At 75.0% G+C, this 54,970-nt stretch carries 55 protein-coding genes and 1 pseudogene (2 of these 56 running past the window's edge); 21 read left to right on the top strand and 35 right to left on the bottom strand.

Features of this window, described 5'->3' with window-relative positions; all coding sequences use genetic code 11:
- The 9 genes from ACH443_RS04875 to ndk form a co-directional block, all read right to left on the bottom strand.
- Positions 1–166, bottom strand: partial view of an amidohydrolase family protein gene (locus tag ACH443_RS04875; RefSeq protein ID WP_430589622.1) — the beginning only. 938 nt of this gene lie to the left of the window's left edge; the window shows 166 of its 1,104 coding nt (coding positions 1–166); its start codon is at positions 164–166; the stop codon falls past the left edge of the window.
- A 53-nt stretch (positions 167–219) separates the two neighbouring features.
- The gene (gene ffh / locus ACH443_RS04870) at positions 220–1,836 is read right to left on the bottom strand and encodes a signal recognition particle protein (protein WP_430589621.1); all 1,617 of its coding nucleotides are present in this window, start codon (positions 1,834–1,836) and stop codon (positions 220–222) included.
- Positions 1,837–1,882: 46 nt separating this feature from the next.
- Entirely contained in the window at positions 1,883–3,727 is a 1,845-nt protein-coding gene (locus ACH443_RS04865) for an HD domain-containing protein (RefSeq protein ID WP_430589620.1), read from the bottom strand.
- A 12-nt stretch (positions 3,728–3,739) separates the two neighbouring features.
- Positions 3,740–4,078, bottom strand: coding sequence for a P-II family nitrogen regulator (locus tag ACH443_RS04860; protein WP_429728391.1), 339 nt, complete (start codon positions 4,076–4,078; stop codon positions 3,740–3,742).
- Complete coding sequence (locus ACH443_RS04855) at positions 4,075–5,361, bottom strand: ammonium transporter (protein WP_429762300.1); 1,287 nt, start codon at positions 5,359–5,361, stop codon at positions 4,075–4,077. The genes ACH443_RS04860 and ACH443_RS04855 overlap by 4 nt, the downstream gene beginning before the upstream one ends.
- A gap of 186 nt (positions 5,362–5,547) precedes the next feature.
- Entirely contained in the window at positions 5,548–6,714 is a 1,167-nt protein-coding gene (gene ftsY / locus ACH443_RS04850; protein ID WP_430589619.1) for a signal recognition particle-docking protein FtsY, read from the bottom strand.
- Between the two features lie 72 nt (positions 6,715–6,786).
- Positions 6,787–7,113, bottom strand: a complete 327-nt coding sequence (locus tag ACH443_RS04845) for a hypothetical protein (protein WP_429762302.1) — start codon at positions 7,111–7,113, stop codon at positions 6,787–6,789.
- A gap of 4 nt (positions 7,114–7,117) precedes the next feature.
- Positions 7,118–10,699 (bottom strand): chromosome segregation protein SMC, encoded by a 3,582-nt coding sequence (gene smc / locus ACH443_RS04840; RefSeq protein WP_430589618.1) that lies wholly within the window; start codon positions 10,697–10,699, stop codon positions 7,118–7,120.
- Between the two features lie 142 nt (positions 10,700–10,841).
- Positions 10,842–11,300, bottom strand: a complete 459-nt coding sequence (gene ndk / locus ACH443_RS04835; protein ID WP_429762304.1) for a nucleoside-diphosphate kinase — start codon at positions 11,298–11,300, stop codon at positions 10,842–10,844.
- A gap of 176 nt (positions 11,301–11,476) precedes the next feature.
- On the opposite strand from ndk, the gene ACH443_RS04830 reads away from it, so the two are divergent.
- Positions 11,477–12,508 carry a type IV toxin-antitoxin system AbiEi family antitoxin domain-containing protein gene (locus ACH443_RS04830; RefSeq protein ID WP_430589617.1) on the top strand — a complete coding sequence of 344 codons (1,032 nt, stop codon included), beginning with the start codon at positions 11,477–11,479 and terminating at the stop codon, positions 12,506–12,508.
- A gap of 33 nt (positions 12,509–12,541) precedes the next feature.
- Here ACH443_RS04830 and ACH443_RS04825 read toward each other — a convergent pair whose 3' ends face one another.
- The 8 genes from ACH443_RS04825 to ACH443_RS04790 form a co-directional block, all read right to left on the bottom strand.
- The gene (locus ACH443_RS04825) at positions 12,542–12,985 is read right to left on the bottom strand and encodes a DUF4233 domain-containing protein (RefSeq protein ID WP_429762306.1); all 444 of its coding nucleotides are present in this window, start codon (positions 12,983–12,985) and stop codon (positions 12,542–12,544) included.
- Positions 12,982–14,661, bottom strand: a complete 1,680-nt coding sequence (locus ACH443_RS04820) for an MDR family MFS transporter (protein WP_429762308.1) — start codon at positions 14,659–14,661, stop codon at positions 12,982–12,984. The genes ACH443_RS04825 and ACH443_RS04820 overlap by 4 nt, the downstream gene beginning before the upstream one ends.
- 93 nt (positions 14,662–14,754) lie before the next feature.
- Positions 14,755–15,363: a TetR/AcrR family transcriptional regulator gene (locus tag ACH443_RS04815; protein ID WP_430555830.1), complete on the bottom strand. Its 609-nt coding sequence runs from the start codon at positions 15,361–15,363 to the stop codon at positions 14,755–14,757.
- A 57-nt stretch (positions 15,364–15,420) separates the two neighbouring features.
- Positions 15,421–16,125, bottom strand: a complete 705-nt coding sequence (dhaM, locus tag ACH443_RS04810; RefSeq protein WP_430589616.1) for a dihydroxyacetone kinase phosphoryl donor subunit DhaM — start codon at positions 16,123–16,125, stop codon at positions 15,421–15,423.
- Positions 16,122–16,829 (bottom strand): dihydroxyacetone kinase subunit DhaL, encoded by a 708-nt coding sequence (dhaL, locus tag ACH443_RS04805; protein ID WP_430589615.1) that lies wholly within the window; start codon positions 16,827–16,829, stop codon positions 16,122–16,124. The genes dhaM and dhaL overlap by 4 nt, the downstream gene beginning before the upstream one ends.
- Positions 16,830–16,870: 41 nt before the next feature.
- Positions 16,871–17,866: a dihydroxyacetone kinase subunit DhaK gene (gene dhaK / locus ACH443_RS04800; RefSeq protein WP_430589614.1), complete on the bottom strand. Its 996-nt coding sequence runs from the start codon at positions 17,864–17,866 to the stop codon at positions 16,871–16,873.
- A gap of 142 nt (positions 17,867–18,008) precedes the next feature.
- Positions 18,009–19,445, bottom strand: a complete 1,437-nt coding sequence (locus ACH443_RS04795; protein WP_430589613.1) for a bifunctional folylpolyglutamate synthase/dihydrofolate synthase — start codon at positions 19,443–19,445, stop codon at positions 18,009–18,011.
- A 51-nt stretch (positions 19,446–19,496) separates the two neighbouring features.
- On the bottom strand, positions 19,497–19,973 hold the full coding sequence (locus ACH443_RS04790; protein WP_430589612.1) for a nitroreductase/quinone reductase family protein: 477 nt from the start codon (positions 19,971–19,973) through the stop codon (positions 19,497–19,499).
- Between the two features lie 105 nt (positions 19,974–20,078).
- On the opposite strand from ACH443_RS04790, the gene ACH443_RS04785 reads away from it, so the two are divergent.
- Positions 20,079–20,798 carry an alpha/beta fold hydrolase gene (locus ACH443_RS04785; protein ID WP_430589611.1) on the top strand — a complete coding sequence of 240 codons (720 nt, stop codon included), beginning with the start codon at positions 20,079–20,081 and terminating at the stop codon, positions 20,796–20,798.
- Positions 20,799–20,823: 25 nt separating this feature from the next.
- On the opposite strand, the gene ileS is transcribed toward ACH443_RS04785, so the two are convergent.
- On the bottom strand, positions 20,824–24,156 hold the full coding sequence (gene ileS, locus ACH443_RS04780; protein WP_430589610.1) for an isoleucine--tRNA ligase: 3,333 nt from the start codon (positions 24,154–24,156) through the stop codon (positions 20,824–20,826).
- Between the two features lie 350 nt (positions 24,157–24,506).
- Between ileS and ACH443_RS04775 the strand changes: the two genes are divergently transcribed.
- Complete coding sequence (locus ACH443_RS04775; RefSeq protein ID WP_430589609.1) at positions 24,507–25,259, top strand: phosphotransferase family protein; 753 nt, start codon at positions 24,507–24,509, stop codon at positions 25,257–25,259.
- Between the two features lie 45 nt (positions 25,260–25,304).
- Here ACH443_RS04775 and ACH443_RS04770 read toward each other — a convergent pair whose 3' ends face one another.
- Positions 25,305–25,928 carry an alpha/beta fold hydrolase gene (locus ACH443_RS04770; RefSeq protein ID WP_430589608.1) on the bottom strand — a complete coding sequence of 208 codons (624 nt, stop codon included), beginning with the start codon at positions 25,926–25,928 and terminating at the stop codon, positions 25,305–25,307.
- Between the two features lie 291 nt (positions 25,929–26,219).
- Here ACH443_RS04770 and ACH443_RS04765 point away from each other — a divergent pair, with 291 nt between their 5' ends.
- Together ACH443_RS04765 and ACH443_RS04760 are read left to right on the top strand one after the other, a co-directional pair.
- Complete coding sequence (locus tag ACH443_RS04765; RefSeq protein ID WP_430589607.1) at positions 26,220–26,819, top strand: YdcF family protein; 600 nt, start codon at positions 26,220–26,222, stop codon at positions 26,817–26,819.
- A gap of 31 nt (positions 26,820–26,850) precedes the next feature.
- A complete protein-coding gene (locus tag ACH443_RS04760; protein ID WP_429762321.1) occupies positions 26,851–27,489 on the top strand; it encodes a LysE family translocator in 639 nt (212 codons plus the stop codon).
- Positions 27,490–27,530: 41 nt separating this feature from the next.
- Here the strand turns inward: ACH443_RS04760 and ACH443_RS04755 are convergent, their stop codons facing one another.
- Positions 27,531–28,091 (bottom strand): TetR/AcrR family transcriptional regulator, encoded by a 561-nt coding sequence (locus tag ACH443_RS04755; protein ID WP_430589606.1) that lies wholly within the window; start codon positions 28,089–28,091, stop codon positions 27,531–27,533.
- 87 nt (positions 28,092–28,178) lie between these two features.
- On the opposite strand from ACH443_RS04755, the gene ACH443_RS04750 reads away from it, so the two are divergent.
- Positions 28,179–28,616 carry a hypothetical protein gene (locus tag ACH443_RS04750; RefSeq protein WP_430589605.1) on the top strand — a complete coding sequence of 146 codons (438 nt, stop codon included), beginning with the start codon at positions 28,179–28,181 and terminating at the stop codon, positions 28,614–28,616.
- A gap of 10 nt (positions 28,617–28,626) precedes the next feature.
- Here ACH443_RS04750 and ACH443_RS04745 read toward each other — a convergent pair whose 3' ends face one another.
- The 3 genes from ACH443_RS04745 to ACH443_RS04735 all read right to left on the bottom strand — a co-directional run bounded on the left by ACH443_RS04745 (position 28,627) and on the right by ACH443_RS04735 (position 31,640).
- Complete coding sequence (locus tag ACH443_RS04745) at positions 28,627–30,252, bottom strand: molybdopterin-dependent oxidoreductase (RefSeq protein WP_429762324.1); 1,626 nt, start codon at positions 30,250–30,252, stop codon at positions 28,627–28,629.
- A gap of 107 nt (positions 30,253–30,359) precedes the next feature.
- Positions 30,360–30,917 (bottom strand): hypothetical protein, encoded by a 558-nt coding sequence (locus tag ACH443_RS04740; protein WP_430555816.1) that lies wholly within the window; start codon positions 30,915–30,917, stop codon positions 30,360–30,362.
- A 30-nt stretch (positions 30,918–30,947) separates the two neighbouring features.
- Positions 30,948–31,640, bottom strand: coding sequence for a winged helix-turn-helix transcriptional regulator (locus ACH443_RS04735; protein ID WP_430589604.1), 693 nt, complete (start codon positions 31,638–31,640; stop codon positions 30,948–30,950).
- Positions 31,641–31,783: 143 nt separating this feature from the next.
- Here ACH443_RS04735 and ACH443_RS04730 point away from each other — a divergent pair, with 143 nt between their 5' ends.
- The gene (locus ACH443_RS04730; protein WP_430589603.1) at positions 31,784–32,623 is read left to right on the top strand and encodes a class I SAM-dependent methyltransferase; all 840 of its coding nucleotides are present in this window, start codon (positions 31,784–31,786) and stop codon (positions 32,621–32,623) included.
- Positions 32,624–32,638: 15 nt separating this feature from the next.
- Here the strand turns inward: ACH443_RS04730 and ACH443_RS04725 are convergent, their stop codons facing one another.
- Positions 32,639–33,403, bottom strand: coding sequence for a tyrosine-protein phosphatase (locus tag ACH443_RS04725; RefSeq protein WP_430589602.1), 765 nt, complete (start codon positions 33,401–33,403; stop codon positions 32,639–32,641).
- 168 nt (positions 33,404–33,571) lie between these two features.
- Between ACH443_RS04725 and ACH443_RS04720 the strand changes: the two genes are divergently transcribed.
- The 3 genes from ACH443_RS04720 to ACH443_RS04710 are packed head-to-tail and all read left to right on the top strand — an operon-like array spanning position 33,572 to position 36,539.
- The gene (locus tag ACH443_RS04720; protein WP_430589601.1) at positions 33,572–34,609 is read left to right on the top strand and encodes a putative F420-0 ABC transporter substrate-binding protein; all 1,038 of its coding nucleotides are present in this window, start codon (positions 33,572–33,574) and stop codon (positions 34,607–34,609) included.
- Positions 34,606–35,679: a putative F420-0 ABC transporter permease subunit gene (locus tag ACH443_RS04715; protein ID WP_430589600.1), complete on the top strand. Its 1,074-nt coding sequence runs from the start codon at positions 34,606–34,608 to the stop codon at positions 35,677–35,679. The genes ACH443_RS04720 and ACH443_RS04715 overlap by 4 nt, the downstream gene beginning before the upstream one ends.
- Positions 35,676–36,539 carry a putative F420-0 ABC transporter ATP-binding protein gene (locus tag ACH443_RS04710; RefSeq protein ID WP_430589599.1) on the top strand — a complete coding sequence of 288 codons (864 nt, stop codon included), beginning with the start codon at positions 35,676–35,678 and terminating at the stop codon, positions 36,537–36,539. Before ACH443_RS04715 ends, ACH443_RS04710 begins: the two co-directional genes overlap by 4 nt.
- A gap of 9 nt (positions 36,540–36,548) precedes the next feature.
- Here the strand turns inward: ACH443_RS04710 and ACH443_RS04705 are convergent, their stop codons facing one another.
- Positions 36,549–36,986: a CoA-binding protein gene (locus ACH443_RS04705; protein WP_429762332.1), complete on the bottom strand. Its 438-nt coding sequence runs from the start codon at positions 36,984–36,986 to the stop codon at positions 36,549–36,551.
- Between the two features lie 106 nt (positions 36,987–37,092).
- The gene (locus ACH443_RS04700; RefSeq protein ID WP_429762333.1) at positions 37,093–37,554 is read right to left on the bottom strand and encodes an anthrone oxygenase family protein; all 462 of its coding nucleotides are present in this window, start codon (positions 37,552–37,554) and stop codon (positions 37,093–37,095) included.
- Positions 37,555–37,602: 48 nt separating this feature from the next.
- Between ACH443_RS04700 and ACH443_RS04695 the strand changes: the two genes are divergently transcribed.
- Positions 37,603–38,073 carry a hypothetical protein gene (locus ACH443_RS04695; RefSeq protein WP_429762334.1) on the top strand — a complete coding sequence of 157 codons (471 nt, stop codon included), beginning with the start codon at positions 37,603–37,605 and terminating at the stop codon, positions 38,071–38,073.
- Positions 38,074–38,144: 71 nt separating this feature from the next.
- Entirely contained in the window at positions 38,145–38,366 is a 222-nt protein-coding gene (locus ACH443_RS04690) for a hypothetical protein (RefSeq protein ID WP_430589598.1), read from the top strand.
- 3 nt (positions 38,367–38,369) lie between these two features.
- Here the strand turns inward: ACH443_RS04690 and ACH443_RS04685 are convergent, their stop codons facing one another.
- Positions 38,370–38,762: a hypothetical protein gene (locus ACH443_RS04685; RefSeq protein WP_430589597.1), complete on the bottom strand. Its 393-nt coding sequence runs from the start codon at positions 38,760–38,762 to the stop codon at positions 38,370–38,372.
- A gap of 35 nt (positions 38,763–38,797) precedes the next feature.
- Between ACH443_RS04685 and ACH443_RS04680 the strand changes: the two genes are divergently transcribed.
- A complete protein-coding gene (locus tag ACH443_RS04680) occupies positions 38,798–39,394 on the top strand; it encodes an HhH-GPD-type base excision DNA repair protein (protein WP_430589596.1) in 597 nt (198 codons plus the stop codon).
- 29 nt (positions 39,395–39,423) lie between these two features.
- Here the strand turns inward: ACH443_RS04680 and ACH443_RS04675 are convergent, their stop codons facing one another.
- From ACH443_RS04675 to ACH443_RS04665, 3 genes are all read right to left on the bottom strand, one after another.
- Positions 39,424–40,443, bottom strand: coding sequence for a ScyD/ScyE family protein (locus ACH443_RS04675; RefSeq protein WP_430589595.1), 1,020 nt, complete (start codon positions 40,441–40,443; stop codon positions 39,424–39,426).
- A gap of 95 nt (positions 40,444–40,538) precedes the next feature.
- The gene (locus ACH443_RS04670) at positions 40,539–41,672 is read right to left on the bottom strand and encodes a P1 family peptidase (protein WP_430589594.1); all 1,134 of its coding nucleotides are present in this window, start codon (positions 41,670–41,672) and stop codon (positions 40,539–40,541) included.
- Positions 41,669–42,145 (bottom strand): MerR family transcriptional regulator, encoded by a 477-nt coding sequence (locus ACH443_RS04665; RefSeq protein ID WP_429762340.1) that lies wholly within the window; start codon positions 42,143–42,145, stop codon positions 41,669–41,671. The genes ACH443_RS04670 and ACH443_RS04665 overlap by 4 nt, the downstream gene beginning before the upstream one ends.
- A gap of 56 nt (positions 42,146–42,201) precedes the next feature.
- Here ACH443_RS04665 and ACH443_RS04660 point away from each other — a divergent pair, with 56 nt between their 5' ends.
- The 3 genes from ACH443_RS04660 to ACH443_RS04650 all read left to right on the top strand — a co-directional run bounded on the left by ACH443_RS04660 (position 42,202) and on the right by ACH443_RS04650 (position 44,777).
- Positions 42,202–43,155, top strand: a complete 954-nt coding sequence (locus tag ACH443_RS04660; protein ID WP_430589593.1) for an FAD-dependent oxidoreductase — start codon at positions 42,202–42,204, stop codon at positions 43,153–43,155.
- 286 nt (positions 43,156–43,441) lie between these two features.
- On the top strand, positions 43,442–44,290 hold the full coding sequence (locus ACH443_RS04655; RefSeq protein WP_430589592.1) for a hypothetical protein: 849 nt from the start codon (positions 43,442–43,444) through the stop codon (positions 44,288–44,290).
- A gap of 91 nt (positions 44,291–44,381) precedes the next feature.
- On the top strand, positions 44,382–44,777 hold the full coding sequence (locus ACH443_RS04650) for an MmcQ/YjbR family DNA-binding protein (protein WP_430589591.1): 396 nt from the start codon (positions 44,382–44,384) through the stop codon (positions 44,775–44,777).
- A 6-nt stretch (positions 44,778–44,783) separates the two neighbouring features.
- On the opposite strand, the gene ACH443_RS04645 is transcribed toward ACH443_RS04650, so the two are convergent.
- On the bottom strand, positions 44,784–47,102 hold the full coding sequence (locus ACH443_RS04645) for a M28 family peptidase (protein ID WP_430589590.1): 2,319 nt from the start codon (positions 47,100–47,102) through the stop codon (positions 44,784–44,786).
- A 117-nt stretch (positions 47,103–47,219) separates the two neighbouring features.
- On the opposite strand from ACH443_RS04645, the gene ACH443_RS04640 reads away from it, so the two are divergent.
- The 4 genes and pseudogenes from ACH443_RS04640 (at position 47,220) to ACH443_RS04625 (ending at position 51,543) form a co-directional block, all read left to right on the top strand.
- Complete coding sequence (locus ACH443_RS04640; protein WP_430589589.1) at positions 47,220–48,263, top strand: alcohol dehydrogenase catalytic domain-containing protein; 1,044 nt, start codon at positions 47,220–47,222, stop codon at positions 48,261–48,263.
- 353 nt (positions 48,264–48,616) lie between these two features.
- On the top strand, positions 48,617–49,804 hold the full coding sequence (gene corA / locus ACH443_RS04635; RefSeq protein ID WP_429762346.1) for a magnesium/cobalt transporter CorA: 1,188 nt from the start codon (positions 48,617–48,619) through the stop codon (positions 49,802–49,804).
- 188 nt (positions 49,805–49,992) lie between these two features.
- Positions 49,993–50,832: pseudogene (locus tag ACH443_RS04630) on the top strand (AI-2E family transporter); the annotation flags it as partial.
- A 243-nt stretch (positions 50,833–51,075) separates the two neighbouring features.
- Positions 51,076–51,543, top strand: coding sequence for a YbaK/EbsC family protein (locus ACH443_RS04625; protein WP_430555886.1), 468 nt, complete (start codon positions 51,076–51,078; stop codon positions 51,541–51,543).
- Here the strand turns inward: ACH443_RS04625 and ACH443_RS04620 are convergent.
- Positions 51,537–52,421, bottom strand: a complete 885-nt coding sequence (locus ACH443_RS04620; protein ID WP_430555802.1) for an SGNH/GDSL hydrolase family protein — start codon at positions 52,419–52,421, stop codon at positions 51,537–51,539. The two genes, ACH443_RS04625 and ACH443_RS04620, sit on opposite strands and share 7 nt — an antisense overlap.
- Before the next feature lie 181 nt (positions 52,422–52,602).
- Here ACH443_RS04620 and ACH443_RS04615 point away from each other — a divergent pair, with 181 nt between their 5' ends.
- On the top strand, positions 52,603–52,968 hold the full coding sequence (locus tag ACH443_RS04615; RefSeq protein WP_430589588.1) for a VOC family protein: 366 nt from the start codon (positions 52,603–52,605) through the stop codon (positions 52,966–52,968).
- A 29-nt stretch (positions 52,969–52,997) separates the two neighbouring features.
- On the opposite strand, the gene ACH443_RS04610 is transcribed toward ACH443_RS04615, so the two are convergent.
- The 3 genes from ACH443_RS04610 to ACH443_RS04600 all read right to left on the bottom strand — a co-directional run.
- Positions 52,998–53,402, bottom strand: a complete 405-nt coding sequence (locus tag ACH443_RS04610) for a hypothetical protein (RefSeq protein ID WP_430555800.1) — start codon at positions 53,400–53,402, stop codon at positions 52,998–53,000.
- 165 nt (positions 53,403–53,567) lie between these two features.
- Positions 53,568–54,428 carry a coenzyme F420-0:L-glutamate ligase gene (cofE, locus tag ACH443_RS04605; protein WP_430555799.1) on the bottom strand — a complete coding sequence of 287 codons (861 nt, stop codon included), beginning with the start codon at positions 54,426–54,428 and terminating at the stop codon, positions 53,568–53,570.
- Positions 54,380–54,970, bottom strand: partial view of a TIGR03557 family F420-dependent LLM class oxidoreductase gene (locus tag ACH443_RS04600; protein WP_429762351.1) — the 3' portion only. Its footprint extends 420 nt past the window's final position; the window shows 591 of its 1,011 coding nt (coding positions 421–1,011); its start codon lies beyond the right edge, outside the window — the gene reads right to left on this strand; its stop codon occupies positions 54,380–54,382. Before ACH443_RS04600 ends, cofE begins: the two co-directional genes overlap by 49 nt.

Raw genomic sequence — 54,970 nt, 5'->3', positions numbered from 1 at the left:
CCAGACCCGGCAGCACCCAGCCCTCGAGCTCGCGGGTGGCGCTGCCCTGCGGCGACGGGCGGGTCAGGCTGACCCGGCCGTCGCGCACCCACATCTCGCCGACGTCGCGATCGTGACCGAGCAGGACGTGGCCGGTGACGTGCAGCGGGACGTGCGGGGCAGACATGGTCGAAGGTTACCGAGTCGGGGGGCCGGGCCGTGGAGGCCGGTCCGTGCGCCTCAGCGTCCGCCGAGCAGCTTGTCGAGCCCGTCCGGCAGCTGGAGCTTCGAGAGGTCCTGCTCGGCCGGCTCCTCGCCGCCCATCCCGAACGCGGAGCCCTGCGGGGACGGCTTCGCGGCGGGGCCGCCGAGCGCACGCTGCATGGCCTCGCGCTCCTGCTGCGCCCGCTTCGCGGGGTTGCCGGACTTGCCCTTGACCTTCTTCGAGGGCGCCTGCTTGCCGCGCGACTTCTTGCCCCCGCCCGGCATCCCCGGCATCCCCGGGACGCCGCCGGGCATGCCCGGCATGCCGCCGCCCTTGCTCATCTGGCGCATCATCTTCTGCGCCTGCGTGAACCGCTCGAGGAGCTGGTTGACGGCCGTCGTCGTCTGGCCGGAGCCCCGCGCGATGCGCGCGCGGCGCGAGCCGTTGATGATCTTGGGGTTGTCGCGCTCGGCGGGCGTCATCGACTGGATGAGGGCCTGGACCCGGTCGACCTCGCGCTCGTCGAAGTTCTCGAGCTGCTCGCGCATCTGCCCCATGCCGGGCATCATCCCGAGCATCTTCTTCATGGAGCCGAGCTTCTTCATCTGCTGCATCTGCACCAGGAAGTCGGACAGCGTGAAGTCCTCGCCCTTCTCCACCTTGGCCGCCATCTTGGCGGCCTCCTCGGCGTCGAAGGCCTTCTCGGCCTGCTCGATGAGGGTGAGCACGTCACCCATGTCGAGGATGCGCGACGCCATGCGGTCGGGGTGGAAGACCTCGAAGTCGGTGAGCTTCTCACCGGTCGAGGCGAACATGATGGGGCGGCCCGTCACCGTCGCCACGGAGAGGGCGGCACCGCCGCGCGCGTCTCCGTCGAGCTTGGACAGGACGACGCCGGTGAAGTCGACGCCCTCCTCGAAGGCCTTCGCCGTGGCGACGGCGTCCTGGCCGATCATCGCGTCGATGACGAACAGGACCTCGTCGGGCTGCACGGCGTCGCGGATGTCCGAGGCCTGCTGCATGAGCACCTGGTCGACGCCCAGGCGGCCCGCGGTGTCGACGATGACGACGTCGTGCTGCTTGACCTTCGCCTCGGCGACACCGTCACGGGCCACGCCCACGGGGTCGCCGATGACGACGTCCGTCTCCGCGCCCTGGTTGCCCGGGTGCGGCGCGTAGACCGGGACGCCGGCCCGCTCGGCCACGACGGAGAGCTGGGTCACCGCGTTGGGGCGTTGCAGGTCGGCGGCGACCAGCAGCGGCGTGTGGCCCTGCTCCTTGAGCGCCAGCGCCAGCTTGCCGGCGAGGGTCGTCTTGCCGGCGCCCTGGAGGCCGGCGAGCATGATGACCGTCGGCGGCGTCTTCGAGAGCTGCAGCGGCCGGGTCTGGCCGCCGAGGATCGACACGAGCTCGTCGTTGACGATCTTCACGACCTGCTGCGCCGGGTTCAGCGCGCCGGACACCTCGGCGGACAGCGCACGCTCGCGCACCGCGGAGGTGAACTCGCGCACGACGGGCACGGCGACGTCGGCGTCGAGGAGCGCCCGACGGATCTCGCGCACGGTCGCGTCGATGTCCGCCTCGGAGAGCCGACCCCGCCCGCGCAGGTTCTTGAACGTCGCGGTGAGCCGGTCCGACAGGGAGTTGAACACCAGGCAGGTCCTTAGGAGAGGTCGTCGTGGGGTGCGGCCACCTAGCCTACCGTCCGACGGCGAGCGCCCGACGGGCCCGCCCCGTGAGGTCGTCCACGAGGCTCGCGCGCCACGCCGTCCATCCCGCCGGGCCCAGCGACGACGAGTCCGCCTCCGTGACCACGCGCACCACCTCGAGCAGGTCGCCGCGGTGCTCGAGCGCGTCGAGGAGCTCCGCCACCGTGGCCGGGTCCTCGAGGTCGGCCGTGGTCGCGAGGCGCGCGAGAGTGAGGTGGTGGCGCACGACGAGGCCGACGTCGCGCGCCGTGTCCTCGCCGAACCCCGTCCGGAGCACGATGCCGGGGGCGACGCGGGCACCCTCCACGGAGTGGTCGGGCTCGACGGCGCCGCGGCGCTTGCCGATGTCGTGCAGCAGGGCGCCGAGCAGGAGCTGCTCCGTCGGCGCCGCCGCGACGCCCCCGTCCGCCGCGACCTGGCGGCGCACCCGGACGGCGCGCGCCGCCGTCTCCACCAGGTGCCGGTCCACGGTGTGCCGGTGGACCGCGGCCCGCTGGGGGCGGTTGCGCACGGCCGCCCACTCGGGGATCCAGGTCGTGACGACGCCGGCAAGGTCGAGCGCCTCCCAGACCGGCACCTGGGCCGGCCCCGCGCCGAGCAGCGTGAGCAGCGCGGAGCGCGCGGCGGGCGGCCACGGCGCGGGCGGCGGCGGGGACTCCGCGAGCGACTGCACGGTCACGGGCGAGAGCACGAGACCGGTGCGCGCCGCGGTGGCCGCTGCCCGCAGCGGCAGCAGCGGGTCCTCGGCCGGCTGCGCCCCCACGGCCAGCACCAGCTCGCCGTCGTGCTCCACGAGGCCGTCGCCCACCGACCGCAGCCGCGGCGCGGACCGCCGCCCCCGGACCATGACGGGCCGGCGGACCGCGGGACGCTGCAGCGCCTGCCGGGCGCGGCGCACGGTGGAGTCCAGCGCGTAGGAGATCTCCCGACCGGCCTCGGCGAGGCTGGCCAGCAGCTCGTCGGGGTCGTCGTACCCGCAGCGGGCGGCCACCTCGTCGAGGTCGGCGAGCAGCAGCTTGGTGGAGCGGCGCCGCGTCACGACGTGCACCGCGTCCCGCACGTCCAGCAGGTGCGCGTACGCCCGGTCCACGCGGCCGTGCGGGCGGTCGGTGAGCCACGTGGCCGCGAGCGCCGACAGCAGGACGGCGTCGCGGATGCCGCCGCGCGACTCCTTGAGGTCCGGCTCGATGAGGTACGCCAGCTCCCCCGCGCGCTCGGCCCGGTCGCGGGCGCTGTGCAGCAGCTCGGGCAGCCGGCGGCGGGACGCCGAGCGCCAGTCGGTGAGGATCGCGGAGGCCGCGCGGTGCACGACGACCGCGTCCCCCGCCACGGGCCGCACGTCCAGCCAGCCGACGGCGGCGGGCAGGTCGGTGGACGCGAGCCGACGCGTCTGGCTCAGCGAGCGCACGGCGTGGTCGACGTCGACGCCGGAGTCCCACAGCGGGTACCACAGCGCGTCGGCGACGCGGGCGAGCTCGTCGGGCTTGTGGGTGCGGCCGTCGTGCACGAGCACGAGGTCGAGGTCCGACAGCGGACCGAGCTCGCCGCGGCCGAGGCTGCCGACGGCGGCCAGCGCGAGGCCCGTCGGGTCGACGTCGGCCGTGGCGGTCTCGTACAGGGGGGTGAGCCGGTCGGTGACGAGCTGCTGCAGGGCCGTGCGGCGCGCGACCCCCGACCGGCCGGGGCCGGTCAGGCCGTCGGCGGCGGCGAGCAGGTCCGCGCGCAGGGGGCCCACCGCAGGGGTCGTGGTGGCGCCGTCGTCGACGCGCGAACCCCGCACCCCGGCGTCCGGGGTGCGGGGCTCGGTCGCGCCCGGCTGGTCGTCCGGGAGCACTGTCCGCGTCTCCTAGAGGGCCGCGTCGCCGTGCTCGCCGGTGCGCACGCGCACCACGTCGTCGAGCGTCGTGGTCCACACCTTGCCGTCCCCGATCCTGCCGGTCTGGGCGGCCTTGACGACGACGTCCACGACGGTGGACGCGTCCTCGTCCGCGACGAGGACCTCCACGCGGACCTTGGGCACCAGGTCGACCGTGTACTCGGCGCCCCGGTACACCTCGGTGTGGCCCTTCTGGCGTCCGTAGCCGCTGGCCTCGCTGACGGTCATCCCGCGGATGCCGGCGGCCTCGAGGGCGGACTTCACGTCGTCCAGGCGGTGGGGCTGGACGACCCCGGTGACGAGCTTCATGCGCGGATCTCCCTCTTGATCTGGCCGCTGGCGGAACCCTGCGGGACGGTCTCGTACGCGGACTCGCTGTGCACCGCCAGGTCGATGCCACCGACCTCGGCCTCCTCGGAGACCCGCCAGCCCATGACCGCCTTGAGCGCGATCGCGATGAGGTAGGTGATGATGCCGGAGAAGACGATCGCGACGACGGCGATGATCGCCTGGACCGCGAGCTGGTTCAGGCCGCCGCCGTAGAACAGGCCCGTCTCGGTGGCCAGGAAGCCGATGGAGACCGTGCCCCAGAGGCCGGAGACGAGGTGCACGCCCACGACGTCGAGCGAGTCGTCGTAGCCCAGCTTGTACTTCAGCCCCACCGCGAAGGCGGAGAGCACGCCGGCGATCGCGCCGACCGCGATCGAGCCCACGGGGCTGACGGACCCGGCGGCCGGGGTGATCGCGACGAGCCCGGCCACGACACCCGACGCCGCACCGAGCGACGTCGCGGAGCCGTCACGCAGCTTCTCCACCAGGAGCCAGCCGAGCACCGCGGCCGCGGTGGCGACCGTCGTGTTGACCCACGCGAGGCCGGCGAAGCCGTCGGCGGTGAAGGCGGAGCCGCCGTTGAAGCCGAACCAGCCGAACCACAGGAGCGCCGCGCCCAGCATGACGAGCGGCAGGTTGTGCGGGCGCATCGGCTCGGAGCCGAAGCCCTTGCGCTTGCCGACCACCAGGGCGAGGACCAGCGCGGCCACACCGGCGTTGATGTGCACCACGGTGCCGCCGGCGAAGTCGATCGGCGTCGCGATGGACGCGAACGGCCCGTCGCCGGACAGCAGGCCGCCGCCCCAGACCATGTGCGCCATCGGGAAGTAGCAGAGGGTCACCCACACGGCCACGAAGACCATCCAGGTGCCGAACTTGGCGCGGTCGGCGATCGCGCCGGAGATAAGGGCGACGGTGATGATGGCGAACGTCGCCTGGAAGCCCACGCCCACGATGCCGGGGACGCCGAAGTCGTCGATCGCGAACTCGCCCGCGGCGTCGTAGATCGCGCCGGACAGCCCGAACTGGTCGAACGGGTTGCCGACGATCCCGCCGAGGTCGGCGCCGTAGGACATCGACCAGCCCCACAGCACGTAGACGACGCCGACGACGGCGATCGCGCCGAACGACATCATCATCATGTTCAGCACGGACTTGCCGCGCACCATCCCGCCGTAGAAGAGCGCGAGTCCAGGGGTCATCAGGAGCACGAGAGATGCCGACATCAGCATCCACGCGGTTGCTCCGGTGTCCAGCTCCATGAGTTGTTCCTCCCTCACCAGCCGGGCGGCCGGGTCGGGCACTACCGTGGTCGGGCGGGGTTTCGCCTGGACTGTTCTGGTGTTTCGCGGGTGTGACAAGGCCCCGTCACGCGTCAACTTTGCGTTAACGGGGCCTTGTCACGGGGTGCCGCGGGGTGCCGCGGGGTACCACGGGTGCGGCGGTGGTCAGCCCAGCAGGCCGTCCACGAACTGCTCGGGGTCGAACGGCGCCAGGTCGTCGGGGCCCTCCCCCAGCCCGACGAGCTTGACCGGCACGCCGAGCTCGCGCTGCACGGCGACGACGATGCCGCCGCGGGCGGTCCCGTCGAGCTTGGTGAGCACGATGCCGGTGACGCCGGCGACCTCGCTGAAGACGCGGGCCTGGTTGAGGCCGTTCTGCCCCGTCGTGGCGTCGAGCACGAGCAGCACCTCGGCGAGCGGCGCCTCCCGGGTGATGACGCGGGTGATCTTGCCCAGCTCGTCCATGAGGCCCGCCTTGTTCTGCAGGCGGCCCGCGGTGTCGACGAGGACGACGTCCGTGCCCTCGGCCTTGCCGCGCTTCACCGCGTCGAACGCGACGGCGGCCGGGTCGGCGCCGTCGCGGTCCGAGCGCACCGTCTCCACGCCCACGCGGGCGCCCCAGGTCTGCAGCTGGTCGGCGGCCGCCGCGCGGAACGTGTCGGCCGCCCCGAGCACCACGGACCGGTCCTCCGCGACCAGCACCCGCGCCAGCTTGCCGACCGTCGTCGTCTTGCCCGTGCCGTTGACGCCCACCACGAGCACGACGGCGGGCAGCCGCGCGCCGTCGTCACCGACCGGGCCGGTCGTGGCGACGTCGCGGTCCAGCGCCGGGTCGACGACCTTGAGCAGCTCCTCGCGCAGCAGGTCCCGCACGGTCTTCGGGTCACGGACGCCGAGCACGCGCACGCGCGTGCGCAGGGCCTCGAGGAGCTCCTCGGCCGGTCCTGCGCCGATGTCGGCGAGCAGGAGCGTCTCCTCGAGCTCGTCCCAGTCGTCCTCGGTGAGGTGGTCGCGGGACAGCACGCTGAGCAGCCGCGCGCCGAGCGGCGACCCCGACCGGGCGAGCCGGTCGCGCAGACGCACCAGGCGCCCGGCCACCGGCTCCGGCGTCTCGAGCGCGGGCGCCGCCGGTTCCGCCGCGGGGCCCGCGTCGACCGACGCTCCCTCCGGCGCGGGGGCCACCGTCGTGGCGCCGTCGTCCCGCCGGTCGACCGGCTGGTCGACCTGCTGGTCGGGGCGCCGGCGGCGCGACCTCGGGACGAGCAGTGCGGCACCGCCGCCGACCACGACGACGACGCCGAGAAGGATCCAGAGCCAGAGCTGATCAGTCACGCGGACAGTCTCCCAGAAGCGCGCGACCGCGCCGCCCGGCGAGGACCGCCGGCGGAGCCCCGGACGAGGGGGTCACTCCGGCTTGCGGACGCTCCCCACGTGCCACGAGCTGCGCGCCTGCAGGCGCGCGCGGTGCAGGGCGTCGGTGAGCTCCTCCGGGTCGACGTAGCCCGGGGCGTCCTCGACCGTCGCGGCGAAGAACTCGTCCATCCCGGTCTCGACCGGGGCAGGGGGCGCGACGCGCCTGCGGCGCAGCCCGGACCGGAAGTCGCGGAGGAAGCGACCGAGGCCGGGTGCCTCGTCGTCCTGACCCTCACGACGCTCCATGACGTTGGCCACGAGGAACACCACCGCGGCGAGAACGAGGGACCCGAGGACCCAGAGGACGAACGTGAGCATGGCGTTATTCTCCCCGCGCATCGACGGTCTCGCGCATCCGCTGGGAGATGACGGTCGTCACACCGTCGCCGCGCATGGTCACGCCGTACAGCGCGTCCGCGACCTCCATCGTGCGCTTCTGGTGGGTGATGACGATGAGCTGGGAGTCCTCCTGCAGCTCGCGGAAGATCTCCAGCAGCCGGCCCAGGTTCACGTCGTCGAGCGCCGCCTCCACCTCGTCCATCACGTAGAACGGGCTGGGGCGCGCCTTGAAGATCGACACGAGGAACGCGACCGCCGTGAGCGACCGCTCCCCGCCGGACAGCAGCGACAGCCGCTTGATCTTCTTGCCCGCCGGGCGCGCCTCGACCTCGATGCCCGTGGTGAGAAGATCACCCGGCTCGGTGAGCACCAGGCGCCCCTCGCCGCCCGGGAAGAGCCGGCCGAAGACCCGCTCGAACTGCTCCGCGGTGTCGCGGAACGCCTCCGCGAAGACCTGCTGCACCCGCTCGTCGATCTCCTCGACGATGTGCAGCAGGTCCTGGCGCGACTTCTTGAGGTCCGCCAGCTGCTCCGTGAGGAACTGGTGCCGCTCCTCCAGGGCCGCGAACTCCTCCAGCGCGAGCGGGTTGACCGCGCCGATGCGCGCGAGCGCACGCTCCGCCGTCGCGAGCCGCTTCTCCTGCTCCGCGCGCACGTACGGCACGGGCTCCGGGTCCGGCTCCTCCTCGGCGGCGTCGGCGGGGCGCGCCACCGGCACGTCGCGGTGCGGGCCGAACTCCTCGACCAGGACGTCGGGGTCGCTGCCCAGCTCGTCCACCGCCCGGGCCTGCAGCTGCTCGAGCCGCGCCACCTGCTGGGCGCGCGCCACCTCGTCGCGGTGCGCGACGTCGGTGAGGTCGCGCAGCTCGCCCGCGAGCCGGTCGGCGTCGGTGCGGACCGCCTCGAGCTCCCGCTGCCGCGCGCCGCGCTCCTCGTCGGCGGCGGCGCGCTCGGCCTGGGCCCGCTCGATCGAGCGGGCGAGGACGGCGAGGGCCGTGCCCGCGTCGTCGCGCACCGCGGACGCCGTCCGCGCCTCGGCCGCGCGCTGCACCGCCCGCCGCTCCGCCTTCTCCCGCGCGGCGCGCTCCTGCGCCGCGGCCCGAGCGAGGCCTTGCGCACGGCCGGCGACGGCGCGCGCCCGCTCCTCGCTCGTGCGCAGCTCGAGCCGCGCCTCGGTCTCCGCCGCGCGTGCCGCGGTGGCTGCCTCCTGCGCCGCCTCGCGGGCCGCCTGCGCCTCGGCCACCTGCTCCTGCGACTGCGCGGGCTCGGCCTCGGCGACCTCGAGGCGCCGGGCCAGCTCGGTGAGCTCCACCTCGTCGGCCTCCCGGCGCTCGGCGGCCTGGGCGAGCGTCGCGCGGTGCCGCTCGGCCTCCGCGAGCGCGGACCGGTGCGCCGAGCCCAGCGTGCCGAGCTGCTCCGCGACGGCGGCGAGGGCGGCGTCCGACTCGTGCAGCCGGGCGAGGGTGTCGTCGTGGGCGGCCTGCGCGGCCTCGAGACGCTCGCGCGCCCCGACCAGCTCGAAGCGGCAGCGCTCGCCGCGGGCGGCCGCGTCGTCGAGCCCCTCCTTGGCTTCGTCGAGCGCCGACGTCAGGTGCAGCACGCTCGGCGCGGCCGCGGAGCCGCCCCAGGCCCGCGCCGCGCCCAGCAGGTCGCCGGCCCGCGTCACGGCGACGACGCCGGGTGCCTTCTGGACCAGGGCGCGCGCCTGGGCCAGGTCGTCCACCACGACCACGTCGCGCAGCAGCGCGCGCAGCGGGGCGGCCGCGGGCCCTGCCACGGTGACGACGTCGGGCGCCCGGCGCGCGCCGTCGGGAAGGTCGGCGGCGACCGGGGACGTGCCCGGCGCGCCGTCGTCGGTGCCGCCCACGACGAGCCCGGCGCGGCCGGCGTCGTCGTCGCGCAGGCGGCGCAGCGCGTCGACCGCCGCGTCGAGGTCGCGCACGGCCACGGCGTCCGCGACCGGGCCGAGGGCGGCCGTCACCGCGTCCTCGTAGCCCGCCTCGACGCCGAGCAGCGCGGCGACCGAGCCGAGCACGCCGGGCGCGGCGTCCGCGAGCAGGGCGCCCGCGCCGTCCTTGCGGTCCAGGCTGAGCTCGAGGGCCTCGACCCGCGCGCTCCAGGTGGCGCGGTCGCGCTCGGCCTCCGCCGCGCGGGCCTCGAGGTCCTGCACGGCCGCCTGCGCCTCGGCGAGCGCCGTCGTCGCCTCCTCGTGCCGGGCGTCGAGGTCCTCCTCGCCCTCCTCGGCGCCCACGACCTGCACCTCGAGCGCGCCGAACTCGCGCGCCGCCTCCTCGGCCCGGCGCTCCGCCTCGGCGACGACCTCGCGCACGCGCTCCAGCTCCGCGTCCCCCGCCTCGACGCGGCTCCGGCGCGCGGCCACCTGCCCGGACAGCCTGGCGAGGCCCTCGCGCCGGTCGGCGGCGCCGCGGTGCAGGGTCGCGAGCTCGCGCTCCGCGGCGTCCGCGGCCTTCTCGGCGTCGGTGCGCGCGGCGACCGCGGACTCGAGCGCGGCGCGCGCGAGCTCGACCTCGCGGGTCAGCTCCGCCTCCGTGGCCCGCGCCCGCTCGGCCTGTGCCTCCAGGTCGGCCGGGTCCTGGCCGCGGTGCTCCGGCTCGGTGGCGCCCAGCAGCCGCACCCGCTCGTCGGCGAGCGTGGCCAGCCCTCGCAGCCGCTCGCGCAGCGCGCTCAGCGCGTGGAAGGCGTCGGCCGCGCGGCCGGCGTCCGCGACCGCGGCGGACGCCGCGACCTCGAGCCGCGCCAGGTGCTCCCGCGCCCGCTCCAGTCCCCGCTCCGTCTCCTGCTGACGCTCGCGCAGCGCCGCCTCGTCGGCCCGCTCCTGGGCCATCTGGGCGGTGAGCTGGGCCAGGTCGTCGGCGAGGAGCCGGGCCTTCGCGTCCCGCAGGTCGGCCTGGACGGTCCGTGCCCTGCGCGCCGCCTCCGCCTGCCTCCCGAGCGGGCCGAGCTGGCGGCGCAGCTCCGCGGTGAGGTCCGTGAGGCGCGCGAGATTGCCCTGCATCGCCTCGAGCTTGCGCAGCGCCTTCTCCTTGCGCTTGCGGTGCTTGAGGACGCCGGCCGCCTCCTCGACGAAGCCGCGGCGGTCGTCGGGGTTGGCGCGCAGCACGGCGTCGAGCTGCCCCTGCCCCACCACGACGTGCATCTCGCGGCCGATGCCGGAGTCGCTCAGCAGCTCCTGGATGTCGAGGAGCCGGCACGAGGTGCCGTTGATCGCGTACTCCGACCCGCCGCTGCGGAACAGCGTGCGGGTGATCGTCACCTCGGTGTAGTCGATCGGCAGCGCGCCGTCGGTGTTGTCGATCGTGAGGGACACCTCGGCCCGGCCGAGCGGCGGGCGGCCGGCGGTGCCGGCGAAGATGACGTCCTCCATCTTGCCGCCGCGCAGCGACTTGGCGCCCTGCTCCCCCATCACCCACGACAGCGCGTCGACCACGTTCGACTTGCCCGAGCCGTTCGGCCCGACGACGCACGTGATGCCCGGCTCGAGGCTCAGCGTCGTCGCCGAGGCGAACGACTTGAAGCCGCGGAGCGTGAGCGTCTTGAGGTGCACCCGGCGAGCCTAACCGCCGGATCCCGCCGATCCGCGGAACTACGCCGCTCCCGCCCGGAGACGTCCGGACACGCCGACGGCCGGGCCCGTGCGGGCCCGGCCGTGCGACGTCGTGCGTGAGTGTGGCGTGACGTGCGAGGGCTCAGAGGTTCGGGAACCAGAGGCCGATCTCGCGGGCCGCGGACTCGGGCGAGTCGGAGCCGTGCACCAGGTTCTGCTGCACCTTGAGTCCCCAGTCGCGGCCGAGGTCGCCGCGGATGGTGCCGGGGGCCGCCTCGGTGGGGTTGGTCGCGCCCGCCAGCGAACGGAACCCGGGGATGACGCCCTGGCCCTCGGCGACGACGGCGAGCGTCGGGCCCGAGAGCATGAAGTCGACGAGCGGCTGGTAGAACGGCTTGCCCTCGTGCTCCGCGTAGTGCGCGGCGAGGAGCTCGGTCGTGGCCTGCTTCAGCTCGACGGCGACGAGCGTGTAGCCCTTCGCCTCGATGCGCCGCAGCACCTCGCCGGACAGGCCGCGGCGGACGCCGTCGGGCTTGACGAGCACCAGGGTGCGCTCGATGGCGGGCTCGGCGGGCAGTTTCGTGTCTGCGGCGTCGGTCATGGCGGAAAGCCTATCGGCGCCGAGGGTGCCTTCGACCACGCGATCCGTACCGCCATCACGTGAATGACGACACAGATCCCGTGCTCGAAGGGTTCGACGCTGCCCCCAGGCATCGCCTGTCCACAGGGCGCCCGGCTGCGCACGAGGGGGCCGCCGCGCGGTGGTCGAGTGCGGAGATGCGCCCGCTCTCCCCTCCACCGGCCCGAGTCCTCGACGTCGCACGTGCGCAGGCCGGTCTGATCACGACCGCCCAGTGCGAGGCGGCCGGGATGACCCGGACCCGCCTCGCACGGATGGCGCGACAGGGCAGATGGGTGCGGGCGGCGCCAAGCGTCTACGACACGGACCCGGTACCGGTCGAGCACCGTGAGCGCCCCGACCTCTTCGACCATCGACGGCGTTGGTCGGCGTGGCGCGCCGTCCTCGCCCTCGGTCCGAACGCGATGCCCGTCGGCCAGAGCGCACTCGTCTTCCACGGGGTCCGGGGGCTCCCCGTCCGGATCACCCCCGAGGCGAGCCTCCCCGGCGCGGCCCGACTCCAGCCGGACGTCGCCGTCGTCCGCCAGTACGACCCGGCGACACCGACGAAGCTGGTCGCCGGGCGCAGGGTCCCCACCGTGCTCCATGCCCTGGCGCAAGCTGTCCCGACGCTCGACCGGCGGCACGCGGTCGCGGTCCTGGACGACGCCGTCCACCAGGGCCTCATCACGCGCGCCCAGGTGGAGCAGGCCCACGACCTCGCTCGCGGACGCCGCGGGGTCGAGCGCACCCACGCCTGGTGGCAGCTGGTCGACGGGCGCGCCGAGTCCCCGCTCGAGACGGCGGTGCGCCTCGAGTGCATCGACGCCGGCGTTCCTCCGGACGACCTGCAGCGCGTGCTCGTCGACGACCAGGGGACGTTCCTCGGGCGCGGCGACATGGTGTGGCGCCTGCCCGACGGCCGATGGTTCTGGCTCGAGGCGGACGGCTCCGAGGTGCATTCCTCACCTGCGGCCCTCTACGAGGACCGGCGGCGGCAGAACGCCCTCGTCGCCGACGGCGGAGTGGTGATGCAGCGGGTCACCGGCCGTGACCTCTACGGTCCCGTCGGGCTCGGACACCAGATCGCCGCGCGGCTGCGCAACCTCGGCTGGGTTCCCGGACAACCCCTCCCTCAGCAGCCGAGCACCCTTCGAGCACGGGATCCGTATCGCTCAACCGGTGTATAGCGATACGGATCCCGTGCTCGAAGGGTGCTCGGGTCAGAGGTTCGGCGCCGTCTCCGGGTGCTCGGCGTCGTATTCCGCACGCTCGCGGTCGATGCGGCCGCCCAGGCGCAGCGAGACGACCCACATCGCGACGAACACCACGCCGACGACGAACATCATCGGCAGCAGCAGGCCCATCGCCAGCACGGGCACCTGCACGACCGTGCCCGCGTAGTACCCCATCGGCGTCCCGACCATGCGGGACATCACCAGGAGCACCACGAACAGCACGCCGATCACGAGCCACAGGGCGAGCGGCGACTCGATCACCAGGGGGCCGCGCTCGTAGCCGGTGTTCCGCAGCCCGTAGAGGGCGACGCCGGCGAACAGCACCACGAACGCCTCCAGCTGCAGCATCATCGACGTGAACTGCACCTTGGCGGGCTTGCGGGGCTTGATGCGGTCCCCCGGACGGGGACGGTCGTCCTTCTTGCTCACGACCCCACGATATCCGCGCGCTCGCGGGTGCCGGGACCGTCGTCGTCGGAGACCTCCGACACGCCGTCGGCGACCGGCAGCTCGTCGAGCGCCCCGGCCTTGGCCGGGTCCGCGACCGCCTCGCCCCGCGCCACCATGCCGGCGACGTCGGACAGCTTGATCACGGGCAGGAAGAACGCCAGCACGAGGCCGACGAGGACGAGCGGCACGAGGTACCAGAACGACGGCGCGAGGGCGTCGGCGTAGGCGTCGATGATGCCCGACTTGAGCGGCTCGGGCAGCGACTGCACGACGCCCGGCGTGAGGCTCGACTCCCCCGCGCCGCCGGCCCCGGCGGGCGCCCCGGCGAAGACCTCGGTGAGGTTGTCCGTGAGGCGGGTGGTGAAGATCGTCGTGAACAGGGCGGAGCCCACGGCCGCGCCGATCTCGCGGAAGAAGTTGTTGGAGCTCGTGGCCGTGCCCAGCTCGTGCGGGTCGACGGCGTTCTGCACCGCCAGCACGACGGTCTGCATCACGAGGCCCATGCCGGCGCCGAGCGTGAAGATCATCGCGCCGAAGGTCCACATCGACATGTCGCCGGCGAGGCCGGTCAGCCAGACCATCGCCAGGGCGACCACGATCAGGCCGGCCACCGGGTAGGCCTTGTACTTCCCCGTCTTGGAGATCGCGATACCCGAGACGATGGAGGTGAGCATCATGCCGGCCATCATCGGGAGCATCAGCCAGCCCGACTCGGTGACACCGGCGCCCGTGGACATCTGCAGGAACGTCGGGATCATGGCCATCGCGGAGAACATGCCCATGCCCAGCACGAGCCCGATCAGCGTCGTGATGGTGAACGTACGGTTCTTGAACAGCCGCAGCGGGATCAGCGGCTCGGCGACGCGCGTCTCGACGAGGATGAACGCGGCCACGGCGGCGAGCGTCAGCACGAGGAGCCCGGACAGGCGCCAGTCGGTCCAGTCGTAGCCGGACGACGACAGGGACTCCCAGCTGGTGACGAGCACGATGCCCGTCGTGGCCACGGCCATCGTGACGATGCCGCCCCAGTCGACGGGGCGGGTCGAGCGGTGCGAGGGCAGCTTGAGCGCGAACCAGGCGACGACGAACGCGGCGACGCCGACGGGCAGGTTGATCCAGAAGGTCCACCGCCAGCCGGGGCCCTCGGTGAGCCAGCCGCCCAGGAGCGGGCCGAGGACGGCCGAGATGCCGAACAGGGCGCCGAGCGGACCCATGTACTTGCCGCGCTCGGAGGCCGGCACGATGTCGGCGATGATCGACTGCGACAGGATCATCAGGCCGCCGCCGCCGAGGCCCTGGAGGGCGCGCCACAGGACGAGCTCGATCATGTTCTGCGACAGCGCGGCGCCCACGGACGCGAGCGTGAACAGCCCGATCGCGACGAGGAACGGCCAGCGCCGGCCCATGAGGTCGCCGAACTTGCCGTACAGGGGCATGCCGATGGCGACGGCCAGGATGTAGGCGGTGACGACCCACCCCTGGTGCTCGACGCCGTTGAGCTCGCCGACGATCGTGGGCATCGCGGTGCCGACGATCGTCTGGTCGAGGGAGGACAGGAACATCGACGCCATCAGGGCGCCGAAGATCAGCCAGACGGTGCGCTGCGTCAGGACGACGACGGGCTTGTCCGGCGCGGCAGCAGGGGCACTGCTCATGGAACACCTCGGATCGGTGGCGCGCGGGGGCGCCGGGGTAGTGACGGGGGCTGGGGTGCTCGAGGAGGGCGTGCGGGCGGAGGTGCCCGACGCTCAGGAGGTGAGGACGGCGGCGAGCTGGCCGACGACGTGCGGCACGTGGTCGCCGACGTCGCCCTCGTGGCCGGTGCGCGCCCAGTCGTCCATCGCCGCCCGCGTGACGACGAAGACGACCATGGCGCACATCTCGGGGTCGGCCGGCAGGGGTGCCGCCTCGTGCCGCCGCTCGAACAGCGCGACGACCTGGGTCTTGTGCCGCTCGAACCACGCGAAGTGGCGGCCGAGCAGGCGCGGCTCGAGCTGCAGGATCTCCATCACCTGCTCGCCCTGGTGCTTGCCGGGGCCGGCGAACGCGGAGAGCAACGACCGGACGAGCACCTCGAGGTCCGCCGCCAGACGCCCGGTGGGGCCCCCGGCCGCGAACGCCTCGCGGGTCTCGGCGCTCAGCTCGAACGACCCCTGACCGAGCACCGCGTCGTCCTTCGACTCGAAGTAGTTGAAGAACGTGCGGGGCGAGATCTGGGCCGCCTCGGCGATCTCCTCCACCGTCACGGCGTCCAGGCCTCGCTCGAGCACGAGGCGCTGGGCGGCGTCGACGATCGCGTCCGTGCGCGCGCGCTTCTTGCGCTCACGCAGTCCGAGGTCGCCGGCGGGAGGAGTCACCGGACAATCATGCACCCACTGCAATATTGCACCAAGTGCAATTTCCTGTGAGCGTGATCACACCTCGCCGAAGCCGCCCTCGATCAGCCCGACGACGGTGGCCACGGCGTCGCGCGCGTCCGCCCCGTGCGCGGACACCTCGACCTCGGTGCCCGCGGCGGTGCCGAGCGCCATGAGCTGCAGCACGCTCGTCGCGTCGACGCCCTGGAGGGTGACCGGCCCGCCGAACGCCGCCGCGGCCCGCGCCACCACCGCCGCCGGGCGGGCGTGCAGGCCCAGCGGGTTGCGGATCACGACGCGGGCGCTGGCCGTCGCGGTGGTCTCGACCGGCTCGAGCGACGGATCGGCGGGAGCCTGGGCAGGTGCAGGCGCAGGGGCAGCGGGCGCCCCCGCGCCCTCGGCGGCGGCCAGCACCGCGTCCAGCCCGGCGCCCTGCTGCGCCGCCACCGCCGCGGCGACCGCGCCCTCGACGAACGGCGCTTCGGCGAGGCGCACCCGGCCGACCAGGTCCTCGTCGAGCTCGAGCGCCGTCTCGACGGTCAGCACGGCGGAGCCCAGGTCGGCCAGCACGACGACGCCGTCGACGCGCGGCAGCGCGCGCCCGAGGGCGTCCTGCACGACCTCCAACGACGTGCCCAGGCCGCCGGCGCCGTCGCCCGCCCCGCTCTCCAGGACGACGTCCGGCGCCATCTCGCGGGCCAGCTCGACCGTCCCGTCGGCGAGGCGCGCCGAGTGGGAGACGAGCAGCAGCCCGACGCTCACTCCCCGACCGCCTCCGCCTCGCCCGCCACGGCACCCGGCGTGGCGTCGGGCGTGGCGTCGGGCGTGGCGCCGAGCGCCGCGTCGAGCGCCGCGCGCAGCACCAGCGCCGTCGAGCGCGCGCCCGGGTCCTCGTGGCCGGCGCTCCGCTCCCCCAGGTAGGACGCCCGGCCCTTGGTCGCCACGAGCGGGATCGTGCCCGTCGCGCCGGCGTCGGCCGCGTCGGCGGCCGCCCGCAGCACCTCGACCGGCTCCTGGCCGGCGTCCGCGGCGGCGGTGGCCGCCTCGACCGCAGGGGCGAGGGCGTCGACCATCGTCTTCTCCCCCACCTGCGCCTTGCCGCGCGACGTCACGCCCTCGAGCGCGGCGTCGAGCAGGACGACGACGCCGGACCCGTCGACGCTGGGGCGGGCCGACCGCTTCGCCGCCCGCAGGAACGCCGTCCCGTACAGCGGGCCGGAGGCGCCGCCGACCTTCGACATGAGGGTGGTGGCCACGAGCATGAGCACGTCGCCGACCTCCGCGCGCTCCGGGGCCCCCGGGTCGTCCAGCTTCGCGACCACGGCCTGGAACCCGCGGTGCAGGTTCTCCCCGTGGTCGCCGTCCCCGATCTGCCGGTCGAGCTCCGTGAGCTCGTCCTTCGACCCCGCCACGACGTCGGCGGTGCGCCGCACCCAACGCTCCGCCCATGCCACGTCGAGCCCCATGACCGCACGCCTCCTCGCCTCGGGGCGCCCCGCGACGCCCGTCACCAGTGCAACGCCACCGTGCGCACCGGCGCGTCCCACAGCTCCCGCAGCTCGTCGTCCAGCCGCAGCACCGTGATCGACGCGCCCTGCATCTCCAGCGACGTCACGTAGTTGCCCACGAGCGACCGGGAGACGGTGACACCGCGCTCCTCGAGCAGCCCGCGCGCTCGACCATAGACGACGTACAGCTCGGACAGCGGCGTGCCGCCCATCCCGTTGACGAACAGGAGCACGTCGTCGCCGTCGGTCAGGCGCAGGTCGTCGGCGACCGGGTCGAGCAGGCTGCGCGTGATCCCGGTGGCGCCCGTGAAGGGGATGCGGTGCCGGCCGGGCTCGCCGTGGATGCCGATGCCGATCTCGACCTCGTCGTCGGGCAGGTCGAACGACGGCTTGCCGACGTGCGGCACCGTGCACGCCGTGAGCGCGACGCCCATGGTGCGCACGTTCGCCACGACCCGTCCGGCGACCTCGGTGACCGCGCCGAGGTCGTCGCCGCGAGCGGCGGCGGCGCCCGCGATCTTCTCCACGCAGACCGTGCCGGCGACGCCGCGGCGGCCGGCCGTGTACAGGGAGTCCTCGACGGCGACGTCGTCGTTGACGAGGATCGTCATGACCTGCGAGCCCTCGGCCTCGACGAGCTCGACGGCGGTCTCGAAGTTGAGCACGTCGCCCGTGTAGTTCTTGACGATCGCCACGACGCCGGCGCCCGAGTCCGCGCCGAGGACCGCCGGCACGATCTGGTCCGGCGTGGGCGACGTGAACACCGCGCCCGGCACCGCCGCGTCGAGCATCCCGTCGCCGACGAACCCCGCGTGCAGCGGCTCGTGCCCGGAGCCGCCGCCGCTGACCAGCCCCACCTTGCCCGGCACGGGGCCGCCGGCCCGCGACACGTACACGGGCTCGTCGTGCACCTCGACCAGGTCGGCGTGGGCGAGCCCGAATCCCGCGAGCGAGTCGGTCACCGCGTCCGCGGGGTCGTCGAGCAGCTTCTTCATGTCGCGCCTCCTCGCCTGGCACCGCCCTGCAGCGCGGCGGCCTGCCCCCATCCAACACCCGGGCGCCACACCACGCAGCACCCCCGCGGGATGTCGGGCGGGTGATCGTGCGTGCGCCCTCCCGACGTCCCGGACGGGCGCGTCAGCCGCGGCCGAGCAGGATCCGGGCGTCCGCGACCGTGATGACCGAGCCGGTGACGAGCACGCCGCGCCCGGTGCCGACGCCCACCTGGTCGCCGCTCTCGGCGAGGTCGGCCGCCACCTGCAGCGCCTCGTCGAGGCGCGCGGCCGTGCGGACCCGGTCCTCGCCGAAGATCTCCTGGGCCACCTCGAGCAGGTCCTCGGGGTCGGCCGAGCGGGCCGACGAGTTCTTCGTGAGGACGAGCTCGGTGAGCGCCGGCTCCAGGGTCGCGAGCAGCCCTTCGACGTCCTTGTCCGCCATCACGGCGACGACGCCGACCAGGCGCGGGAGGTCGAACTCCTCGTCGAGCGCGTCGACGAGGGCCTGCGCCCCGTGCGGGTTGTGCGCCGCGTCCACCAGCACGGTCGGGCTGGAGCGCACCACCTCGAGGCGCCCCGGCACGAAGACGTCGGCGAACGCCGTCTCGACCACCCCGCCGTCCAGGGCACGGCCGCCGAGCAACGCCTCCACCGCGGCGAGCGCGAGGAGCGCGTTGTGGGCCTGGTACGCGCCGTGCAGGGGCACCAGCACCTCGGTGTAGAGGCCGGCGGGGGTGCGCAGGTCGACGAGCTGTCCGCCGACGGCCGCCCGGCGGCCGGCGACCTCGAGCTCCACGCCCTCGCGCAGCAGGTGCGCCGAGACCTCCGCCGCCCGCTCGCGCAGGATCTCGTCGACGACGACGTCCTGCTCGGCGCTGACGACCGTGGCGCCCTCCTTGACGATGCCGGACTTCTCGGTGGCGATCTCGGCCAGCGTGGAGCCGAGCCAGCGCTCGTGGTCGATGCCGACCGGGGTGAGCACCGCGACCTCGCCGTCCACGACGTTGGTGGAGTCCCACCGGCCGCCCATCCCGACCTCGACCACCGCGACGTCGACCGGGGCGTCCGCGAAGGCGGCGACCGCCATGACGGTGAGCACCTCGAAGAAGCTGAGGCGCGGGCCGTCCGCCTCCTGCGACTCACGGTCGACGACGCCGATGTACGGCGCGACGTCCTCCCACACCTCGACGAACCGCGCGGCGCTGAGCGGCTCGCCGTCCACCTGGATGCGCTCGGTGACGCTCGTGAGGTGGGGCGAGGTGAACAGGCCGGTGCGCAGCCCGTGCTCGCGCACCAGGCGCTCGGTCATGCGCGCCGTCGACGACTTGCCGTTCGTGCCCGTGAGGTGGATGGCGCGGAACGCGTGCTGCGGGTCGCCGAGGAGCTCGAGCACCCGCCGGACGCGGTCGAGCGTCGGGTCGATGTCGTGCTCCGGCGCCCGCGACATGATCTCCGCGTAGACCTCGCGCAGCGACTCCTGCGCCACGGCGTCCTCCGCCGCCGCGCGGGCGGCCTGGCGCTCGGCCGTGCGGGCCTTGCGCGCGGCGGACGAGGGCTTGTTCTCAGCGTCGGGGGTCACCCCCGAAGGATAGGCGCTGCGCGCCCGACCGTCGGGGCCCGCGACGGTCGTTCAGCGCGGCGCGAGCACCACGACCGGGGTCTCCCCGGCGCGGTGCGCGGCGAACCGGTCGATCTCGCCCCAGCCCTGGTGGCGGCCGACGAGCACCCACAGCCGGTCGCGCTCCTCGCCCTGCGCCGCCGTCGCGCGCACGGGGCGCGGCCCGTCGACCGTGTCCACCTCCGCGTCGGGGTGCGCCCGCAGGTTGAGCCACCACGCCGGCGGCGGGTCGCCCCAGCCGTTCATCGCGAGGGTGACGTATCGACCCTCGTCCTCGACGTACCCGAGGATCACGGCGCGCTCCTGGCCGCTGCGGCGTCCCACGACGCGCAGGCGCAGCATGCCGAACTTGCCGCCGGGGGTCGGCCGGCGCAGCGGCCACCGCCCGCCGCTGATCCGGTAGCCGGCGCGCTGGACCGCCCACGCCGACCGCACGAACCAGCGTGGCGGCACGAAAGGGCGCTTCTCGGGGGCGGGTGTCGCGGCCATGCGGGACTCCTCGCGGGGAGCCGGCGCCGTCGCGCCGGGGAGCACCAGGCTAGCCCCGGCCGGCGGCGGCGCGCCGCTGTCGTCGGCCGGGGCTACCGTCGGGCCGTGGCCGCACACCCGGACTCCCCCGACGCTCCCGTCCGCCTCGCCCGCCGCACCGTCCCGGGCCCGCCCGGGACGCGCGCGGCGCCCGTCGTCCTCCTGCACGGCGGGGGCGGCGACGGCTCCACATGGGACCCTCTGGTCGGGCCCCTGGCACGCCGCGCCGACGTCGTCGTGCCGGATCTGCGCGGCGCGGGCCGCAGCCCGGCCGTCGGCGCGGCGTCGGTGACCGCGCTGCGCGACGACGTGCTCCTCCTGCTCGACGACCTCGCCCTCAACCGGGTCGTGCTGGTCGGGCACTCGCTCGGGGCGCTCCTCGGGCTGCTCGTGGCCGTGCACGACCCGGGCCGGGTCGCGGCCCTCGTGCTCGAGGAGTGCCCGCCCCTGGAGCCGCTCGGCCTGCCGGTGCCGGACGCCTCGGACGACGCGTCGTTCTACGAGCGCCGCATCCGCCCGGCCGTGCTCGCCGCGCTCAACGCGCCCGAGCGCGCATGGGTGGACGGCCTGGCCGGGGTGCGCGCACCGGCCCTCGTCGTCGGCGGCGGCCCCGAGAGCTTCCTGCCGCAGGACGCGATGGCGCGGATGGCCGCGCGCCTGCCCGACGCGCGGTTCGTCACGCTGCCGGGCGGCCACCTGGTGCACCCGACCCACCCCGACGCCTTCCTGCGCGAGGTCGAGGCGTTCCTCGACCTCGCGCAGGAAGGCCCTGGCGGCGGGGCGTGACGGCGGGTCCCGACGGCAGCCCGGGTCAGCCGGCCGGCGTCTCCCGCTTGCTCACGCGCACGGCGCGCTGCCCGTCGCTCGCGACCACGGCGAGGTCGAGGGCGAGGGTCTCGCGGGCGATGAGCTCGCGGTGGGCCTCCACCGCGGCGGCGTGCTCGGCGGGGACGTCGAGCTCCAGCGCGATGCGGTCGCTGACCTCGAGGCCGGCGGCCTTGCGGGCGTCCTGCACGTCGCGGATGACGTCGCGGGCGTAGCCCTCGGCGCGCAGGGCGTCGTCGAGCGCGAGGTCGAGGACGACGAACCCGCCGCCGGGCAGCACGGACGCGGCGACGTGCTCCCCGGCCGCGTCGCCCACGACGGTGGTGAGCTCGTACTCCGCCTCGAGCAGCGGCTCGTCGCCGGCGTCGGTCGTGACGACGACGGCGCCGTCGTCGCCCCGGCGCCACGCGCCCGCCTTCGCCGCCTTGATGACGGCCTGGACGCCGCGGCCCAGGCGCGGGCCGGCGGCCCGGGCGTTGACCGCGAGCCGCTCGGTGATGCCGAACCGCTCCGACGCGTCGGCGTCCGCCGCGACGAGGTCGACCGCCTTGACGTTGAGCTCCGACGTCAGGAGGCCCACGTAGTCCGCGAGCGCCGCGGGGTCGGGGACGGCCACCGTGAGGCGGGCCAGCGGCTGCCGCACGCGCAGCTGGTGGGCCTTGCGCAGCGCGAGCGCGCTGGACACGACGGCGCGCACCTCGTCCATCGCGGCGACGAGCTCGTCGTCGCGCACGAGGGCGGCGTCGACGACGCCGTCGGCCGAGGGCCAGTCCGTGAGGTGCACGGAACGGCCGCCGGTGAGGCCGCGCCAGACCTCCTCGGTGAGCAGCGGCGCCAGCGGCGCCATGACGCGGGTCAGCGTCTCGAGCGCCGTGTACAGCGTGTCGAAGGCGTCGGCGTCCTCGGCCCAGAACCTCATCCGCTGGGTGCGCACGTACCAGTTGGTCAGGACGTCGAGGTGCTCGCGCACGGACTCGCAGGCGCCGGAGATGTCGTAGGCGTCGAGCTGCGAGGTGACCGTCGCGACCACGTCGTGGGTGCGCGCCAGCAGGTACCGGTCGAGGGCGGGCAGGCCGGGGACGCGCTCGGCCGTGACGGGCTTCGCCGTGTAGCCCGCGCCGTCCGCGGCGCTGTTCGCGTACAGGGTGAAGAAGTAGTACGTGCTCCACAGCGGCAGCAGCACCTGGCGCACGGAGTCGCGGATGCCCTCCTCCGTGACGACGAGGTTGCCGCCGCGCAGGATCGGGCTGGCCATGAGGAACCAGCGCATCGCGTCGGAGCCGTCGCGGTCGAAGACCTCGGAGACGTCCGGGTAGTTGCGCAGCGACTTGCTCATCTTGCGACCGTCGGAGCCCAGCACGATGCCGTGCGACACGGCGGTGCGGAACGCCGGCCGGTCGAACAGCGCGGTGGCGAGCACGTGCAGCAGGTAGAACCAGCCGCGGGTCTGGCCGATGTACTCGACGATGAAGTCGCCCGGGTAGTGGTGCTCGAACCAGTCCGCGTTCTCGAACGGGTAGTGCACCTGCGCGTACGGCATGGAGCCGGAGTCCATCCACACGTCCATGACGTCCTCGACGCGGCGCATCGTGGACTTCCCCGTCGGGTCGTCGGGGTTGGGGCGGGTGAGCTCGTCGACGAACGGGCGGTGCAGGTCGGGCTCGCCGTCGGGGCCGAGCGGCAGGCGGCCGAAGTCGCGCTCGATCTCCTCGAGCGAGCCGTACACGTCCAGGCGCGGGTACGCCGGGTCGTCGCTCTTCCAGACCGGCACCGGGGAGCCCCAGAAGCGGTTGCGGCTCAGCGACCAGTCGCGGGCGTTCGCGAGCCACTTGCCGAACTGGCCGTCCTTGATGTGCTCCGGCGTCCAGGAGATCTCCTGGTTGAGCTCGACCATCCGGTCCTTGAACTTCGTGACCTCGACGAACCACGAGGACACGCCCATGTACATCAGCGGCTGCCGGCAGCGCCAGCAGTGCGGGTAGGAGTGCGCGTACGACTCGCGGCGCAGCAGCACCGTGCCGGCGGTGACCGACCCGGCGTCCGCCTCCGCGCGGGTGCGCGCCTTGAGGTGGTCGATGATCGGCAGGTTCGCGTCGAAGACCTGCAGGCCGGCGTACTCCTCGACCGGGTGCGTGAACTTGCCGTCCGCCCCCACGGGCATGACGGACGCGACGCCCTCGCGGTCGCAGACGACCTTGTCGTCCTCGCCGAACGCGCCGGCGCTGTGCACCAGGCCGGTGCCGTCCGTCGTCGTGACGAAGTCCGCCTCGACCACGCGGTGCGCGCGCTCGCGGCCCTCGTAGTAGGAGAACGGCGGCACGTAGGAGGTCTGCAGGAGCTCGCGGCCGGTGAGGCGCCCGACCACGCGCGGGGCGTCCTCGCCCTCGTCCGTGAGCTCGCGCGCGTACGCGTCGACGCGGGCCTCGGCGAGCACGTACCGCTGCGGCGTGCCGGTGAACGACGACTCGACGACGGCGTACTCGATGTCCTCGCCGACCATGACGAGCAGGTTGGAGGGCAGCGTCCACGGCGTCGTCGTCCAGACGAGGAGCTTGTCGCCGGGGCGCACCACGTCCTGCCCGGCGGGCACGGTCGCGACGTCGAAGCCGACGGTCACGGCCGGGTCCTGGCGCGTCTGGTAGACGTCGTCGTCCATGCGCAGCTCGTGGTTGGACAGCGGCGTCTGGTCGTTCCAGCAGTACGGCAGCACGCGGAAGTCCTCGTACACGAGGCCCGCGTCGTAGAGCTTCTTGAAGCCCCACAGCACCGACTCCATGTAGGTGACGTTGAGCGTCTTGTAGTCGTGGTCGAAGTCGACCCAGCGCGCCTGCCGGGTGACGTAGTCGCGCCACTCGGAGGTGTACTTCAGCACCGACGAGCGGCAGGCGGCGTTGAACTTCTCGATGCCGAGCTCGAGGATCTCGTCCTTGGTCTTGATGCCGAGCTGGCTCATGGCCTCGAGCTCGGCGGGCAGGCCGTGCGTGTCCCAGCCGAAGCGGCGCTCCACGTGCTTGCCGCGCATCGTCTGGTAGCGCGGGACGACGTCCTTGGCGTAGCCGGTGAGCAGGTGCCCGTAGTGGGGCAGGCCGTTCGCGAACGGCGGGCCGTCGTAGAAGACGAACTCGTTGGAGCCGTTCTCCCCCGCCGGGTTCTTCGCGACCGACGCGCGGAACGTGTCGTCGGCGGCCCAGAAGTCCAGGACCTCGCGCTCGATCGCCGGCAGCTCCGGGGACGCCGGGACGCCGGCGATGCCGAAGGCGGCGCCCTGTCGGTCTGCCTGCGACGAGGGGTCGGACGAACGGTGCTGCGGATAGGCCATGGGTGGGCTCCTGTGCGGACGAGCTGGCGGTCGGTGGTACGACGTCGGTGCTGCTGTGCGAGGACGACGCCCCCGCCCCGAAGGGCGCGGGTACCGCGGTACCACCCCGCTTGCGGACGCCGGTCGTGCTGACGTCCGCCGCTCGTTCACGGCTGTGACGGGCCTACCCGTCCGGTTCTACTAGGAGTGCGTGCGCGCCCTGTTCTTCCGGAGGCTCACCGGTGATGGCCGGGTCGATGCCTGTGCGTCCATGGTAGCCAGCCGCGCAAGTGCGGTCGTCGCGGGGCACCTTCGGCGGCCGAGGAAAAAGCCCGAGCGGCATCGCGGGTGTGCTCGCCAGGATGGCAGGCATGGACGAGAACGAGGTCGAGGTCGTCGTCGCCCACAGCCAGCGCGCGACGCTGCGGGTGGGCGGCGTGTACCTGAAGATCGACGGCGACCCGGCGCGCGCCGAGCGCGAGGCGCGGGCGATGGCCCTGGCGCCCGTCCCGACCCCGGAGGTCCTGTGGCGCGAGCCGCCCGTCCTCGCGATCGCTGCCGTGCCGGGCGAGGCGCTCGGTGTCCTCGGCGAGCCGTCGCCGCAGTCGCCGGCGGCGTGGGCGGCGGCCGGTGCGGCCGTCCGGCGGCTGCACGACGCGCCGTTGCCGCCGTGGCCGGGACGCAGCGTCGACGACGTGGCGGCGGAGCTCGACCGCGAGTGCGCGTGGCTGCTCGCCCACGACGTCGTGCCCGCCGAGGTGGTCCGCAGGAACCGGGCGATCGCCGAGGCCGCGCTGCGGCCGTGGTCGCCGGTGTTCGTCCACGGCGACCTGCAGCTCACGCACGTGTTCGTCGACGCCGACGAGGTCACCGGCGTCATCGACTGGTCCGAGGCCGCGCCCGGCGACGCGATGTTCGACCTCGCCATCCTGACGCTCGGGCACGAGGAGCGCCTGGACGACGTGCTGGCCGGCTACGGCCCCGGCGCGGACCGCACCGTCATCCGCGCCTGGTGGTCGCTGCGCAGCCTGGCGGCGTCGCGCTGGCTGATCGAGCACGGCTTCGACCCGGACGCGCCGGGAGCGGAGCTCGACGTGCTCCGAGCCCGGATGCGGGAGTCCTGAGGACCGTGGACAGGCCATCAGCTCCGCGGAGCGTGCTGCCGGCGATCATCGCGGCCCCGCCTGGCCGATCGCCTGCCGGACGGCCTCGGCGAACGCGGCGGGACTGTCCGTGGCTAGCTGGTGACCTCCGCCGTCGACGATCTGCAGGTGCGATCCGCCGATGGCGCCGGCGAACCGGTGCGCCGCCGGGAGGTTGGGTCTGTCCTTGCTCCCGCACAGCACGACCGTCGGCGCGGTGATCCGCGACAGGTCGGGTGTCAGGTCGACGCGGACACCGAGGATGTCGAGCAGGTCCTTCTTCGACATCCCGTCCGGCAGGCCCAGGTGACGCTCCGGGACGGCACCGAGCACCAGTCGCTGGACCGCCATCGTCACCCGGGGCGGCCTGACCTGGCCGCCGGAGAGCACGAGTGACGCGACGGGGTGCAGGGAGGCGTACCGGGCGGCGATCATCGCCCCGATCGACAGGCCGACCACGGTCACCGAACGCGCCGCAGTCTCCCTGACGTGGCGGTGCAGGGACGCGACGGCCTCGTCGAACACGAAGGGTGTCGCGAGGTCCAGGGCCCCGAACGCCATCGACCGCACCGGGCCGAGCAGGTCTCGCTGGGCGTCCCACACCGACGCGGACTCTCCGGCGCCGGCCAGGAAGACGACGAGATCGGGCACCAGCGCATGGTAGCGAGAGCCCTGGCACCGGGCTCACACGCCGTCGCGGGCCGCCATGGCCTCCAGCGCGGCGAGCGGCGCGGGGCTCTCGAAGCGCCCTCGCAGGGACGGCTCGTACGCGGTGAGCGGCCGCGCCCGCGAAGGCGGCGGCGGTGACGGCGCGGACGGCGGCGGCGTCGGTCGGGAGCTCGCGGCGGATCAGCATGTGCCGATGGTGACACCGGCCCTCCGTCGTCGTCTCCGGTTTTCCGCGTCCCGCCGCGGCGGACGTCGCGGTCTACAGTGCCTCGCATGCGCCGCGGACCGATCGTCGCCCTCGCCGGGGTCTCCGGGCTCGCCGCCGCGCTGGCCTGGAGCGAGTGGCTGAACCGGCGCTGGTCACGCACCCTCGTGGTCGACGCCGCCGGGCCGACGCAGGCCGTCGTCGTCCTGGGGTTCCGCAACACCGGTCCGGCGGCGAACGTCGTCAACCGCTGGCGCGTGCGCGCAGGGCTGCGGTCGATCGACCCCGCGGCACGCGCGCGGCTCGTGCTCAGCGGGGGCGCGACGACGTCCGGGCGCTCGGAGGCCCGGGTCCTGGCCGACCACGCCGTCGGCGTGCTCGGCTACGACGGCCCGCTCGTGCTCGAGGAGGAGAGCCGGACCACCTGGGAGAACGTCCACCGGGTGCTGCCGCTGGTCGAGGACGCCGGCCGCATCACGATCGTCTCGCAGCCGGCGCACGCGCTGAAGGCGCGCGTATACGTCGCGCGCCAGCGCCCCGACCTGGTCGGTCGCCTGACGCGCGGCGCCGACCACCGCTGGGGCGAGTGGCTGCTGCTCAAGCCGGCCCTCGCCGCGTACGGGCTGTGGACGCTGCGGGGCGTCCGGCGCGACCTGCGCCCGCGGTGACGCCGCGCCGTCCGGCTCGTATCGTGACGCCGTGACCGTCCTCCAGGCGCTGCTCGCCTTCGCGCTCGTCGCGGGGCTCCTGACCCTCGTCCCCGGCCTCGACACGGCGCTCGTGCTGCGCAGCACCGTGACCCGCTCGCGCTCGCACGGCTTCGCGGCGCTGGGCGGCATCCAGGTCGGCACCCTCGTGTGGGGCGCCGCCGCCGCGGGCGGCGCGGCGGCCCTGCTCGCCGCCAGCCAGACGGCGTACCGCGTGCTCACCCTGGCGGGCGCGGCGTACATGGTGTGGATGGGGGCGTCGATGCTCTGGCGCTCCTTCCGCGAGCCGCGCGTCGGCGCCGACGAGGTGGACGCGCCGCTGCCGGCCGGCGGCCGCTGGCGCGACTTCGGCCTGGGGCTCAGCACCAACCTCATGAACCCGAAGGTCGGCGTCTTCTACGTCGCCGCGATCCCTCAGTTCGTGCCCGACGGCGTCAACCCGCTGCTCATGGGCCTCCTGCTCGCCCTGGTGCACTGCGTGCTCGGCACCGCCTGGCTGTCGCTCGTCGTCCTCGGGGCGGGCTGGTTCGGGCCTCGGCTGCGCCGCTCCGGCGCCGTGCGGTGGGTGGACCGCGTCACGGGCGGCGTCCTCGTGCTGTTCGGCGCCCGTCTGGCGACCACCCGGATCTGAGGCCCCGTCGGGCCGCAGCGCCTGACCGGCGCCGCGCGACGTCAGGTGAACGCCAGCCTGTCCACGATGCGTCGTGCGGCCGACTCCGGGTCGGCCGACGGGTCGAGCAGGTCGGAGCCGGCGAAGGCCCCCTCCCGCCAGAGCGACGCGAATCCGTGCACGACCGACCAGGCCGCGAGCTGTACAGCCGCAGGGTCCGAGACGCCCTCCAGGCCGCGGACCCCGTCGCGCAGCGCGTGCCCGGACCGTCGACGGGCGGCGGTCAGCTCCGGGTCGTCCGCCCGGAGCAGGTCGGAACGGAACATCACCGCAAAGTGCCCCGGTCGGGCGAGCGCGAAGCGGACGTAGGCCACCGCCACGTCCCGCAGGTCGGGGCCCGCCGCCTGGAGCTCCGCCGCCAGCAGGTCGAACCCCTCGGTCGCGAGCGCGGTGAACAACCCTTGCCGGTCGCCGAAGTGATGCGCGGGCGCGGCGTGCGACACCCCGGCACGTTGCGCCAGCCCCCGCAGCGAGAGCCGGTCGACGCCGTCCTGTGCGATCTGGTCGGCTGCATGGCGCAGCACGACGGTCCTCAGGTCACCGTGGTGGTACGCGTCCGCCATCAGACCTCCATCTAGCCATTGACTAGTCCGCCCCGCGGACCTAACTTGTCACTGTCAAGATCCAGCCTAGCCTCTTCGGGAGAGCCCATGGCACCCCTCGTCGTCCTCGTCACCGTCACCCTCGCGGCACGGGGCCTCGGCGCTCTCGGCGTCGACTCGCTGGGCGGCTGGCCCGCCGCCGTGACCGCCGGCCTCGTGGCCATGCTGCTGGTCACCGCGAGCGCCCATTTCACGCAGCCCCGGCGTGCGGCGCTGATCGCCATGGTGCCGCCGCGGGTCCCGCGGCCCGGGCTGGTCGTGACCGTGACGGGAGCGCTGGAGCTCGCCGCCGCCGCCGGGCTCGTGCTCCCGGCCACGCGGACGGCCGCGGGCATCTGCCTCGCGCTGCTGCTCGTCGTCATGTTCCCGGCCAACGTGCACGCCGCCCGCGCCTCCACGGGTGTCCGCACCATGCCTCTGCCGGCGAGGTCCGCGCTCCAGGTCGTCTTCGTCGCCGCCTGCCTCGTCGCCGCGCTCGCCCGATGAGCCGGTGGGGTCAGGTGATCGTCAGCTCGATCGTGTGCCATCCGGTGGCGCCGTCGGGCGCGGGCGGGGCCTCCGCCTCGACCTGGAGGTTCCCGTCGGCGTCCGTCGCGCGGACCGCGACGAGATGGTCGCCGGGCGTCGCGTCCCAGTCCAGGCGCCACTGGCGCCACGTGTCCGGGCCGACGGTGTCGGCGAGGTCGGCCGCGACCCAGTCGCCGTCGTCGACCCGCACCTCGACCCTTTCGATGCCGGTGTGCTGCGCCCAGGCGACGCCCGCGAGCGTCACGGCGCCGGCGGGCAGGTCGTCTCCCGGGCGCGGGACGTCGATGCGCGAGGACAGCTTGATCGGGCCCAGCGCCGACCAGCCGCGCGGCGTCCAGTAGCCCTGTTCGTCGGCGAACCGGGTGACCTTGAGCTCGGTGACCCACTTGGTGGCCGACACGTACCCGTACAGCCCGGGCACCACGAGGCGGGCGGGGAAGCCGTGCTCGGTGGGCAGCGGCTCGCCGTTCATGCCGACCGCGACGAGACAGTCGCGGTCGGCCTCCTGCAGCACCTCCAGCGGCGTGCCCGCGGTGAAGCCGTCGGTGCTGCGGGAGAGCACCATGTCCGCGCCGCCCTGCGGCTTCGCCCGGGCCAGCAGCTCCCGGACGGGGTAGCCGAGCCACAGCGCGTTGCCGATGAGGTCGCCGCCCACCTCGTTGGAGACGCACGCCAGGGTGACGTGGTGCTCCTCGAGCGGCAGGGCGAGCAGGTCGTCCCAGGTGATCGTGAACGGCTCGTCCACGAGGCCGGTCACGGTGAGCGACCAGTCGTCGGGATCCACCTGCGGCACGACCAGGGCCGTGTCGATGCGGTAGAACTCCGGGTTCGGCGTGACGTAGGGCGCCGCGCCCTCGACGCCGAGGTCCGCGCCCGCGGGCACCGCGGGCGCCGTCGTCGCGGGCCGCGGCAGGCGGATCGCCTCGCGCGCCGCCGTCACCGCGCGGCCGCCCGCGGAGACCACGCGCGAGACGCCGAGCACGACGACGGCGCCCGCCGCGGTGACGCCGGTCCACTGCAGGAAGCGGCGCCGGTCGATCGCGTACCGTCGGTCGGCGCGGGGCCGCTCGTCCTCGGCGAACCACGTCTCGACCCGGCGCAGCAGGGCGCTGAGCAGCGCGATCGCGGCCACCACCCCGAGCAGGCTCGGCAGCGCCCAGGCGATGTTCGCCCCGGGGCGACCCGCGGCCACGACGGCCGCCACCACGCCCACGGCGCCGAGCAGGACGGCGCCCCACGGCGGGCGCCGCCGCTCGAGGACGCCCGCGAGCGCCGCGCCCGCGAGGGAGACCACGCCCATCGTCGCGAGCAGCACGGCCTTGTCCGCCGTGCCGAACCAGGACACCGCGAGGTCCTTCAGCCAGCCGGGGACGCCGTCGACCACCGCGCCCCCGACCGCCACGACCGGGCTCGACGACGGGTCGACGAACGCCGCGACCAGCTCCGCCACGGCCAGCCCGGCCGCCGTCGCGACCACCCCCGCGAGCGCCGACCACCACCCGTCCCGCGGCCTCGGCTCGGGCGGGACCACCGACTCGGGGTCCCACCCGGCCGGGTCCGACGGGTCCGGGCCCGCCGGCGATGCGCTGCTCATGCCCTCAGCGTCCCACTCGGCGGCCCCCGGCGGCGGGAGGTGACGAGACCGTAAGGAACCGGGCGACCCGACCGATCCCCGAGCCCGCCCGTGTCGCTCGGCGAGGCTCACGCGCGCGGCGCGCCGTCCGGCGGCGCCGGCGGGCCCGGGTCGGGCCATCCGGCAAGGTGCCCGAGCCACGCGACCGCGAGCCACGCCCCCTCGAGGCGGAGCTCCGTCCCCGGACCCTCGATCACGGCGGTGCAGCGCGTCTCGAGCGTCCACGGCCCGTCCTCGCCCGGCGCAGCGGTCAGGGACCGGAGCGCCAGGGCCGAGCGGTCCAGCTCGACGTCGGCCGCCGCGCCGGGCAGCTCGACCCACGTCCGCGACCGCGCGGACCACAGGTGCGCGCCCTCCGTGCCGGCGGGGAGCCAGGCCGCGGTACCGCCGACGACGACGCACGGCAGCTCGGCGACGGGCTCGCCGGGGTCGCGCGGCACCCGCGGCGGCTCGTCGCCGAGGCTCGACACGTCACCCGCAGGCGCGCTCCCGTTCGCGATCGACAGCGCGAGGTCCACGGCGGCCCGCACGAGCCCCGTCGCCGCGCCCGCGCTCTCCCGGGCCCCGCGCCGTTGCCGGCGCGGCCGCCGCCACGAGACGGCGTCCTGGACCCGGGGAGTCGTCATGCCGTCGAAGGCTAGCGCCACCGGCCGCCGTCATGCCCGCGCGGGGGCCGGCTCCGGCCGGGGCACGTGCGCGAACACCGACTGTCCCAGCCAGCGCGGCACCCGGCGCCGCACGCCCTCGGGCCCCTCGAGCACGACCTCGCGCGAGCGCAGGGCGCTCGCCCAGGTCACGTCGCCCCGCCACAGCCGGGTGAGGGCCCGCAGCGGCGTCGTCACGACCACCGCCGCGTCGTAGCCCGGGTCGTAGTCGCACACCTCGACCTGGCCGTCGCGCACGACGATCCACCACCGGGACACCCGGGGTGCCACGTCGGTGAGCACGATCGCCAGGACGGTGCGCTCGCGGGGCCAGGCGTCGACGTCGATCGTGCGGCGCATGTCCCACAGCAGCAGGTGCGGGTCGAGGTCGGCCTCCCCGAGCCCGCCGACCCATCGCGTGCCCCAGGCCCCGAGCGCCTCGACGAGCGGCCGCAGCTCCTCGCCCGCGGGGGTGAGGAGGTAGCGGACGTGCCCCTCGGCGCCGGCACGTCGCACGATCCCCGCGCGCTCCAGCGTCCGCAGCCGCTTGGACAGCAGCGTGGGCGACATCTTCGGGTTGCCGCGCCGCAGCTCGTTGAACCGGGTGCTGCCGAGCAGCAGCTCCCGCACGACGAGCAGCGTCCACCGCTCGTCGAGCACCTCCATCGCCTTCGCGACGGGGCAGAACTGGCCGTAGCCCGCCATCCCCCCAGTGAACGCCCGCCGGGCGGGGCGCCGCCAGTACAGATCCAGGACTTCGCCCGGTCCAGATCCGGCACTGGACCGGCGGCGGCGCTCGGCGGAGCGTGAAGGGGTCAGCACAGCCCCCAGGAGCGAAGGAGCCCCTCATGAGCACCACCGATTCCCGGACCGTCCCCGTCGACCTGCTCGAGACGGTCCGCACCAAGCACCGCGCCGTCTGGGAGTCCGGCGACTACCCCGCGGTCGCGGACCAGGTCATCCCCTCGCTGGGGGCCGTCCTCGTGGAGGCGTGCGACGTCGGCCCCGGCGACCGGCTGCTCGACGTCGCGGCCGGCTCCGGCAACGCGTCGATCCCCGCCGCGCTGGCAGGCGCCGACGTCGTCGCCTCCGACCTCTCCCCCGAGCTGCTCGAGGCGGGTCGCCGGCGCGCCGCGGACCACGGCGCCACGCTGCGGTGGGAGCCGGCCGACGCGCACGCGCTCCCGTTCGACGACGGCGCGTTCGACGTGACCCTGTCGTGCGTGGGCGTGATGTTCGCGCCGTTCCACCAGCTCGCGGCGAGCGAGCTGGCCCGCGTGACCCGGCCCGGCGGCACGATCGGGAACGTCGCCTGGACGCCGACCGGGTTCATCGGCGAGATGTTCGCGACCCTCAAGCCGTACGCGCCCCCGCCCCCTCCCGGCGCGCTCCCGCCGCCGCTGTGGGGCACCGAGGAGCACGTGCGGGTGCTCCTCGGCGACCGCGTCACCGACGTCCGGGCCGAGGTGCGCGGGCTCGTCGTCGACCGGTTCGCCGACGGCGCCGCGTTCCGCGACTTCTTCAAGGCCACGTACGGCCCGACGATCGCGACCTATCGGCACCTCGGGGACGACGACGCGCGCGCCGCGGAGCTCGACGACGCCCTCGCCGCGCTCGGCGACCGGCACCTGCGCGACGACGGCACGATGGTCTGGGACTACCTCCTGGTGCGCGCGACGCGGGCGTGAGCCCGCGCCCGCCCCTCATCCCGCGTCGAGGAGGCGGCGGCGGACGCGGTCGAGCTCCGCGTCCGTCACGCCGTGCGCGCGCAGGTAGCCCTCCGGGTCCACGCCGTCGAGGAACTCCTCGAGCGCGGCGGCGACGGCGTCGGACCAGGCCACCAGCTCGTCGGGCGCGCGGTGCGCCTCGTCCCACCCGGGTTCGGTGGCCGCGCGGTCGTTGTTCGCGCGCACGGCCCGCAGGTAGTCGTCGACGACGACCGGGCGGGGCACACCGACGAGGGTCAGCAGGAGGGCGGTGATCATGCCGGTCCGGTCGCGCCCGCCCGCGCAGTGGTAGACGACGGCGCCGTCGGGCGCGTCGGCGATCGTGCGGAACACGTCGACGACGAGGCCGGGCCAGCGCTCGAGCACGGTCGCGTAGTAGCGCGGGGTGTCGAGGTGCGGCGCCCAGGCACGCATGAACTCGTCGTCGTCGGGGTCCTCGACGGGGCGGTGGTGCCGCGTCACCGACGGCGGCAGCTCCAGGGGCCCGATCTCGGCCGCGTTGCGCAGGTCGACGACGGTGCGGACGCCGGCGTCGGCCATCGCCTCGAGGCCGTCGCTGCCGGCGTCGTCGAGCCGCGACGTCCGGTAGAGGCGCCCGGCGCGGGTGCGGCCGCCGTCGGCGGTGGGCAGGCCGCCCAGGTCGCGGGCGTTGGGCAGCGCGCCCCAGCGCACGGCGCGGTCGTCGTCCGGGGGCGCGACGGCCGCGGCGTCGGCGGGCGGGGTACCGATCGGGAGGGTCACGGACGCCAGGCAAGCACACGGGGTCGGCGGGGCGTACTAGGCTCGACGCCGGATCACGGGCACGACTCTGGCCCGTCGGCGCGACCCGGGCTGTGGGCCGCGGTTCCACCGGCGCGAGATGGCGCGCCGTCGGACGACACCACCGACGACGACCCCTGGAGCTTTCTCGTGCCCCGCCTCCCCCGCGCCGCCGTGCCCGGCGCCGCCCTGCTCGCCCTGTCCGTCGCCGCCCTCGCGGGCTGCGCGCAGGACCCCGCCGACGCCGCGCCGTCGGCGGAAGCCTCGTCCGGCAGGTCCTCGGACGGCACCGCCTACCCCCTGACGCTCGACAACTGCGGCGTCGAGACCACGGTCGACGCCGCGCCGCAGCGCGTCGTGACGATCAAGTCGAGCACCACGGAGATGCTGCTCGCGCTCGGCCTCGGCGACCGCATCGTCGGCTCGGCGTTCCTCGACGGGCCCGTGCCGGACTCGCTGGCCGACGCCGCCGCCGACGTGCCGGCCGTCTCCGAGCCCATGGCCGAGCAGGCGCCCGGCGCGGAGGCCGTGCTCGGCCTCGAGCCCGACCTCGTCTACGCCGGCTGGGAGTCCAACCTCACCGCCGACGGCGCGGGCGACCGCGCGACGCTGGCGAAGCTCGGCGTCGCGACCTACGTCTCCCCCGCCGCCTGCAAGGCGCCGGAGTACATGCCCGACCCGCTCACCTTCGACGACGTCTTCGCCGAGATCGACGAGGTCGGGGAGGTCTTCGATGCCGCCGACGCCGCCGGCGACCTGGTCGCCACGCAGAAGGACGCCCTCGCGTCGGTCACCCCCGACGACCGGGGCCTCACCGCCCTCTGGTACTCCTCGGGCGACGACATCCCCTACGTCGGGGCCGGCATCGGCGCGCCGCAGATGATCATGGACGCCGTCGGGCTGGAGAACGTCGCGGCCGACGTGCACGACACCTGGACGTCGTTCTCGTGGGAGCAGGCGATCGAGGCCGACCCGGACGTCATCGTGCTCGTCGACGCGACCTGGAACAGCGCGGAGCAGAAGATCGAGCGGCTCGAGTCGAACCCGGCCACCGCGCGCATGACCGCCGTGCGCGAGGGCCGCTACCTCACCGTGCCGTTCCCCGCGTCGGAGGCCGGCGTGCGGAACGTCGACGCCGTCGTCGACCTGTCCGCGCAGCTCCACGGGCTGGACGGGCTCGAGCCGTGACGACGACGGCCCGGCCGGTCGGGCCCCCCGCGACGACCGCGGCGACGACGGGCCGCCGCGGCGCCGCATGGTGGCTGCCGGCGTCCGTGGTGGTGCTGGTCGCGACCGTCCTGGTGACGGTGACGATCGGGCCGGCCGACCTGTCGGTCGCGGACGTGTGGCGCTCGATCGCGACGCACGTCGGGCTCGGCGGCGCGCTGGGCCTCGAGCCGCTCGACGCGCTGCCCGACGGCATGGTCTGGGAGCTGCGCCTGCCGCGCGTGCTGACCGCCGCGGCGGTCGGCGCGGGGCTCGCGGTGTGCGGCGTCGTCATGCAGTCCCTGACCCGCAACCCGCTCGCGGACCCGTACCTGCTGGGGCTGTCGTCCGGGGCGTCCCTGGGCGCGGTGCTCGTGCTCGTCGCCGGGCTCACCGTGCTGCTGCCGGTCGCGGCGTTCGGCGGGGCCGTCGCGGCGCTCGCCGCCGCCCTCGGGCTCGCCGGCGCGATCGGCACGATCACGCCGACCCGCACGGTGCTGGCCGGGCTGGCGGTGAGCCAGCTCGCGGCCGCGGCGACCAGCTTCGTCATCTTCTGGTCCGCGACCGGTGACTCGTACCGCGAGATCCTGTCGTGGCTCATGGGGTCGGTGGCCGGGGCGACGTGGACGTCGGTCGCGATCACGGGCGTCGCCGTGCTGGTGCTGGGCACCCTGCTCGCCTCGACCGGTTCGATCCTCGACGCGTTCACCTTCGGCGAGACGGCCGCCGCCACGCTCGGCGTGCCCGTCGCGCGGGTGCGATGGCTGCTGCTGGTGGGCGTCGCGCTGCTCACCGGCGCGCTGGTCTCGCAGAGCGGGTCGATCGGGTTCGTCGGGCTGATCCTGCCGCACGCCGTGCGGCTGCTGACCGGCGCGCGGCACCGGCTGCTGCTGCCGCTGTCCGCACTGTGCGGGGCGTCGTTCCTGGTGTGGGCGGACACCCTGGCGCGCACGGTCTTCGCCCCGCGCGAGGTGCCCGTCGGCATCGTCACGGCGGCGATCGGCGCGCCGGTGTTCGCCCTGCTGCTGTGGCGCGGACGGAGGATCGCATGACCACCGAGGCACGCGCCGAGGCGCGCACCGACGCCCCCGCCCGGGTCGCCGCGGAGGGGGCCACCGACGGCCTGAGCGCCGCCCGCGTCTCCTGGTCGGCGTCCGGTCGGCTGATCCTCGACGGCGTGGACGTCACCGCCCCCGCGGGCGCGGTGACCGGGCTGCTCGGCCCCAACGGGTCGGGCAAGTCGACGCTGCTGCGCGTCCTCGCCGGGGTGCAGGCGCCGTCGGAGGGCGGCTCGGGCCCCGGTGCCCGCGTCGCCTTCGCGGGCGCCGACCTGCTCGCCCTGCCGCGGCGCCGTCGCGCGCGGACGCTCGCGCTCGTCGAGCAGGAGGCGTCCACCGACCTGCCCGTCACCGTGCTCGACGCCGTCCTGCTCGGCCGGATCCCGCACCGCTCCCTGCTGGCCGGGGACTTCGCGGGGGACCGCGCCGCCGCCCGCCGCGCCCTCGACGCCGTCGGGGCGGCGCACCTCGCGGACCGCGAGGTCACGACCCTCTCCGGCGGCGAGCGCCAGCGCGTGCACATGGCGCGCGCCCTCGCCCAGGAGCCCGCGCTCATCCTGCTGGACGAGCCGACCAACCACCTCGACATCGCCGCCCAGCTCGACGCGCTGCGCATCCTGCGGGTGCTCGCCGACCGCGGCGTCACCGTGCTCGCCGCCCTCCACGACCTGCAGCTCGCGGCCCAGCACTGCGACCACGTGGTGCTGCTGTCCGGCGGTCGTGTCGTCGCGGCCGGCGACGTGCGCGACGTCCTCGTGCCCCACGTCCTCGACCCCGTCTACGGCGTGCGCACCGAGGTGCTCATCCACCCCCGCACCGGCCGCCCGGTGCTGACGTTCGAGCCGGCCGGCTGATCCGCTGGGTCAGTCCCGCGGCCGCCGCCCCAGCTCGATGGCCGGGCAGCGGTCCATCACCATGTCGAGGCCGGCGGCGCGCACGCGGGCGGCGGCGTCCTCGTCGATGACGTCGAGCTGGAACCAGACCGCCTTGGCACCGACGGCGATCGCCTCGTCGGCGACGGCCCCGGCGAGCTCGGAGCGGACGAAGACGTCCACGACGTCCACCGGGAACGGGATGTCGGCCAGGCTCGCGTAGCCCTGCTCGCCGTGCACGGTCTCGGCGCTCGGGTGCACGGGCACGATCCGCTTGCCCGCGCGCTGCAGCACCCCCGCGACGCCGTAGGCGGCCCGCGCCGTGTTCGTGGACAGCCCGACGACGGCCCAGGTGCTGGTCTCGTCGAGGACGCGGTCGACGGTGGCCTCGACGTCGGTGGTGGTCTCGGTGGCCTCTGGCGTGCTCATGCCTCGTGCAACCGGCACCTCGATCGGCCTGTTCCAGTCCCGCGGGTCCCTGATCCTCATGCGTGCGCCTCCTGTCGGTACGGTCGTCCGAGCCGTCGTCCCGCGGTCATGCCAGCGCCAGCGCCACGCCCGCGAGCGCGCACGCCGCGGCGCAGGTGACGGTCCGCACGTGGTTGAGCCGGCTCCAGGGCCGGTCGAAGGCGGCCCACCCGGCGGCGTCCCGGTGCGCCATGACGTGGTTGTTCAGCGGCACGTTGCCCGCCGCCGTCACCCCGAGCATGCCCACGACCACCAGCACGGCGCTCGCCACGACCAGCCACGCGCCGTCGTACCCGCCGACGAGGCCGACCACCGCCGAGCCGGCCGGCACGACCACGGCCGCACCGAACAGGGTCATGAACGGGGGCCGGACGGCGTCCTCGTTGATCGCCGCGATCGCGGCGGCCGCGGCCGCGGGGTCGAGCCTGCGCAGCCCCGGCATGACGAAGGTCGAGAACGCCGCGAACACCCCGCCCGCGAGGCCGGTGACCAGCACGGTCAGCACGAGGAGCACGTCCCAGAGATCCATGGGCCCATCCAACCAGCGGAACCTCCCCCCGCGCAGCAGGATGGAGCCATGCCCGCACCGCCCGCCGTCGTCGCCGCCACCAAGCGCTTCAACCCGTACGCTCTCAAGGTCAGCTCGCGGGTGCCGCCGTGGGTCACGCTGCACCACGTGGGCCGCAAGAGCGGCCGCGAGTACCACACGCCCGTGGTCGCGTTCGCCGCCCGGGCGCCCATCGACACCCGGGTGGCGCGGGCCGGGGACCCCGTCGAGATCGGCGAGTACCGCGACATCCTCGTGCTCACGCCGCTGCCCTGGGGCGCGGACGTGGACTGGTGCCGCAACGTGCGCGCGGCGGGCTCGTACCGCCTCACCCGCAAGGGGACCGACTATCGCGCGGACCAGCTGCGCGTCATCGACGCCGACGGCGCCCGCGGGATGCTGGGCGGCTTCGTCGGCGCGGCGTCGGGGCTGATCGGCATCGAGTCGTTCCTCGTCGGGCGGCTGAGCCGCTGGCCTGTCAGCGCGCCAGGGCGCGGCTGACGAGCTCGACGGCGTCGGCCGCCGTCCCGGCCTTCAGCGCGGTCGCCGTCCGGGCCGCCGACGGAGTCGTCGTGCCCGCCGCTGCCGGTCTGCGGGCGAAGCTGGCCGTCGTCGCGGCGACGACGGTGCTGCTCGCCCTGGGGGGCACGGTCGACTCCCTGGTGGCCGTCGCGGCGCTCTCCCTGGGCATCGGCGCGCTCTGGCGGAGCACCGCGGCCGGGATCGCCACCGCGGGTTCGCCCGTGCTCGCCGGGTGCGCCGCGGTCGTCGCCGTCCGGCGTCGCGATGCCTGAGGGCTAGCCTTCACGACCCCCGGCATCCCGCGCCACCTTGGACGCCCAGGCGACCAGCGGCACCTGCAGGGGCAGCCTGGCCCATGCGATCGCCGGGTTGCGTGCCCACGAGCGGTAGCCGGGGTGGGAGTCCATCGCCATCTTCACGTTGCCCGGGAAGACGGCGACGAACAGGGCCGCAGAGGCGAGCCCGCCGACCCTCCGCGTGGCCGGGACGGCGACGGCCGCCGCGCACGCCAGCTCGGCGACCCCGCTGCCGTAGACCCACGCGCGCGGCGAACCGAGCCCGCGCGGGATCAGCCCCTCGAAGACGGCCGGGCGGACCAGGTGCAGGGCGCCGGCGGCGCCGAGCAGCCCGGCGAGCGAACCGGCGATGACGTGCTGGCCACGAGACATGCCCCCGACCGTACCCGCGGGTGGAGAATGAGCCCATGTCGACGACACTCTGGATCACCGGCGACCCCGAGACGGACACGCTGCTGAGCGACGACATGTTCGCGCTGCTCGTGGGCATGCTGCTCGACCAGCAGTACCCGATGGAGCACGCGTTCGCGGGCCCGCGCAAGATCCGCGACCGGCTGGGCAGCATCGACCCGCACGCCGTGGCGGACGCCGACCCGGACGAGTTCGTCACCCTCGCCACCACTCCCCCGGCCATCCACCGGTACGGGCGGTCGATGGCGGGCCGCGTGCAGGCGCTGGCGCGGGCGATCGTGGACGACTACGACGGCGACGTCGCGAAGCTCTGGACGACGCCCGGCGCCGAGGGGCAGGCCACCGGCGCCGAGGTGCTCGCCCGCCTGAGGGCGCTGCCGGGGTTCGGCGAGCAGAAGGCCAAGATCTTCCTCGCCCTGCTCGGCAAGCAGCGCGGGATCCGGCCGGACGGCTGGCAGGAGGCGGCGGGGCACTACGGCGACGCGGGCTCGCGGCGTTCGATCGCGGACGTCACCAGCGCGGAGTCGCTCGCCGAGGTGCGGACCTTCAAGAAGGCGCAGAAGGCGGCGGCGAAGGCGGCCAAGCAGGGCTGAGGCCCCGCTCGGCCGGCGGGGCCGCCGGCTCAGCGGCCGTGGTGCCCGTGCGAGAGCGGCACCGTCCACACCTCCCCGTCGAGGGTGACGACGTAGGCCGTGCGTCCCACGATCTCGAAGGACGTCGGCCGGTCGAGGCCGGTCGCCACCGCTCGCAGGACGCCGTGCCGACCGGCCTTCATCACCTGGCCGGTGTCCGGGTCGGCGGGCGACCCCTCGGGGCTGCCCGGGGTGAAGTGGCCCTGCGCGAGCGCGTACAGCCCGCCCCGGCCCGTCTCGACGTCGACGAGCAGCCGCCCGCCGGAGGTGATCTGATGGACGCCGTGCCGCCACGGGGTGAAGGCGACGACCTTGCCCTCGCTCGGCAGGTGGGGCACCGGGCCGGCCTCGGCCATGAGGACGGTCCGGCCGACGGTCTCCAGACCGGTCGGCACGACGTTGCCGAACGCGCGGACCTGTGTGATCGAGCCGTCCGGCGTCACGTACAGCACGCGGTTGTGGTGGCCGTCGGTGACGAGGAAGCCCCTGCGGTACGGCTCCATGGCGAACTGCAGGCCGATGGGCACGAAGAAGTCGGTCTTCGGCGGGTGGGCGATGGACCACGCGCCGAGGTCGGCGACGGGGCGCGGGACGCCGTCCCGTCCGACCCGGTACAGCCCCGAGACCTGCGGGTCGGCGAGCGACACGAGGACGTAGGCGGTGCGGCCGCGGAACGCGACGTCGAGCGCGCCGCCGGGCGTCCCCGGCTGCTGAGGGGGCAGCCCCGAGACGAAGGTCGAGGCGGCGCCGGTGCGGCGGTCGATCCGGGAGACCTCGCCGGAGACCGGTTCGGTGACGTAGAGGGCCCCGTCGGGGCCGATGGTGGAGCCGGCGCCGCCGGACAGCCCGGTGGCCAGGAGCGACGGGTCGGCGTGGTGATGGACGTGGTGGTTGCCGTGGTGGTGGCCGTGGTGATGGTCATGGTGCGACGGGGTCGCGGCGGCGGTAGCGACCGTGGTCGCAGCGAGCAGGGTGGACAGCAGGACGGCGATGATGCGTGGGGTGCGCATGGGGACCCCTCCCGAGGTGTGCGTCGTTGCACGGACGGTCGGGCTCGGCGCGGCGGCCGGGTCGGGACGTGGCGCTCCCCTCGCCGTCCTCGACGCTACGCCCGATGTCCCGCCCCGTCACGGGCCGTTCGCCCCGGCGACCACCCGGCGGCGCGCAGCCGTTCGAGCGCGCGGTCGTGCGGCAGCGCGTGCCGGGTCCCGCGGTGGCCGACGGTCGTCGTGGCCGTGAAGACCGACGCGAGCAGCGCCTCCTCGACGGCGTCCGTCGTGGCGGCGAACAGCGGGTCGAGAGCGTCGTCGGGTACGAGCGGGTCGGCGGGGTCCGCCGTCGTGAGCGCGAGGCCGTAGTCGCCGCTGCCGTGCGCGAAGTCGGAGCCGACGCGGCCCATGGCGAACACCGCGCGACGCGCCACCCGCTCCAACCGCCTGGCGTCCAGCGGGGCGTCCGTCGTCACGACGATCATGCAGGAGTTGCCCTCCGCGAGGCCGGATCCCTTCGGCACGACGTCGATCCTTTCGGCAGGAGGAGCAGCCGAGGAGATCGGCTCCGTGCCGAGAAGATCCACCGCAGGCAGCGGCACGCCCCGGACGGTGAGCGTGCCGGAGAAGTTCGACTGCACCAGCACGCCCACGGTGCGTACGGTCCCCGCCACGTCGACCCGCCGTGACGACGTCCCGACGCCGCCCTTGTAGCCGAGCGCGGCGGTCCCCGCCCCGGCGCCGACGCAGCCCTGCTCCACCGGGCCCGACGTCGCGCCGTCGAGCGCGGCGAGCACGTGCTCCTCCGTGACCGGCCGGGCGCGGATGTCGGACAGGTAGCCGTCGTTCGTCTCGCCGACGACGGGGTTGAGGGTGCGCACGTCCTCGTAGCCGGGCCACGCCAGCACGTGGGTGACAAGCGCGTCGGCGGCGCGGAACGCCGAGAGCGTCGCGGTGAGCAGGATCGGCGTCTCGATCGCGCCGAGCTGCTCGAGCTGCGTCGCGCCCACGAGCTTGCCGTACCCGTTGCCCACGAACAGCCCGCACGGGAGCGCGCGCCGCTGCCCCGGCCCGGCGCCCAGCGCGTCGGGGACGACGGCGGTCACGCCCGTGTGCAGGCGCTCGCCCTCGTGCAGGGTCGCGTGCCCGACGCGCACGCCCGCGACGTCGGTGATCGCGTTCGCCGGGCCGGTCGGCAGGTCGCCGACGACGACGCCGAGCTCGCGGGGGCCCGGCCGCGCGCCGCTCATGCCCGGCCCGCGGGGACGAGGCGCGCCGGGTGGACGTCGCGCCAGGTGCGGGAGCCGTCGACGAGGTCCTGCACGTGCTCGCGGAACCGCGGGCACGCGGCGATGTCGTGCGCCTGGCACGACAGGGCGTGCTCCGTCATGTGCCGGGAACGGTCGATCTCCGCCTGGCGCCGGTCGAGCTCGGCCAGGTGCGCGGTGAGCACCTCGTGCCGGTCGCGCGCGCCCCGCCCGGTGGACCCGGCGTCGAGCAGCACCTGGATCTGCTCGAGGCTCATGCCCGCGACCTTGGAGCTGAGGATCGTCGCCACCCGCACCACGTCGTCGGCCCCGTAGCGCCGCCGCCCCGCGCCGTCGCGGGCTGGGGCGAGCAGGCCGACGTCCTCCCAGTACCGCAGCACGTGCGTCTCCAGGCCGAACCGCTCCGCCAGCTCGCCCACGCTCCAGGTCCGTTCCGCCACCCCGCTTGACTTCATGTTGACATGAAGTCACAGCCTGGGGTCAGCACGCAACCCGACCCGAAGGAGACGCCATGAGCGACACCACCCGCCACGACCTGCACGACGCCGTGATCGTCGGCGCCGGGCCTGCCGGCCTCGCGGCCGCGCTGATGCTCGGCCGCACCCACCGCGACGTCGTCGTGCTCGACTCCGGCACCTACCGCAACGACCCCACCGACGCGATGCACAACGTGATCGGGTTCGACGGCGCCGCCCCCGCCGAGTTCCGCGCCGCCGCGCACCGCACGCTGGCCGCGTACGACACGGTCGAGCTGCGGCGCGCCGCCGCCCACGACGTCGCCCCGCTCGACCCCGCGTCGCCCGCCGACGGGTTCGTCGTGCGCACCGACGCCGGCGACGTCGCCGGCCGACGGTTGCTGCTGGCCACCGGCGTGCGCGACGAACTGCCCCCGACGCCCGGGCTGGAGCAGCTGTTCGGCACGGTCGCGGCGCACTGCCCGTACTGCCACGGCCACGAGTTCTCCGGCACGCCCGTGGCGATCCTGGGCGCCGGCCCGCACGCGCCGCGCGTCGCGGGGCTGCTGGGGCGGATCGCGAGCCGCGTCGTCGTGCTCGCCGACGGCGCGGACGTCGACCCGGAGGTCCGCGCGGCGCTCGACGCCCGCGGCGTCGCCGTCCGGCCCGAGAAGGTGCTCCGCCTGGAGCCGCTGACCCTCCCCGGCGGGCACCGGGGCGCACGGGCCGTGCTGGACGGCGATGCCGAGGACCTCGGCGGGATCATGGTCGCCCCGACGCTGCACCAGGCGGCGCCGTTCGCCGCCCGGCTCGGCCTCGAGCTGCGCGAGTCCGGCTGCGTGGCCGTCGACGCCGTGGCCCGCACGAGCCTCCCGGGGGTCCTCGCCGCCGGGGACCTGGCCCACACCGCCGACTTCCCCATGCCCGTGAGCTCCGTGACCGCGGCGATGGCGGCCGGGCAGCTCGCCGCCGCGTCCATCGACGCCGACCTGCTGGCGTCGACCCCCTGACCGACTCGCGCGCACGGTACGACGGGCAGGACGGCCGCACGAGTCGCCGCCACCTGTTCGTCGTCACCCGTCCGCACGCGGAACACACCGCCGCCGCGCGTCGTCGACCGCACGCACGGCTCGCCGCGCGGCGAGTTCATTCCCCGTCGAGGCGGCGGGCTTCGCCACCTTCGCCACGTCGCCGGGTGCGATCACCCACCTCACCCACGACGACGGGTGGGGCAACCGGACGCTCGTCGGCCTCGGCTCCGCGTCCCCTCTGACGGCCGACCACTAGGCTCGCCGCATGACCTCAGCGCACCCCCTGCCGCTCGGCCCTGCCCCGCGACCCGCCACCGGCGAGGACCTCGCCGACCGGCTCCGCGCCCTCGCGACCAGGGCGGCCGGGGCGGGCGTGACCGGCCTGGACCGGGCGCACCTCACCGCGACGCTGGACGGCGCGGACGTCACGTCGCTCGACGCGGACCTCACCGGCGTGGCGTTCGGCGCCCAGCAGAAGGCGCCTGGCGCCGTGTGGCAGCCCGGCGCGATCACCGCGCGCGAGGACGGCACCGTGCGCCGCCTGCGCGTCGACGCCCACCCGCTCACCGCCGTCGACCTGCCCGTGGACGTCACCGCCGAGGCCGAGGGGCTGCGGTTCACCTGGGTCGAGGGCGTCGACGGCCAGGTCGGGTTCGAGCCGGTCGAGCCCGACGACGCGCACCCGGTGACCGGGCACGCCCGCGTCGCCGTCTCCCGCGCGGGCCTGGTCGCGACCGTGCACGGCCTGCTCGCCGTCTCGCTGCAGTCCCAGGGCATCACGCTGAGCGACCTGGACGTGCACCTCGAGTCGCACGGCCCCCGCGCGGCGGGCGTCCGGATCGAGGCGAAGGTCCGCAAGGGGTTCCTGTCCGCCGGCGTCTCCGCCACGGCGTCGGCGTCGGTCGACGCGGCGATGGTGCTGACCGTCGGCGACGTGCGCATCTCCAGCGGCAACCCGCTCGTCGCCGCGATGCTCGGCGCCGTCCGCGGCCGCGTCGAGGCGGCGGCGAACCGCCGCGTCGACCTCGCCGCCGCGCTGCCGCCCGGGGTCCGCCTCGCGGACGTGCGCCTCGACGTCGGCGAGGAGCTGGTGCTCAGCGCCCGGCTGGGCTGAACCCCGGCGCGCTTCCGCCCGTCCGAAGCCGGCCTCCGGTCCTCGCGTGGCTCGACCCGGCGCTGTCGGTGGGCCGTGCGAGATTCGGGGCATGCCCGACCGCCCCGACGTCCCGCTCGCGCTCGTCGCTCGGCTGCGCGGGCTGCTCGAGTTCCCGGAGTGCGCCGAGGAGGACGCCTGGACCGGCGTCCGGTGGCGGGTGCGCCAGGCCACGGTGGCGCACGTCTTCGGCGGCGAGGACCAGCTCTTCCGCGTGACGTTCCGCGCCGAGCCGCAGGAGGTCCGGGCGTTCGAGCACCTCGGCCACCCGTACTTCCGCGCCGGCTGGGGCGCCAACGTCGTCGGAGTCGTCCTGGACGACGCCACCGACTGGGACGAGATGGCGGAGCTGCTCACCGACTCCTACTGCCTCCAGGCGCCGCGGCAGCTGGCTGACGCCGTCGACCGGCCGGAGCCGCCGGACGACGGCGCGGCGACCGCCCGCTGACACTTGTCAGAGCGAGACCGACGTCCCGACCAGCACCAGCTCGGAGGTGTGCGACCCGGCCACGCCGACGCCGGTGGGCCGCTCGACGAACCCGGGCAGGCCCTCCAGCCCGCCGCCGGCGGCGACGACCCGCAGGTCCAGCGGCTGCCCGGCCGGCACGGTGAGCGTCACCTCGAAGCCGTCGTCGCCCGGGGCGTAGAAGCGGGTGTCGAGGGCGCCGCCGCCGACCGGGACCTCGCGGCCCGCCACCGTGGCGCTCTCCACGCCGGCGGCGTTGAGCTGCACGTAGCGCAGGGCGCCGGCGGTGCCGATCGGCGCCCCCTCGCCCGGGGTCACGCGCAGCGTGAGGACGCGCGCGTCCCCCGCGGGCTCGGCGTCCTCGACGTCCACGACGGGGGCGGGCAGGTCGGCCGCCTCGGCGTCGCCGGCGTGCACCTCGCCGTCGAACATCGGGAACGGCTCGGACAGGTCGGTCTCGGTGTCCACGAACTGCGCGGTCCAGTCGCTCGGGGTGCCCTCGTCGGAGACCCAGTGCGCCGAGCCCGTGTCGGCGTCCAGCGCGTACGCGAGCCGGGTGGGCTCGGGGTGCTCGGCGTCGAACGGGTCGACGACGAAGCCGACGACGAGCGCGACGACGCCCACCGCCGCGCACCCGCCCACCAGCCCGAGCGCGCGGCGCCGGCCGCGGGGCCACAGCACCGCGAGGACGGGGGTGAGCACCAGCGCGAGCAGCGCGGCGACGACCGCGGGCGCGGCGCCCGTCGCGAGGCCCAGCGCCGGGAAGAACAGCAGCACGATGGGCACCAGCAGGACGACGCCCACGGCCGCACCCAGGGTCACGACCACCCGGCGGCCCACGACGCCGCGCGCCACCCGCAGCGTGAGGAGCCCGGCGACGGCGCCCGCGAGCGCCGGCAGCGCGGCAAGGTAGGAGCCGCCGGGCGTGACGGCGGCGAGCACGACGCCGAGGACGGCGAGCCAGCCGAGCGCCCCGACGGCGAGCGCCACCCCGCCGAGCGACCGGCGCAGCCCGAGGAACCAGGCGGTCCACACCGTCGCGACGATGCCGAGCAGGGCGACGCGGAAGCCCCACGGGCGCCACGGGTCGAGCATCTCGTCGTACCCGGGCCGCACCAGGCCCATGACCCACCACAGGACGATCGACCCGACGACGGCGCCCGCGAGCGGGAGCAGCGCGGACGCGAAGCCCAGGGCGAGGGCGCCGGCGGTGGTCCGCTCGCCCCGCACCTCGCGCCGGCGGGCGACTGCCACGGCGAGCGCGCCGACCGCGAGCACGGCGGCGACGGCGAGGGGCCACACCAGCCGGCCCGGGTAGCGCGCGAGCACCCCGCCCGGCAGCGGGAAGTAGGTGGCGTCGTCGGCCGACGGCGTGGCGAGCGTCGCCGCGTCGGCGTCGCCGAGCTCGCGCGCCAGGGCCAGCATGTTGGCGCCGTGGTGCTGCAGGCTCGCCGTCGACATCCGCTCGGGCGTGTCCTGCGGCGCGTGGTAGGTGGCGGACCCGTCGATGTACGCCGAGTTCAGCCCGGTGAAGCGCCCCTCCGGGTCGTCGAGGAACGGGGAGAAGTCGGTGTCGTTCGGCAGGATCCGGTAGACCTCGACCGCCATCGAGCTGCCCACGGGGTACGGCACGTGGGAGTACGCGTCGACGAGGGCCGCGTTGCCGTCCGAGGTCTCGAACATGATCGCCGGGCCCGACGAGCCGCGGGCCTCGACGTTGACCACGACTCCCCCGTCCGCGGCGCGCGGGTCGGCGTGCGCGAACGCCTCCGCACCGCACAGGCACGCCTCCTCCGCGTCGGTGAACACGAGGACGAGGTCGTTGCGCAGCGGCTCGCCCTCCCCGAGCGCGCGGGCCGTCTCCAGGAGCGTCGCGACGCCGGCGCCGTCGTCGTTGGCGCCGTGCGACACCTCGGCGGAGTCGTAGTGCGCGACGAGGAAGACCGGTCCTGTCGAGTCGGTCCCCGGGATCGTGGCGACGACGTTCTTCGTGGCCGCGACGCGACTCTGGTCGCCCAGGCGCCCGGACATGCCGACGCCGTCGGTCACCTCCGGGTCGAGCCCGAGCTCCTCGAGGTCCGCCACGATCGTGTCGCGGACGGCGGCCGCGGCGGCCGTGCCGTGCGGGTGCACCTCCCCGCCGACCGCCTCGACGGTCGCGAAGGCGCGCCCGGCGCTGAACTCGTCCGCGGCGGCGTCCGCCGACCGCGGGGACGGCGGCAGCACCGACCAGACGGCGAGCGCGGCCAGGACGAGCAGGAACAGGGAGCACGCGAGCGACGTCGCCCGCGACCGGGTCTGGGTCACCCGGGCACGCTAGCGGCGCCCGCGCGCCGTGTCCCAATCGTGATACGCGCCGTCTCACGTCGACCGCCGCCTGGACGGCGGCCCGACCGCCTGGTGGATCGATGGTTGGATCGCCCCGTGCGCGCGATGACGTTCGACCGGTTCGGCGGCCCCGTCACGGTCCGCGAGGTGCCCGACCCCGCGGCGCCGCCCGGCGGCGTCGTGGTGCGCGTCCACGCGAGCGGCCTGTGCCTGAGCGACTGGCACGCGTGGGCAGGCCACGACACCGACATCACCGCCCTCCCCCACGTGCCGGGCCACGAGCTCGCCGGGGTCGTCACGGCGGTGGGCGACGGCGTCACGCGCTGGAGCGTGGGCGACCGCGTGACGTCGCCGTTCGTGTGCGGCTGCGGGCGCTGCGGCTGGTGCCGCTCCGGGCAGGCGCAGGTCTGCCCCGACCAGACCCAGCCGGGGTTCACGCACGCCGGGTCGTTCGCGGAGCTCGTCGTCCTGCACGCCGCCGACACCAACCTCGTCGCCCTGCCGGACGACGTGGACGACGCCACCGCAGCGAGCCTCGGGTGCCGGTTCGCCACCGCGTACCGCGCCGTCGCGGGCCGGGCCCGCGTGCGCCCGGACGAGCGGGTGGTCGTGGTCGGGGCGGGCGGCGTGGGCCTCAGCGCCGTCATGGTCGCGGCCGCGCTCGGCGCGCGGGTGGTGGCCGTCGACCGGCACGACGGCGCGCTCGAGTCCGCGCGCCGGGCCGGGGCCGCGCACACGGTCCGCGCCGACGGGGACGTCGACGTCGCCGCCGCGGTGCAGGACCTCACCGGCGGCTGCCACGTGAGCGTCGACGCCGTCGGCAGCGAGCGCACGTGCGCCGACGCGATCGGCAGCCTGCGCCGCCGCGGGCGGCACGTGCAGGTCGGCCTGCTGCCGCCCGTCGACGGCCACCCCCGCGTGCCGATGTCCCGCGTGATCGGCTGGGAGCTGGACGTGCTCGGCAGCCACGGGATGGCCGCCGCCGACTACCCGGAGATGCTGGCGCGGGTCGCCGACGGCACGCTGCGCCCCGCCGACCTCGTCGACCGCGTCGTCGGCCTGGACGAGGGCGCGCGGCTCCTCCCCGGTCTGGCGGGCACCCCGCGCGACGGGATGGTCGTCGTCGACCCGCGACGCTGACCGGACGCCGGGCGGCCACGCCCTGCACGTCGCGGAGATCACCCCGCCGGGCGCCTCCTGGTCGTGGCCCGGCCGCCCGGTCGGGGCTATGCTGGCCGACGGCCTGAGCAGCCGCGGCGACCGCCGCAGGACGACGAGGGAGGTGCGCGCCACATGACCCGTAGCGAGCCTCCCAGTAGTCCGAGCCGCGACTGACGGCTCCCCGCCCGGCCACGACGCCGGGCGGCCGCGGCGCACGCGCTCCTGACCCTGCGCCGCCGATCCTCCGAGTGCCCCGACGTCCGGGGCGCCCCAGCCGCAGTCGCGGGACCGACGTCCTCGTCCCTGCACGCCCTGCACGCTCGGAGTCCGCCATGTCCGTCACCTCTGCCCGCGCGTCCGCCGCCCGCACGACCCGCACCCGTCCCCTGCTCGGCGCGCTGCGCCCGCGCCGCGCCACCCCGGCCTCCGGCGCCGGCGGCCAGCTCGGCAGCGCCCGCCCCGACGCGGCCACGGCGCGCCGCGACGTGCCCGGCCGCTCGTCGATCGTCGAGTCCGCCCTGTACGACGCCGACGGCCGCCGGGTCGCGAGCTTCACGCGCCTCGCCGACACGTTCCGCGAGCTGCGCGCCCACCCCGGCGGCATGGCGTGGATCGGTCTCGAGCGGCCCGACGAGAACGAGCTCGCCCAGCTGGCGCGCGAGTTCGACCTGCACCCGCTGGCCGTCGAGGACGCGATCGTCGCGCACCAGCGGCCCAAGATCGAGCGCTACGGCGACACGCTGTTCGTCGTCCTGCACGCCGCGCGGTACCTCGACCACGCGGAGGAGGTGGAGTTCTCCGAGCTGCACGTCTTCGTGGGCCCCGACTTCGTCGTCACGGTGCGGCACGGCGCGTGCCCCGACCTGTCGGGCGTGCGCACCCACCTCGAGGCGCACCCGGCCATGCTGGCCCGCGGGCCGGAGTCGGTGCTGTACGCGATCGTGGACCGCGTCGTCGACGACTACGCGCCCGTCGTGGCCGGCCTCGACGGCGACATCGACGAGATCGAGTCCGAGGTGTTCGGGGGCGACGCGGCCGTGTCCCGGCGCATCTACGAGCTCTCGCGCGAGGTGGTCGAGTTCCAGCGCGCGGTGCGCCCGCTGCAGCGCGTGTGCGGCTCGCTCGCCAAGGGCGCGGAGAAGTACGGCGTCACCGAGGAGATGCAGGCGTACCTGCGCGACGTCGCCGACCACCTCACCGAGGTCGCGGACCGCGTCGAGTCGTTCCGCGCCGCCCTGCGCGACATCCTCACCGTCAACGCCACCCTCGTGGCCCAGCGGCAGAACGAGGAGATGACGCACCTCACCGAGGTGAGCATCCGCCAGGGCGAGGAGGTCAAGAAGATCTCCGGCTGGGCGGCCATCCTCTTCGCCCCGACCCTGGTCGGGACCGTCTACGGGATGAACTTCGACGACATGCCCGAGCTGCACTGGGCCTGGGGCTACCCGGCGGCCCTCGTCGCCATGCTCAGCGTGAGCGTCGCGCTCTTCGCCGTCTTCCGGTGGAAGCGCTGGATCTGAGCGGGGCCGCGCCTGAGGGCCGCAGCCGCGTGGTCGCACGCGCCGCCGCCGGTCGCGGTCGCTAGGGTCGCGGGGTGACCTCGACCGCGACCACTGCGCCCGGCAGCCCGACCACCGGCCCCGGCGGCCTCAACCCCGCGACCCGCACCCTGCTGGCCCTCGGCGGTGCCGTGCTGGTCCTCGCAGGCATGTACTGGGCGCGGGACGTCCTGTCGCCCGTGTTCCTCGCCGCGGTGATCGTCATCATCTGCCACCCGGTGCGCCGCCCGCTGGAGGCCCGGGGCTGGCCGCGCTGGGCGGCGACCACGGCCGTGATCGTCGTCGCATACCTCATCCTCGCGGCCCTGCTCGCGATGCTCGTCTTCGCCGGCTTCCAGTTCGCCGACCTGGTGACCGAGTACTTCCGCGACCTCGAGCAGTCGGTGAGCCAGATCGCCGCGCAGTTGGCCGAGCTCGGCCTCGACACGCAGGTCACGGACGCGGCGACGTCGTTCCTGGAGCCCTCTCGCCTGCTGTCCCTGGCGGGCAGCGTGAGCGGCATGGTCCTGTCGATCGCGACGGCGTTCTTCTTCGTGCTCGCGTACTCCATCTTCATGGCCGCCGACGCTGCCCGGTACGCGACCGCGTCCCGCGTCTTCGGCGCCACGCACGCGGAGCAGATCGGCCGTGCGACGCGGTTCAGCACCGGTGTGCGCCGCTACTTCGTGGTCAACGCGACCTTCGGCGCCGTCGTCGCGATCGTCGACGGCTTCGCCCTCGCGCTGCTCGGCGTCCCCGCCCCCGTCGTGTGGGCGATCCTCGCGTTCGTCACCAACTTCATCCCGAACATCGGGTTCGTGCTGGGCCTGGTCCCGCCGCTCGTCATGGCGTTCGTCGTCGGCGGATGGCCCCTGGCCCTGGCCGTCGCGGCGGTCTACTGCGTCGTCAACGTGGTGCTCCAGGTGCTGGTGCAGCCCAAGTTCGTCTCCGACGCCGTGAGCCTCAGCCTCACGCTGAGCTTCATGTCGGTCGTCTTCTGGACGTTCGTCATCGGCCCGCTCGGCGCGATCCTCGCCATCCCGCTCACCCTGCTGGTGCGCGCGCTCGTCCTCGAGGGCGATTCGCGCACCGTATGGCTCCGCTGGCTCTCCGGGGACGACGTCACGCCCGACGACGAGCGCCCCGACGCGGCCGGCCAGGCAGTGCCGGCCGCGACGCCCACGACGACCGCCGTCGCGGCGGGTCCGGACGCCGCGCCCTCCCACCCCGCCGTCGACCGCGTCCGCGCCTCGCTGGACGCGGCCGGGGCCCGCGGCGAGATCCGGTGGCTCGACGACCACGCCACCACGGCCGCGCTCGCCGCCGAGGCGCTCGGCGTCCCGGTCGGCGCGATCGCGAACTCGCTGCTCTTCACGCTCGACGACGAGCCCGTGCTCGTCATGACCAGCGGCGCGCACCGCGTCGACACCGCGTTCCTCGGCGCCCGGCTCGGCGGCCGCCTGGCGCGCGCGAGCAAGGAGACGGTGCGCGACGCCACCGGCCAGGTGATCGGCGGCGTCGCGCCCGTGGGCCATCCTGCGCCGGTGCGCACGCTGGTCGACGTCGACCTGCGTGTCCACGACGTCGTGTGGGCCGCGGCGGGGCACGCGAAGACCGTGTTCCCCACGTCCTACGACGAGCTGGTGCGGATCACGGGCGGCACGCCGACACCGGTCGCGCCGCCCGCGGAGGGGTCCCCGGCCGCCCCGGACGGTCAGTAGCCCAGCGCGTCCAGGGCCGCGTCCGCCATCGCGCTCTCGCCGCGCGCGTTCGGGTGCACCGGCACCACGTTCGTGCCGAACAGCAGCGGCTCCACCCAGCGCTCCCCGGCCGGGGCGCAGGCGTCGCGGCCCTCGCTACGCTCCGCGAGGTCGACGAACGTCGCCCCCGTCTCGTCGGCGGCCCGCTCGATGACGCCGTTGAGCGTGGCCTGCAGGTCGCGCAGGTAGGGCACGTCGCCGGCCGCGACGGGAAGCTTGGCGAAGCACCCCTTCTCCTCGGGCACGATCCACGGGTAGCCGAGGATCGCGACCTCGGCGTGCGGGGCCCGGGCCATGATGTCCTCGAGTGCCTTCCGGACGGCCGGGTACGTGGACTCCTCGACCTGGCTCGTGAACCGGTCGCCGTAGGTGCGCTCGCACGGGTTGCCGCGCCCGGCCGTGAGGGCTCCGGCCGAGCCGCAGGCCAGCAGCGCGCCGATGAACGTGCTGTTGTCGTTGCCGCCGATGGTGAGCGTGACGAGGTCGGCGTCCTCGGTGACGGCGTCGAGCTGCGGCGCGACGCGGGGGTACTGGCGCTCGGTGAGGTCCGCCGTCTGCGCGGCGCCGCAGGTGACGTCGACGAGGTCCGCGCCCAGCCGGTCCGCGACGAAGTGGGGGTAGTTCAGGGTCGTGCGCAGGCAGGCGAGCGGGGCGTCGGGATCGGGCGGCAGGATGCCCGACCCGGCGGAGTACGAGTCGCCGAGGGCGACGTACCGCAGCGGGTCCGGCGCCGCCCCGGCGGGCGCGGCGGTGGCGACGAGGCCGACGGTGGCGACGATGCCGACGGCGGCGGAGGCCGCGGCGAGGGCGGTCCGGCGAGTGCGACGTGCGAGGCGCATGACAACTCCCTTGTTGTGTCCGCAAGCGTTCGACGGTGAACGCCGAGACCGAGTATCACGACATGCGACGGCGTCTACCAGTCGACGCGCCGAGGATCCTTGCCCCCGGCACCCGCCCTGCCGGCCGCCGGGCCGGGACTAGCGTGGTGACCCACCGCACGGACGAGCGAGGAGCACGACGATGGCTCACGGCGACATCACGCACATCGACATCCCGGTGACGGACAAGGAGCGCGCCAAGGGCTTCTACTCCGGCCTGTTCGGCTGGCAGATCGAGGCACCGCCGGGGTTCGAGGACTACCCCATGTGGCGGGCGCCCAACCAGATCAGCGGGGGCGGGCTGGCGCCGCGCGGGGAGGGCTTCGAGCAGCCGCGCAGCTACGTCGAGGTCGACTCCATCGACGAGGCGCTCGCCCGCGCGCGCGACCTGGGCGGCACGGTGCTCATGGAGAAGTCCGAGATCAGCCCCACCAGCTGGTGGGCGATTCTGGAGGACCCTGACGGCAACCGGATCGGCCTCTACGAGGGCACGACCGACGCCGGCTGAGCCCCCACGGGCCGGCCGCCCGGGGCGCCTCAGCGGGCGAAGAGCACCCGCCCGTCGGGGTCTCCCTCGCGGCGGGGGCGCAGCGCCGCCGGGGCCGGCCACGGCAGCTCGAAGCGCTCGACGGCGACGTCGATCGCGCCGAAGTCGTCGGTCTGCACGACCACGTGGTCGGGCGTGACCTCGACGAGCCTCACGCGCAGCGGCTCGCCGCCGTCGCGCTCGAGCGTCCAGACGTCGGCCATCCACGACAGGCCGGTCGACTCGAGGGCCTCCTCGGCGTCGGTCCAGTCGAGCGGCCCGCTCACGTCGCGGCCGAGGAGCGACACGGCCACCCAGCCGTCGCCCTCGGGGCGCAGCCAGCCCAGCGCCTCACGGTCGTCGGGGCGGCGGTGCTCGATCCAGTCCGCGGGCAGGGAGGTCTCGGGCGCAGGCATGTCGGCACGGTAGGCGACACCAACGGTCCCGGGCGAGCGGAATCCGGACCCCGCGGGGTCCGGTACTACCTCGCGGCGTTCCGTACTACCTCACGAGGTTCCGTACTACCTCACGGGGTTCCGTACTACCTCACGGGGTTCTGTACTACCTCACGGGGTTCTGTACTACCTCGCGGGGTCGGTGCGGGCCCCGTCGGCGACCCCGCGCGCGTAGGCCTCGGCGCTGCCCTCGCGGAACAGGTCGTCGGCGCTGGGGCGCACCAGCGAGCGGGCGCCGGGGCCGTCGGCCTCCGGGCCCTCCCCCGCGCGGACGTGCCGCGCGAGGCCGCGCACCACCGCGACGGGTCGGCCCTCGGCCTTGCCGCGCACCAGCTCGGACGCGGCGGCGACCTCGTCGGCGACGGCGGTCACCGTGACCGACAGCGGGCGCCCGTGCGCGTCGACCCCGCCGCGCAGGTCGTCGACGACGTCCACGCCCGCGGCGCCGATCGCGATGTCGGTGAGCCCGTCGCGCCAGGTCCGCCCGGCGGTGTCGGTGACGACGACGCCGAGCCGGTCCAGCCCGAGCCGCGCGCGCAGGGCGGCCCGCAGCGCGCGCGCCGAGGCGTCCGGGTCCTCGGGCAGCAGGAGCACCGTGCCGTCGGGGGTGTTGGAGGCGTCGACGCCGGCGGCGGCCATCACCAGGCCCAGCCGGTTCTCGACGATGCGCAGGGGCGGCTGCCCGTCGGGCCGCGCGCGGGTCGCGACCACGCGCACGGTCTCGTCGGTGATCGCCTGCTCGCGGTCGGCGGCGCGCACCACGCGCCCCTCGGCCTTCGAGACGATCTTGGAGGTCACGACGACGACGTCACCCTCGGCGAGAGGGTCCCCCGACGCCGCGCCGTCGGCGGCCAGGGCGTCGCCCACCAGCCGCGCCAGGTCGTCGCCGGGCCGCACCTCCGGGAACCCGCCGGGCGCCCAGACGGTGAGCCGAGCGCTCACCGCGCCAGCTTCGGGAGCACCTCGCGGCCGAAGACCTCGATCCATTCCTTCTGGTTGCGTCCCACGTTGTGCAGGTAGATCCGGTCGAAGCCGAGGTCGACGTACTTCTGGATGGCCGCACGGTGCTCGTCCGGGTCGGCGCTGATGACCATGCGCCCCTCGAAGTCCTCAGGACGCACCAGCTTCGCCATCTGGGCGAAGTCGTGCGGCGAGCGGATGTCGGCCTTGGGGAACTTCATGCCGCCGTTGGGCCACTCGGTCATCGCGTTCGCGAGCGCCTCCTCGTCGGTCTCCGCCCACGACATGTGCACCTGCAGCACCTTGGGCATCCCCTGCGGGTCACGACCGGACTCGCGCACGCCGTCGTCGAACTTGCCGAACAGCATCTCGATCTTCTCCAGCGGCGCCCCGACGGTGATGAGTCCGTCGGCGTGCCTGCCGGCGCGCTTGGCGGTGATCGGGCCGGCCGTGGCGACGAGGATCTCCGGCGGCACCTCGGGCATGGTCCACAGCCGCGTGGACTCCATCTTGTAGTACTGCCCGGAGTGCTTGACGTCCTTGCCGTCGATGCCGGACGCGAAGAGCTT

The sequence above is a fragment of the Isoptericola sp. NPDC019571 genome (assembly GCF_044389385.1).
Taxonomy (GTDB): Bacteria; Actinomycetota; Actinomycetes; order Actinomycetales; family Cellulomonadaceae; genus Isoptericola; species Isoptericola nanjingensis.
Note: the sequence above shows the minus strand (reverse complement) of the source record. Positions and strands in the feature narration are given on the sequence as shown.

Bases quoted from the DNA above. Each gene is read 5' to 3' on its own strand.
- ACH443_RS04610 (WP_430555800.1), bottom strand. From the start codon at position 53,402: ATGCCTGCGCCCGAGACCTCCCTGCCCGCGGACTGGATCGAGCACCGC.
- corA (WP_429762346.1), top strand. From the start codon at position 48,617: ATGTCCGTCACCTCTGCCCGCGCGTCCGCCGCCCGCACGACCCGCACC.
- ACH443_RS04730 (WP_430589603.1), top strand. From the start codon at position 31,784: ATGAGCACCACCGATTCCCGGACCGTCCCCGTCGACCTGCTCGAGACG.
- ACH443_RS04775 (WP_430589609.1), top strand. From the start codon at position 24,507: ATGGACGAGAACGAGGTCGAGGTCGTCGTCGCCCACAGCCAGCGCGCG.
- ACH443_RS04745 (WP_429762324.1), bottom strand. From the start codon at position 30,252: ATGAGCAGCGCATCGCCGGCGGGCCCGGACCCGTCGGACCCGGCCGGG.
- ACH443_RS04685 (WP_430589597.1), bottom strand. From the start codon at position 38,762: ATGTCTCGTGGCCAGCACGTCATCGCCGGTTCGCTCGCCGGGCTGCTC.
- ACH443_RS04755 (WP_430589606.1), bottom strand. From the start codon at position 28,091: ATGGCGGACGCGTACCACCACGGTGACCTGAGGACCGTCGTGCTGCGC.
- ACH443_RS04765 (WP_430589607.1), top strand. From the start codon at position 26,220: ATGCGCCGCGGACCGATCGTCGCCCTCGCCGGGGTCTCCGGGCTCGCC.
- ACH443_RS04855 (WP_429762300.1), bottom strand. From the start codon at position 5,361: ATGGAGCTGGACACCGGAGCAACCGCGTGGATGCTGATGTCGGCATCT.
- ileS (WP_430589610.1), bottom strand. From the start codon at position 24,156: ATGGCCTATCCGCAGCACCGTTCGTCCGACCCCTCGTCGCAGGCAGAC.
- ACH443_RS04860 (WP_429728391.1), bottom strand. From the start codon at position 4,078: ATGAAGCTCGTCACCGGGGTCGTCCAGCCCCACCGCCTGGACGACGTG.
- dhaK (WP_430589614.1), bottom strand. From the start codon at position 17,866: ATGAAGAAGCTGCTCGACGACCCCGCGGACGCGGTGACCGACTCGCTC.
- ACH443_RS04695 (WP_429762334.1), top strand. From the start codon at position 37,603: ATGCCCGCACCGCCCGCCGTCGTCGCCGCCACCAAGCGCTTCAACCCG.
- ACH443_RS04615 (WP_430589588.1), top strand. From the start codon at position 52,603: ATGGCTCACGGCGACATCACGCACATCGACATCCCGGTGACGGACAAG.
- ACH443_RS04845 (WP_429762302.1), bottom strand. From the start codon at position 7,113: ATGCTCACGTTCGTCCTCTGGGTCCTCGGGTCCCTCGTTCTCGCCGCG.
- ACH443_RS04735 (WP_430589604.1), bottom strand. From the start codon at position 31,640: ATGGCGGGCTACGGCCAGTTCTGCCCCGTCGCGAAGGCGATGGAGGTG.
- ACH443_RS04620 (WP_430555802.1), bottom strand. From the start codon at position 52,421: ATGCGCCTCGCACGTCGCACTCGCCGGACCGCCCTCGCCGCGGCCTCC.
- ACH443_RS04820 (WP_429762308.1), bottom strand. From the start codon at position 14,661: ATGAGCAGTGCCCCTGCTGCCGCGCCGGACAAGCCCGTCGTCGTCCTG.
- ACH443_RS04655 (WP_430589592.1), top strand. From the start codon at position 43,442: ATGACCTCAGCGCACCCCCTGCCGCTCGGCCCTGCCCCGCGACCCGCC.
- ACH443_RS04660 (WP_430589593.1), top strand. From the start codon at position 42,202: ATGAGCGACACCACCCGCCACGACCTGCACGACGCCGTGATCGTCGGC.
- ACH443_RS04710 (WP_430589599.1), top strand. From the start codon at position 35,676: ATGACCACCGAGGCACGCGCCGAGGCGCGCACCGACGCCCCCGCCCGG.
- ACH443_RS04740 (WP_430555816.1), bottom strand. From the start codon at position 30,917: ATGACGACTCCCCGGGTCCAGGACGCCGTCTCGTGGCGGCGGCCGCGC.
- dhaL (WP_430589615.1), bottom strand. From the start codon at position 16,829: ATGGGGCTCGACGTGGCATGGGCGGAGCGTTGGGTGCGGCGCACCGCC.
- ACH443_RS04700 (WP_429762333.1), bottom strand. From the start codon at position 37,554: ATGGATCTCTGGGACGTGCTCCTCGTGCTGACCGTGCTGGTCACCGGC.
- ACH443_RS04665 (WP_429762340.1), bottom strand. From the start codon at position 42,145: ATGAAGTCAAGCGGGGTGGCGGAACGGACCTGGAGCGTGGGCGAGCTG.
- ACH443_RS04705 (WP_429762332.1), bottom strand. From the start codon at position 36,986: ATGAGCACGCCAGAGGCCACCGAGACCACCACCGACGTCGAGGCCACC.
- ACH443_RS04790 (WP_430589612.1), bottom strand. From the start codon at position 19,973: ATGGCCGCGACACCCGCCCCCGAGAAGCGCCCTTTCGTGCCGCCACGC.
- cofE (WP_430555799.1), bottom strand. From the start codon at position 54,428: ATGGATCGAGGTCTTCGGCCGCGAGGTGCTCCCGAAGCTGGCGCGGTG.
- ACH443_RS04650 (WP_430589591.1), top strand. From the start codon at position 44,382: ATGCCCGACCGCCCCGACGTCCCGCTCGCGCTCGTCGCTCGGCTGCGC.
- ndk (WP_429762304.1), bottom strand. From the start codon at position 11,300: ATGACCGACGCCGCAGACACGAAACTGCCCGCCGAGCCCGCCATCGAG.
- ACH443_RS04675 (WP_430589595.1), bottom strand. From the start codon at position 40,443: ATGCGCACCCCACGCATCATCGCCGTCCTGCTGTCCACCCTGCTCGCT.
- ACH443_RS04830 (WP_430589617.1), top strand. From the start codon at position 11,477: ATGCGCCCGCTCTCCCCTCCACCGGCCCGAGTCCTCGACGTCGCACGT.
- ACH443_RS04680 (WP_430589596.1), top strand. From the start codon at position 38,798: ATGTCGACGACACTCTGGATCACCGGCGACCCCGAGACGGACACGCTG.
- ACH443_RS04750 (WP_430589605.1), top strand. From the start codon at position 28,179: ATGGCACCCCTCGTCGTCCTCGTCACCGTCACCCTCGCGGCACGGGGC.
- ACH443_RS04670 (WP_430589594.1), bottom strand. From the start codon at position 41,672: ATGAGCGGCGCGCGGCCGGGCCCCCGCGAGCTCGGCGTCGTCGTCGGC.